Origin of the sequence: Pseudomonas sp. SWRI111 (assembly GCF_014268555.1) — a bacterium.
Classification (GTDB): Bacteria; Pseudomonadota; Gammaproteobacteria; order Pseudomonadales; family Pseudomonadaceae; genus Aquipseudomonas; species Aquipseudomonas hamedanensis.
In genome coordinates, this window is the sequence record NZ_JABWQQ010000016.1 from 1 (window position 1) to 57671 (window position 57671).

Sequence of the window (57671 nt, forward strand, 5' to 3'; positions counted from 1 at the left end):
TTGTGCATTTTGTTGTTGATGGCGACGATGATCGCGTCTTCCAGTTTGGTGGTGTAGTAGTGCTCTTGGGTGCCTTGCGCCGAAGTGCGGTACCACTGGATAACGATCTCGCTCATGCGCTCGCCGGAAGTCAGTGCGGCTTGCAGCAGAGGCGAAGCCTTGTCGTAGACCTTGGTGATCACGACTGGCTTGTGTACGCGCTGACCGGTTGGCTGACCGGATTGCGGGTCACGCGGGATGATCACGTCGTGGGTGAACGCCTGAACCATGACCTGGTCTTCGTGACCTTCCTGGTAGGTGTTGCCAACGGAGTCGGCGGTGAAGGCGCCGGCAGTGATCAGGCCTTGTTTTTCGCCGGTAACCGACATGTACGCTGGTGTTGCCATGGGGTGCTCTCCTTGCGGAATAAAGTTAAGGGCCCGGAGGCGAAATCGCCCGGTGGGTGGCTGAGGGGTATCAAGGAGCGTGCCAGGTTTGGTGAAGTGCCCGGCGGGTGGGCGCCTGAGGGTTGTTAACTTCAAATCTGGAGTGTTTTCACCCTGCCAAACGGTGAAAAGTGCGCAAGAAGTTGCGCAGTACTGCGCAACTTCTTGCGCACTTGGCTGCAGGCCTTGTCCCATAAGGGCTACAGCGCAATTTACCCCCGAAATATTACGACCTACTGCGCAACTTCTTGCGCAGTTGGGCATTGGCCGGGACCGAGGTGTTTGCTTCGCGAGCAGGCTCGCTCCCACAGGGGATGTGTGGTTTGCCCGAAAGCCCGGGTTCACCGAAAAACCTGTGGGAGCGAGCTTGCTCGCGAAGGCGGCGGTTCAGGCAAATCGTTGGCGGCTGGTAAACCGCTATCGCGAGCAGGCTCACTCCTACAGGGGATTTTTGGTATGCCCCGAATTCGAGTTTCATCCGCGAAACCTGTGGGAGTCGCCAAGTTAGAAAGCGTCTTATAAATGAAACAGCGCGCTCGGCTATACTCCCCGCATTTCGATCAGGTACGAGGATTCACTGTGAAGAACTGGACGTTGCGCCAACGCATTTTGGCGAGCTTTGCGGTGATTATCGCCATCATGTTGCTGATGGTGGTGCTGTCCTATTCGCGGCTGTTGAAGATTGAAGCCAGCGAAAACAGCGTGCGTGACGATGCGATTCCCGGTGTCTATTACAGCTCGATGATCCGTGGCGCGTGGGTCGACAGCTACCTGCAGACCCAGGAACTGCTGGGCCTCAAGGAAGGCCAGGGCATTTCCAGCGAGGATGCGGCGGACTACAAGGCCTTCGAGGCGCGTCTGCAAGATCAGATGGCCAATTATCGCAAGACCATGGCCACTGACGAGGACCGTTCCGAGTTCGCCCTGTTCGAGAAATACCATGACACCTACATTCAGATTCAAGACGCTGTGCTGGACTTGCACCGTCGCAATCTGGAAGCCGATGCCATCAAGCTGTTTAACGAAAAACTGACCCCGGCGTGGTACAGCGGGCGAATGAAACTCAACGACATCATTGGCGAGAACAAAGTTGTCGCCGATAACGCCATGGCCAATATCGACGATGCCGTAGCGGCAGCCAAAGTCAGCATGATCGTCTCTTTGCTGGTCGCCGTACTGGTTGCCGGTCTGTGCGGCCTGCTGTTGATGCGCGCCATCATGGCGCCGATGAACCGTATTGTGACAATCCTCGACATCATGCGCACCGGCGACCTCAGCTCGCGCTTGAACCTCGACCGCAAGGACGAATTCGGCGCGGTGGAAACCGGCTTCAACGACATGATGACCGAGCTGACGTCGCTGGTGTCCCAGGCGCAGCGCTCGTCGGTGCAGGTGACCACCTCCGTCACCGAGATCGCCGCGACCTCCAAGCAACAGCAAGCCACCGCCACCGAAACCGCGGCCACCACCACCGAGATCGGCGCAACGTCCCGGGAAATCGCCGCCACCTCGCGGGATCTGGTGCGCACCATGACCGAAGTTTCCACCGCCGCTGATCAGGCCTCTGTACTCGCCGGCTCCGGTCAGCAGGGCCTGGCGCGCATGGAAGACACCATGCATTCGGTGATGGGCGCGGCGGATCTGGTCAACGCCAAACTGGCAATCCTCAACGAGAAGGCCGGCAACATCAATCAGGTGGTGGTGACGATCGTCAAAGTTGCCGACCAGACCAACCTGCTGTCGCTCAATGCGGCGATCGAAGCCGAGAAGGCCGGCGAATACGGTCGCGGTTTTGCCGTGGTTGCCACTGAAGTGCGGCGTCTGGCAGATCAGACCGCCGTCGCCACTTACGACATCGAACAGATGGTGCGCGAGATCCAGTCGGCGGTATCGGCCGGGGTGATGGGCATGGACAAGTTCTCCGAAGAAGTGCGTCGGGGCATGTCCGAGGTGCAGCAGGTCGGCGAGCAGTTGTCGCAGATCATCCATCAGGTGCAGGCGCTGGCGCCGCGGGTGTTGATGGTCAACGAAGGCATGCAGGCACAGGCCACCGGCGCCGAGCAGATCAACCATGCGCTGGTGCAGTTGGGCGATGCCAGCAGCCAGACTGTCGAATCGTTGCGTCAGGCCAGTTTCGCCATCGATGAACTGAGCCAGGTGGCCGTCGGGCTGCGCAGCGGCGTCTCGCGATTCAAAGTCTGATGAGCGACATCATCGCCAAACGCGGCGTTGCGCCAGTGGCGAAGCAGGCGTTGTTCCTGCTGTTTCGCATCGGCAGCGAACGCTATGCCCTGCGCGCCACCGAAGTGGCGGAAGTATTGCCGCGCCTGCCATTGAAACCGATCGCCCGGGCGCCGCAGTGGGTGGCGGGCGTGTTCGCCTATCGCGGCGCAGTGGTGCCGGTGATCGACCTCAGCGCGCTGACCTTTGGCCAACCTGCCGAGGCGCGTACCAGCACCCGGCTGGTGCTGGTGCACTATCGCCCGAACGCCACGCAATCGGCGCAATGGCTGGGGCTGATCCTGGAACAGGCCACCGATACCCTGCGCTGTCATCCCGAGGATTTTCAGCCCTACGGCCTCGACAACCGCGAGGCGCCTTACCTCGGTCCGGTGCGCGAGGACGCGCACGGACTGGTGCAGTGGGTGCGGGTCAGTGACTTGCTTGATGAATCGGTATGCGCCTTGCTCTTCCCCGATCCGCCGCTGGACCCGGCGCAGCTTGAGGCGCAGTCATGAGCAGCGATCAGCGCTTTTTCGATTTCCTCAAGGAACGCATCGGCCTGGATGTCGCTTCGGTGGGCGCGGCGATCATCGAGCGTGCCGTGCGCCAACGCACGACGCTGTCGCAAGCGGCGCACGCCGATGAGTATTGGTATTTGCTGCAAGGCTCGCGGGATGAGCAGCAGGCGTTGATCGAAGCGGTCATCGTCCCCGAGACTTGGTTTTTCCGTTACCCGGAGTCCTTCGCCACCTTGGGAAAACTGGCCCGCCAACGTCTCGCCGAATTGAACAACATGCGCGCGTTGCGCATTCTCAGCCTGCCGTGCTCGACCGGCGAAGAACCTTATTCAATCGCGATGGCCTTGCTCGATGCCGGGCTCAAGCCGCATCAGTTCAAGGTCGACGGCATGGACATCAGCCCGTTGTCGGTGGATAAGGCGCGCCGCGCTGTTTACGGCAAAAACTCGTTTCGTGGGCAGGATTTGCAGTTTCGCGAGCGGCATTTCATGCCGGAGCAGGACGGCCACCGGGTCAACGAATACGTTCGCGAACAAGTGCGCTGGCAGGTCGGCAATGTCCTCGATCCGACGTTGTTGGCGAACGAGCCAGCCTTCGATTTCGTGTTCTGCCGCAACCTGCTGATCTATTTCGACCAGCCGACGCAGAAGCAAGTGTTCGAAGTGCTTAAGCGCCTGACCCATGTCGACGGCGTGCTGTTTATCGGCCCGGCCGAGGGGAGCCTGCTCGGGCGCCTGGGCATGCGCTCGATCGGCATTCCACAGTCGTTCGCCTTCAGCCGTCACAGCGAGCCGCACCCCGAACCGCTGCCGACGCCCAAGCCGGTTGCCGTGCCGCACAGCCAACCACTGCGCAGCACGCCGCCAGCGCCAGTGCGCAACCGGCCGTTCACCGCAGTGACCGCTTTGCCTGTGACGAAAAAAACCGCCAACCCGGAAGCCGCAACGTTGCTGGCCCAGATCGCCGCACTGGCCAACGAAGGCAAAAGCGCTGAGGCCCGTGCCGCGTGCGAGCAGTATCTGCGCAGCCATGAGCCGGTGGCACAGGTATTTTACTGGCTCGGCCTGCTCAGCGATGTCTCCGGTCTGAGCCTCGAAGCGCAGGGGTTCTATCGCAAGGCTTTGTACCTCGAACCGCAACACCCCGAAGCGCTGATGCACTTGGCCGCGTTGATGCAGGCCCAGGGCGACACGGCGGGTGCCCGACGATTGCAGGAGCGCGCCGCCCGCAGCGGGCGCACCGCCGACAGTGAGCGTAAACGATGAACGCGTCCGACACCTTGAACGTTACCCACGAAGACGCCCGGGCCATCGACGATTGCTGGAACCGCATCGGCATCCATGGCGACAAGTCTTGCCCGTTGCTGGAAGAGCACATCCATTGCCGCAACTGCTCGGTGTATTCCGCCGCCGCCACGCGCCTGCTCGACCGTTATTCATTGCAGCAGGACCAACGCGATGCGGTGGCCACCCAAGTCGAAACCAACGTCAAAACCCGCTCGCTGCTGATGTTCCGCCTCGGCGAGGAATGGCTCGGACTGGCCACGCGCAGCCTTGTCGAAGTCGCGCCGCTACAGGCGATTCATTCGCTGCCGCATCAGCGCTCGCGCGCTTTGCTTGGCGTGGCCAATGTGCGTGGCGCGCTGGTTGCCTGCCTGTCGCTGGTGGAACTGCTTGACCTCGACGGCAGCGTTGCGCCGGCCAGCGGCGGGCGTGTGATGCCGCGCATGCTGATCATCGCCGCCCATGGCGGGCCAGTGGTGGTACCGGTGGATGAGGTCGACGGTATTCATGCCATCGACGAACGCATCCTCGATGCCGCGTCGCAATCCGGCGCGCAGGCCAGTGCCAAATACACCCGTGGTGTTCTGCAATATCGCGGTCGCAGTCTGCGCTGGCTGGATGAAGAACAGCTGTTGTCCGCGGTGACCCGGAGCCTGACATGACCCCCGAGCAAATGCGCGACGCCTCTCTGCTCGAACTGTTCAGCCTCGAAGCCGAGGCCCAGACCCAGGTGCTCAGCGCCGGGCTGTTGGCGCTGGAGCGCAACCCGACCCAGGCCGATCAACTGGAATCGTGCATGCGCGCGGCGCACTCGCTCAAGGGCGCGGCGCGGATCGTCGGTATCGACAGCGGCGTCAGCGTCGCGCATGTCATGGAAGATTGTCTGGTCAGTGCGCAGGAAGGTCGTTTATTGCTGCGTCCCGAGCACATCGACGCGTTGCTGCAAGGCACCGACCTGCTGATGCGTATCGCCACGCCGGCCAGCGCGCCGCAGCCATCAGACATCGAAGCCTATGTGGCGCTGATGGGGCGCTTGCTCGATCCATCTGCGACAGCCGTTGTCGTTGCCGCGCAGCCGATGGCTGAGTTGCCAGTCGAGCCAGCGCCAATAGCGTCAGCGCCCATGGTTGACGAGCCCACAGAGCCGGCACCGCGCAAAAACAAGCGCACCACCGAAGGCGGCGAGCGCGTGTTGCGCGTTACCGCTGAACGCCTGAATAGCCTGCTCGATCTGTCGAGCAAATCGCTGGTGGAAACCCAGCGCCTCAAACCGCATCTGGCGACCATGCAGCGTCTCAAACGCATGCAGAACAACGGCCTGCGCGCCCTGGAAAACCTCAACGTTCATTTGAAGGAACATGCGCTGAGCCTGGAAGCGCTCGAGTCGCTGGAGGATGCGCGGCGCCTGCTCGCCGAGTCGCAGCAATTGCTCAGCGAGAAGAACGCCGAACTCGACGAGTTCGCCTGGCAGGCCAGCCAGCGCGCGCAAGTGCTCTACGACACCGCGCTGGCCTGCCGCATGCGCCCGTTCGCCGACGTGTTGAGCGGGCAGGCACGCATGGTGCGCGACTTGGGTCGCAGCCTCGGCAAACAGGTGCGCCTGGAGATCGAAGGCGAGAAAACCCAGGTCGACCGCGACGTGCTGGAAAAGCTCGAAGCGCCGCTGACCCATTTGCTGCGCAACGCCGTCGATCACGGCATCGAAACCCCGGAGCAGCGTGTGCTCAAGGGCAAACCGGAGGAGGGGGTGATCCGCCTGCGCGCCTCCCATCAGGCCGGTCTGCTGATGCTGGAATTGAGCGATGACGGCCATGGCGTCGATCTGGAAAAAGTCCGCCGCAGCATCGTCGAACGGCAGTTGTCCCCCGCTGAAACTGCTGCGCAATTGAGTGAAGAGGAGCTGCTGACGTTCCTGTTTCTGCCGGGATTCAGCCTGCGCGACAAAGTCACCGAAGTCTCCGGGCGTGGCGTCGGCCTTGATGCCGTTCAGCACATGGTCCGCGAGTTGCGCGGGGCGGTGGTGCTGGAGCAGACGGCGGGCGAGGGCAGTCGTTTCCATCTGGAAGTACCTCTGACGCTGTCGGTGGTGCGCAGTCTGGTGGTAGAAGTCGGCGAAGAGGCCTATGCCTTTCCGCTGGCGCATATTGAACGCATGTGCGATCTGCAGCCCGAAGACATCGTGCAAGTGGAAGGCCGCCAGCATTTCTGGCACGAAGGCCGGCATGTCGGGCTGGTTGCCGCCAGCCAGTTGCTCAATCGCCCGGCCAGTCAGAACGCCGGCGATACCCTGAAAGTCGTGGTCATCCGCGAGCGCGAGGCGATTTATGGCGTGGCGGTCGAACGCTTCGTCGGCGAGCGCACGCTGGTGGTGTTGCCGCTGGACGAGCGTCTGGGCAAGGTTCAGGACATCTCCGCCGGTGCCCTCCTTGATGACGGTTCGGTGGTGCTGATCGTCGATGTCGAGGACATGCTGCGTTCGGTGGACAAGTTGCTCAATACCGGCCGCCTGGAACGCATCGCCCGCCATGGCAACCAGGCCGCGGAGGCTGCACGCAAGCGGGTGCTGGTGGTCGACGACTCGCTGACCGTGCGCGAACTGCAACGCAAGCTGCTGCTCAATCGCGGCTACGACGTCGCGGTCGCGGTGGACGGCATGGACGGCTGGAACGCGCTGCGTTCGGAAAACTTTGATCTGCTGATCACTGACATCGACATGCCGCGCATGGACGGCATCGAACTGGTCACGCTGTTGCGCCGCGACAGCCGTCTGCAATCGCTGCCGGTGATGGTCGTGTCTTATAAGGATCGTGAAGAAGACCGGCGCCGTGGACTGGACGCCGGCGCCGACTATTATCTAGCCAAAGCCAGTTTTCATGACGACGCCCTGCTCGATGCAGTGGTCGAGCTCATCGGGGGAGCGCGGGCATGAGGATCGCAATCGTCAACGACATGCCAATGGCGGTGGAGGCCCTGCGTCGAGCGCTGGCCTTCGAGCCTTCGCATCAGGTGGTCTGGGTCGCGAGCAACGGCGCCGAGGCGGTGCAACGCTGCGCCGAATACACGCCGGACCTGATTCTGATGGACCTGATCATGCCGATCATGGATGGCGTTGAAGCCACGCGCCGGATCATGGCCGACACGCCGTGCGCGATCGTCATCGTCACGGTCGACCGCCAGCAGAACGTGCACCGGGTGTTCGAAGCCATGGGCCACGGCGCCCTGGACGTGGTCGACACCCCGGCTCTGGGCGCCGGCAACGCTCAGGAAGCTGCGGCGCCGCTACTGCGCAAAATCCTTAATATCGGCTGGCTGATCGGCGAGAAACCGCCGCGATCGCGCCCGGCACCGCCCGCTCAACGCAGTTCGGCTTCACGCCAGCGGTTGGTCGCCATCGGTTCGTCCGCCGGTGGGCCGGCTGCGCTCGAAGTGCTGCTCAAAGGCCTGCCAAACAATTTCTCGGCGGCGATTGTGCTGGTGCAGCATGTCGATCAGGTGTTCGCCGCCGGCATGGCCGAATGGCTGGCCAGTGCCAGTGGCCTGGATGTGCGCCTGGCCCGCGAAGGCGAGCCGCCGCAAAGCGGTGCGGTGCTGCTGGCCGGGACCAATCACCATATTCGTTTATTGAAAAACGGCACGCTGGCCTACACCGCCGAGCCGGTCAACGAGATTTATCGCCCTTCCATCGACGTATTTTTCGAGAGTGTCGCCAGTTACTGGAATGGCGACGCGGTCGGCGTTTTGTTGACCGGAATGGGGCGCGATGGCGCCCAAGGGCTTAAGCTCATGCGTCAGCAGGGCTATTTGACCATCGCGCAGGACCAGCACAGCAGTGCGGTATACGGCATGCCCAAGGCCGCCGCGGCGATTGATGCCGCGGTGGAGATCCGCCCTCTGGAAAAGATAGCGCCACGATTGCTCGAGATTTTCCCTCAATGAACAGGCTTATCCGCAATCCTGGCCCCCGCAGTACTCAGGTGACCGCCCATGAATGATTTACAGATCGACGACATTAAAACCGACGAAAACGCCGCCATGGTGTTGTTGGTAGACGATCAGGCGATGATCGGCGAAGCCGTGCGCCGTGGGCTGTCGAACCAGGAAAACATCGACTTCCACTTTTGCTCCGACCCACAACAGGCCATCGCTCAGGCGGTGCGCATCAAACCGACGGTGATCCTGCAGGATCTGGTGATGCCCGGCCTCGACGGCCTGAGCCTGGTGCGTGAGTATCGCAACCACCCGGCGACCAAGGACATCCCGATCATTGTCCTGTCGACCAAGGAAGACCCGCTGATCAAGAGTGCGGCGTTCTCCGCCGGGGCCAACGACTATCTGGTGAAGCTGCCAGACACCATCGAACTGGTCGCGCGCATCCGTTACCACTCGCGCTCCTACATGACCTTGTTGCAACGCGATGCGGCGTACCGCGCGTTGCGGGTCAGTCAGCAGCAACTGCTCGACACCAACCTGGTGCTGCAACGGTTGATGAACTCCGATGGCCTGACCGGGCTGTCCAACCGCCGGCACTTCGACGAATACCTGGAGCTGGAGTGGCGCCGTTCGTTGCGCGATCAGAGCCAGCTGTCATTGCTGATGATCGACGTCGATTACTTCAAGTCGTACAACGACAGTTTTGGCCACGTCGAGGGTGACGAGGCGCTGCGCAAGGTCGCCACGGCCATTCGTGATGCCAGTGCGCGGCCGTCTGATCTGCCGGCGCGTTACGGCGGTGAGGAATTTGTGCTGGTGTTGCCGAACACCTCGCCGGGCGGTGCGCGGCTGTTGGCAGAGAAGCTGCGCCAGACCGTGGCGGCATTGAATATTCCACACAACACCCCGGCCGAAGGTTCGAACCTGACCATCAGCATCGGCCTGGCGACCATGGTGCCGCAGGCGGGCAGTGATTGCCGGTTGCTGATTTCGGCGGCGGATCGCGGGTTGTATCTGGCGAAGAACAACGGGCGTAATCAGGTCGGGATTGAATAGCGACGCGATACCCTTGTGGGAGCGGGCTTGCTCGCGAATACGGTGTGTCATTCAGCATTGATGTCGCCTGACACGCCGCTTTCGCGAGCAAGCCCGCTCCCACAAGGAATCTGCATCAGGCCATGGCAAGTGAATCGCCCCCACACCCGCTAGACGGGCTGCCGCGACAGCCTGTTTACGTTATACTCGCCGGCTTTCAAAAGTTCGCCAACGAGTGCTGCCCGTCATGGAAATCAACCCGATCCTGAACACCATCAAGGACCTGTCCGAGCGCTCCGAAACTATTCGGGGGTATCTTTGACTACGATCAAAAGCATGAGCGTCTGACCGAAGTCAATCGCGAGCTTGAAGATCCGAGTGTCTGGAACAAACCTGAATACGCCCAGGAGCTGGGCCGCGAGCGTGCCGCGCTGGCGCAGATCGTCGATACCCTCGACGAACTGAACGGCGGTCTGGCCGATTGCCGCGACTTGCTGGACATGGCCGTCGAAGAAAACGACGAAGGCGCAGTGGGCGATGTCGTCGCCGAACTGGCCCGTCTCGAGGAAAATCTGGCCAAGCTCGAATTCCGCCGCATGTTCAGCCATGAAATGGACCCGAACAACGCCTACCTGGACATCCAGGCCGGCTCCGGCGGTACCGAAGCGCAGGACTGGGCCAACATCCTGCTGCGCATGTACCTGCGCTGGGCCGACAAACGCGGTTTCGACGCGACCATCATGGAACTGTCGGCCGGTGAAGTCGCCGGGATCAAAGGCGCGACCGTGCACATCAAGGGCGAATACGCCTTTGGCTGGCTGCGTACCGAGATCGGCGTGCACCGTCTGGTGCGCAAAAGCCCGTTCGATTCCGGCAACCGTCGCCATACCTCGTTCTCCGCGGTGTTCGTCTCGCCAGAGATCGACGACAAGGTGGAAATCGAAATCAACCCGGCAGACCTGCGGATCGACACCTATCGTTCCTCCGGTGCCGGTGGTCAGCACGTTAACACCACCGACTCGGCCGTACGTATCACCCACGTACCGACCAACACCGTGGTCAGCTGCCAGAACGAGCGTTCCCAGCACGCCAACAAGGACACCGCGATGAAAATGCTGCGGGCCAAGTTGTACGAGCAGGAAATGCAGAAGCGCAACGCTGCGTCGCAGGCGCTTGAAGACACCAAGTCCGACATCGGCTGGGGTCATCAGATCCGCTCCTACGTGCTCGACGCGTCGCGGATCAAGGACCTGCGCACCAACATTGAACGCAGCGATTGCGACAAGGTACTCGACGGCGATATCGACGAATACCTGGAAGCCAGCCTGAAATCGGGCCTGTAACAGACGCCAACACAGGATCGACCGATTCGACTCGATCACTGTAGGAGCTCAGGGGGACGCCTGGTCCCTGCTGAGCGATCCCCGGGCCGCAGGGCGCGGGGGCAATGAACCTGATGGAATACTTAAAGACATGAGCGACCTACAACTCGACCCGCAAGCCCTGCAACAGGAAGAAAACTCCCTGATCGCCCTGCGCAAGGAAAAGCTTGCTGCCGAGCGCGCAAAGGGCAACGCCTTCCCGAACGACTTCCGCCGCGATCACTACTGCGATGCACTGCAGAAACAGTACGCGGACAAGACCAAGGAAGAGCTGGCCGAGGCTGCAATCCCGGTCAAGGTTGCCGGTCGCATCATGCTCAACCGTGGCTCGTTCATGGTGATCCAGGACATGACTGGTCGCATTCAGGTCTACGTCAATCGTAAAACCCTGCCTGAAGAAACCCTGGCCGCGGTGAAAACCTGGGACATGGGCGACATCATTGCCGCCGAAGGCACCCTGGCGCGTTCCGGCAAGGGCGACCTGTACGTCGAAATGACCAACGTGCGCCTGCTGACCAAGTCGCTGCGCCCGCTGCCGGACAAGCACCACGGCCTGACCGACACCGAACAGCGCTACCGCCAGCGTTACGTCGACCTGATCGTCAACGAAGACGTGCGCCAGACCTTCCGCGTGCGCTCGCAGGTGATCGCGCACATCCGCAGCTTCCTGATGAAGCGCGACTTCCTTGAAGTCGAAACGCCGATGCTGCAGACCATTCCCGGCGGCGCCGCGGCCAAGCCGTTCGAAACCCACCACAATGCACTGGACATGGAAATGTTCCTGCGCATCGCCCCGGAGCTGTACCTCAAGCGCCTGGTGGTCGGCGGTTTCGAGAAAGTCTTCGAGATCAACCGCAACTTCCGTAACGAAGGCGTTTCGACCCGTCACAACCCTGAATTCACCATGTTGGAGTTCTATCAGGCGTACGCCGATTACGAAGACAACATGGACCTGACCGAAGAACTGTTCCGCGAGCTGGCGCAGCTGGTACTGGGCAGCACCGACGTGCCGTACGGCGACAAGGTGTTCCACTTCGGCGAGCCGTTCGTGCGCCTGTCGGTGTTCGATTCGATCCTCAAGTACAACCCTGAGCTGACCGCCGATGATCTGAACGACATCGACAAGGCTCGCGCCATCGCCAAGAAGGCCGGCGCCAAGGTGCTGGGCTTCGAAGGTCTGGGCAAACTTCAGGTGATGATTTTCGAAGAACTGGTCGAGCACAAGCTGGAGCAGCCACACTTCATCACCCAGTACCCGTTCGAAGTGTCGCCGCTGGCGCGTCGCAACGACGACAACCCGAACGTCACCGACCGTTTCGAGCTGTTCATCGGCGGCCGTGAAATCGCCAACGCCTATTCCGAGTTGAACGACGCCGAAGACCAGGCTGAGCGCTTCATGGCGCAGGTCGCCGACAAGGACGCTGGCGACGACGAAGCCATGCACTACGACGCCGACTTCGTGCGGGCGCTGGAATACGGCATGCCGCCAACCGCCGGCGAGGGTATCGGCATCGACCGTCTGGTGATGCTGCTGACCAACTCGCCGTCGATCCGCGATGTGATCCTGTTCCCGCACATGCGACCGCAAGCGTAAACGTTTCAGTTAAAAAGCCGCCTAAAACAGGCGGCTTTTTATTGCCTGTCTGGTACAAATGTATCACTTGGTTAATTTGCAAATAGCAGAGGAAGTGCTGTCGTGATGGGTGCAATAGCTCAAGAAGGTGCAGCGGGTATCGCCACTGCGGTCGCTGAAAGTGTTCAGTACCAGGGCCGCAAGGCCAGCCGACAGGGCAGTGAGCAGCGTCGCCAGGACATTCTCGATGCGGCGATGCGCATTGTCGTGCGCGACGGCGTGCGTGCCGTGCGTCATCGCGCGGTGGCGGCCGAGGCCGGTGTGCCACTGTCGGCAACAACGTATTACTTCAAGGACATCGATGACCTGCTCACCGACACCTTCGCGCAGTACGTTGAACGCAGTGCGGCCTACATGGCCAAGTTGTGGATCAACAATGAAGGCCTGCTGCGTGAGATGGTGGTCAGCGGCGACGGCAGCCCCGAGTCGCGCTCGCAACTGGCCGACGATATCGCGCGGCTGATGGCCGACTACGTTCACCGCCAACTGGTCAACCGCCGCGAGCACCTGATGGCCGAGCAGGCCTTCCGCCAGGAAGCGCTGCTCAACCCGCGTCTGGCGCTGCTGGTGCGCTCCCATCAGCAGATTCTGTTGCAGGGCACCTGCCAGTTGTTTCAGGTCTTGGGCTCGCGTGAACCGCAACAGGATGCCAAAGTGTTGACGGCGATTATCGGACGGATGGAATATCAGGGCCTGCTCAACGACGCAGAGCCTTTGGCCGAAGAGGACATGCTCGGGATTCTGACGCGGTATATGCACCTCGTCCTGGCGTCGGTGTAATCCGCTGTTGCTTCACCCTGTGGGAGCGAGCCTGCTCGCGAATGCGGTCTGACATTCAACATCTTTGTTGCCTGACACACCGCTTTCGCAAGCAGGCTCGCTCCCACAGGATAATGTGGCGATGTTCAGGGCGGCGAATGTTCATAAGGAGTCTGGAATGAAACCCTGGCGTGGCGTGCTGATGGCCCTGTCGTTGCTGCTGATCAGTGGCTGCCTGGTGACGTTCAAGGAACCACTGCCGGCCCATGAATCGGCGCCCAACGGCCTGCTCGGTACATGGTCGAGCATCAACGCCTGGGGCGAGCCGATGAACCTTGAGCTGACCCGCGTCGGCAAGGATCGTTATCAGGCCGTCACGTATTTCAAGGCCAAACCGCGCGAGCGCGAAGCCTACCCGTTCACCGTGTCGCGCCACGGCAGCCGCTGGTATCTGTCGGCAAAAGTCCCGGCGCAATACGGCGGCCACTTCACCATCGCCGGTTTCGAGCTGACTGACACGCACGAACTGGTGGTCTACAACCTCGACCTCGACCAGATCAATCAAGCCATCAAACAGCAAGCCCTGAGTGGTCAAGCCTTCCAGACCGATGACGGCGACGGCATGCACGTCGACAGCAATCTCGACAAGGTCTTTGCTTACCTCGACGATCCGGCCAATTCCGATGTCTTCGTCGAAGCCGTGCGCTATCAACGCCAGGCGCGCGGCCAATAATTCAGTACGTCACGTTTTCTACAGGAGTTTCGGGTGGACGATTACCAGCAGACGATACGCATGTTGTCCGACCGCATTGTGCTGGCGCAGACGCCGATCCGCGTGCTCGACGCGGTGAAATGGGACGAGAACGTGCGCAAGGGCTTTCTCAAGGCCAAGGGTAAGGAACTGCCCGCCGTTGATCGCGACTATTACCTCAACCGGCCGCTGTCGTTCGACTCAAGCCAGGTCAAACTGGAATTCCAGAACATCGAGCGCGACATCACCCGTCAGCTCGGTCAGTTCAACCCGGTCGGGCAGATCATGCGGCGCATGTGCAAGGAGTACCGCATGGTCGTGCGCATGCTCGAAGCGCGCGGCACCGAGGATTTCGGCCTGATCTCGCAAGAGTTGTACGGCGCTGCCTCCGATGCCTTTCATGCGGGGGATCCGACCCTGGCCGATCTCGGCCTGATGATGTCCGACTACCTCAACAACATCGATGGCCGCGGCGACTTGAAGGACGAGCCGAAGGTCCTCACCGCCAAGGAGGCTGTGCACCTGCTGCAAACCCGGCTGAACAAAGTGTTCGGCGAGGCCGAGGAAACCATCCGCGTGTTCGAGTCCGACGGTATCGTGGCCGATGCGGCGGCAGGCGCTGACTACATCAAGATCCGCACCGACGCGATGTTCAACGAGCGCGACGTACGCGCGCTGGAAGTCCACGAAGGGCTGGTCCACGTCGGCACCACGCTCAACGGGCTTAATCAGCCGATCTGCACCTTCCTGTCCAAAGGCCCGCCCTCGTCGACGGTGACCCAGGAAGGCCTGGCGATCCTGATGGAAATCATCACCTTCGCTTCCTACCCGAGCCGCCTGCGCAAACTGACCAACCGCACTCGGGCGATTCATATGGTCGAGGAGGGCGCGGACTTTTTGCAGGTGTTCGAATTCTTCCGCGAACAGGGCTTCGAGATGGCCGAAAGCTATGGCAACGCCAGTCGGGTTTTCCGTGGCTCGACACCGACCGGTCTGCCATTCACCAAAGACTTGTCCTACCTCAAGGGCTTTATCATGGTTTACAACTACATTCAGTTGGCCGTGCGTAAAGGCAAGCTTGAGCAGATTCCGCTGCTGTTCTGCGGCAAGACCACCCTGGAGGACATGCGTACCCTGCGGCAACTGGTGGACGAAGGACTGGTGGTGCCGCCCAAATATCTGCCCGATCAGTTCCGCGATTTGAACGCGCTGTCGGCGTGGATGTGCTTCTCCAACTTCCTCAACCATTTGAGTCTGGACCGGATTGAGGCGGATTATTCCAATATCCTTTAACCCCAACGCAAACCCCCTGTAGGAGTGAGCCTGCTCGCGATAGCGGTGTGTCAATCAACCGATATGTCGACTGACACAATGCTATCGCGAGCAGGCTCACTCCTACAGGTTTGTTCTGCATTCCAACCTGAATTCTGCGAGGTTTCACCGGATGAGAATCCTCGGCATCCTTTGCCTGCTCCTGACCCTCGGCGGTTGCAGTTCGCTGCTGTTCTACCCTGAACCCGGCCAGGTCTTTACCCCCGATAAAGCCAAACTCGAATACCGCACGGTCACCCTGACCACCGCCGACGGCCTCAAGCTCAACGCCTGGTGGCTACCGGCCAAACCCGGTGTCGAGGTCAAAGGCACTGTCCTGCACCTGCACGGCAACGGTGGCAATCTGCCGATGCATCTGGGCGGTAGCTGGTGGTTGCCGAAGAACGGCTATCAGGTTCTATTGGTCGATTATCGCGGCTACGGTTTGTCCGAGGGCAAGCCGAGCCTGCCGGCGATCTATCAGGACATCGACGCCGCATTCGCCTGGCTCGACAACGCGCCCGAAGTCAAAGGCAAACCGCTGGTGCTGCTCGGGCAAAGCCTCGGCGGTGCGATGGCGGTGCATTGGCTGGTGCAGCACCCCGAGCGACAAAGGCAGCTCAAGGCGCTGGTGCTCGATGGTGTGCCCGCCAGTTACCGCAGCGTCGGCCAGTTCGCCCTCAGCACCTCATGGCTGACCTGGCCATTGCAAGTGCCGCTGTCGTGGCTGGTGCCGGATGGCGACAGCGCGATCAACTCGATGGCGCAGCTGACGGGCGTGCCCAAGCTGATCTTCCACAGCATCGACGATCCGCTGGTGCCGATGGCCAACGGCATCCGCCTGTATCAGGCAGCGCCGCCACCACGCGTCTTGCAACTGACTCGCGGCGGTCACGTGCAGACCTTCGGCGACCCGGTATGGCGGCAGGTCATGCTGCGCTATCTCGACGACCCCGAACACTTCAACGGCCTGCGCCGCCTCGGCGAAATCCCCAATTACCCGCCACCCCCGAATTCTGAAGATGAGAGTCCGCAATGACTGAAGAACGTAACGCCATCCCGCTGATCATCACCGGTATCTGCAGCATCCTCGGCACTGTCGGGGCGCTGTGGTACTACGGCTACCTGCACTTCGCCAAACCCGAGGATGCGCTGCTGCTCAACGAATTCACCATGCTCAAGACCGTTCCCGGCGAGGACTACAAAGTCTCGCTGACGCCCGCGCCGCAGGTGGCGCAGTGCATTGATGGCGTGCTGGTGCTATTCGATACCGAGCAGAAAGGCCTGACCGGCGTGTTAGTCAATGCGCAGAAGAAAGCGGTGCGCTGCATGGGTGAGGAAACTCCGCAAAAACTCGAGCAGTAACCCGATCCAATGTAGGAGTGAGCCTGCTCGCGATAGCGGTGTGTCTGCCAAATCAATGTTGGCTGATCGGGCGCTATCGCGAGCAGGCTCACTCCTACAGGATTTGTCTTCATGCACAAAAAAGCCCCGCCTGATGAAGTCAGGCGGGGCTTTTGCGTTACGCGGTGAAGCTTAGTTCGAGCTCATCGAAGAACGCGGTGCAACCGGTTGGTTGTCATTGGAAATGGTCACTTCCACACGACGGTTCATCGCACGGCCCGAGACACTGCTGTTATCAGCGACCGGGTATTCCTTGCCATAACCCTGAGCGACGATGCGTGCTGGATCGACGCCCATCTTGATCAGCGCCATTTGCACGGAAGTCGCGCGGCGCTCGGACAGCGACTGGTTGTAGCTCGCGGTACCGGTGCTGTCGGTGTAACCCTCGACGATCACTTTGCGATCCGGGTTTTCCTGGAGGAACTGCGCCAGTTTGTTGATATTCACCAGGCCGCTGGATTTCAGTTCAGCCTTGTTGGTGGCGAACAGCACGTCACCGAAAGTCACCAGCGTGCCGCGATCGGTCTGCTTGGCGTTGAGGCTGTCCTGCAGCTGTTTGATCTGCTGATCACGGGCGTCCAGGCGTGCCTGGGCACGTTGGGCAGCGGCGTTTTTCAGATTGTTCTCAGCGGTGCGCAGAGCGATGGTCTGCTTGGCCACTTCCACGCGCTGGTTGGTCAGGTAAGCCAGTTGATCAACCTTGGCCGCGTCTTCTTTGTCCAGATAAGCCTTGTCGGCCTTGTCCAGGTAATCGCTGGCATCTTTGGTTTCCAGCGCCGCGACTTTGCTCGCCTGTGGGTTGGCTTGCAGGCCGGCGTAGTTGGTGCGCGCCTGTTCCAGGTTCGGGTTAGGCGGGGTGGAGCAGGCGGCCAGAGCAACACTTGCGGCGAGGAGAGCGGGAATCATCAGTTGCTTACGCATAATTTGTCGTCCTTTCTATCGGTAAGAGTTTCAGCTTTGCGGTCCGGATGCGCGCTTACTGCACGGTGCGCTGGCTTTCCTGACGCAGTTCCTGAACACCTTTCTGGGAATCCTTCACAGCCTGTTCGGCCTTGGCGGCCTGTGCCTTGCGTTCAGCGACACGAGCGTCCCACTCAGCCTGTTCGGCCAGGCGACGGGCCTCGTCATACTTCTTGTCGTGCATGGCGATTTCAGCTTGTTTCAGTTTGTCCTGCGCCTGCTTCATTTCCACGGCGGCGAATTCGGTACCGCCAGCGCTGACCGCGCTGTTGACCGCCGACTGGGTCACCGCGTATTGCTCGGTGGGTGGGTTACCGGCGCAACCGGCAAGGATGAAGCTGGTGCCGATGGCCAGAGCGGCCAGTTTCAGACCGTGCAGGTGGGAAAACGAGGTTTGGGTTTTCATGGTCTTCAACTCCATTAGGCATCTCCTGAAAATACAACTGAATCCATCCTGGCAGAGGAGCCGAAAGCATCGCTTGTTGACGCGAATTGAAACGCTCGTTCCAGGCGTGGTTACCTGTTCCGACCGAAGGCATTTTTGAAAAGTTCAGAAAAGATGGCCTATCGCCAAAAATTAAATTGACCGTTTGGACAAGGCTCTGGGACGGGAACTTTGGCGGTTTCAAGCGGTACGCGTGTGGTGTAATGGAAGCGGATAGGAAGGGTGTACACGGTCCATTGTAGGAGTGAGCCTGCTCGCGATGGCGGTGTATCAGGCACTGGATATGTCGACTGACACACTGCTATCGCGAGCAGGCTCACTCCTACAGTTTGATCTGCGTTTCGTCAGTGTTTTTGTTTGTTTTCAGATGACGAGAGGTCATGCAGATGCCGTCTCGACAAGGCCAGGAATCGCGGCGTCGGCCCGACATCCTCATACAGCGGATCGCCTTCCTCATCGGTCGCAACCACGGTCGAACCCTTCACGTACGGCAGGCTCGCCTCAAACTCTTCAAGCGCGGCGCCGATCAGTTCGCCGAGCAGTTCTTCGGGATGGCGTTTGGGGTACATCTCGGCAATCGCCGCCAGACGCGCAGCGGCCTCGACGTCCAGATGAATTGTGTAGCCGGTGTCGGTCAGGCGACCTTTGGCGTTTTCTTCCCAATGCTGGGCAAGTTCACGGATTTTCATGATGGCCTCATTGCGCACCCGCTCATGGCAGGTCTGGGTGAGTGTCCGCCGTCGCGGCGGCCAGCCGTTGTGCGGCTTACTGTTGAGACTAGCTTTCGCCCGCAAGGTTTAAAGTCCCTTCGTCGCCTGCTTGTAAGAAGCGCCGCAGCGCGGCACTCTCTGAGTCATTCACTCGTTTCTAGGCCGCCCGGATTACCGCTGGAGAACTGCTGATGACCGATATTGATGCACGCTTGCGCGAAGATGTTCACCTGCTCGGAGAGCTGTTGGGCAACACCATTCGAGACCAGTACGGCGAGGCGTTCCTCGACAAGATCGAAGAGATCCGCAAGGGCGCCAAGGCTGACCGTCGCGGCTCGATGGACGCCGAACTGAGCGCCAGCCTCAATCAGTTGAGCGAAGACCAACTGCTCCCGGTGGCGCGTGCCTTCAACCAGTTCCTCAATCTGGCGAACATCGCCGAGCAGTATCAGTTGATCCACCGGCGCGAAGAAACGCAGGCCGCACCATTTGAATCCCGCGTGTTGCCTGAATTGCTCGCGCGCTTGCGCAGCGAAGGCCACAGCGCCGAATCCCTGGCGCGACAACTGGCGCGCCTGGACATTGAACTGGTGCTGACCGCGCACCCCACCGAAGTGGCGCGGCGCACGCTGATCCAGAAGTACGACGCCATCGCCGCGCAACTGGCTGCGCAGGATCACCGCGACCTGACCAGCGCCGAGCGTGAGCAGATCCAGAGTACGCTTCAACGGCTGATCGCCGAAGCCTGGCACACCGAAGAAATCCGCCGCACCCGGCCGACGCCGGTTGACGAGGCCAAGTGGGGTTTTGCGGTGATTGAGCATTCGCTGTGGCAAGCGATTCCCCACCACATGCGCAAGGCCGACCAGGCGCTGTTCGCTGCGACCGGCCTGCGCCTGCCGCTGGAAGCCGCGCCGATTCGTTTCGCCTCGTGGATGGGCGGCGACCGCGACGGCAATCCCAACGTTACGGCGGCAGTGACCCGCGAAGTGTTGTTGCTGGCACGCTGGATGGCGGCTGACTTGTACCTGCGCGATGTCGACCACCTCGCGGCCGACCTGTCGATGCAGCAGGCCAGTGACGCGCTGCGGGCCAGGGCCGGCGACAGTGCCGAACCGTATCGCGCAGTGCTCAAGCAATTGCGTGAGCGCCTGCGTGCGACGCGCAATTGGGCCCATGCCGCGTTGACCGCGCCGACGCCGGCGCCGGCCGATGTCTTGCACAACAATCGTGATCTGCTCGAACCGCTGGAGTTGTGTTTCAACTCCCTGCACGAATGCGGCATGGGCGTGATCGCTGACGGCCCGTTGCTCGACTGCCTGCGCCGGGCGGTGACGTTTGGCCTGTTTCTGGTGCGTCTGGACGTGCGCCAGGACTCGTCGCGACACAGTTCGGCGATGACCGAAATCACCGATTATCTGGGCCTTGGTCGTTATGAGGACTGGAACGAAGACCAGCGCATCGACTTCCTCACCGGCGAATTGAACAACCGTCGGCCATTGCTGCCGGCGCATTTCAAACCCTCGGCCGATACCGCTGAGGTGCTCAACACCTGCAAGGAAATTGCCGCGGCACCGGCGGCTTCGCTGGGTTCTTACGTGATCTCCATGGCCGGCGCGGCTTCCGATGTGCTCGCGGTGCAATTGCTGCTCAAGGAATCTGGCGTGCTGCGGCCGATGCGCGTGGTGCCGCTGTTCGAAACCCTCGCTGACCTCGATAACGCCGGGCCGGTGATGGAACGCCTGCTGCACCTGCCGGGCTACCGCGCACGGCTGCAGGGCCCGCAGGAAGTCATGATTGGCTATTCCGACTCGGCCAAGGACGCCGGCACCACCGCTGCGGCGTGGGCGCAATACCGTGCCCAGGAACGGCTGGTGGAGATTTGCCGCGAACAGCAAGTCGAGCTGCTGTTGTTCCATGGTCGTGGCGGCACCGTGGGCCGTGGTGGTGGCCCGGCCCACGCGGCGATTCTGTCGCAGCCGCCGGGTTCGGTGGCAGGACGTTTCCGCACCACCGAACAGGGCGAAATGATTCGTTTCAAATTCGGCCTGCCGGACATCGCCGAGCAAAACCTCAACCTGTATCTGGCGGCGGTGCTCGAAGCAACGTTGCTGCCACCCCCACCGCCGACGCCCGAGTGGCGGCACCTGATGGATGAATTGGCGGCGGACGGTGTCAGCGCTTACCGCCAGGTGGTGCGGGAAAATCCGCAATTCGTCGAGTACTTTCGCCAGTCCACGCCGGAGCAGGAGCTGGGCCGTTTGCCCCTTGGCAGTCGTCCGGCCAAACGCCGTGCCGGCGGCATCGAAAGCCTGCGGGCGATCCCGTGGATCTTCGGCTGGACCCAAACGCGCCTGATGTTGCCGGCCTGGCTTGGCTGGGAGACTGCCCTGAGCAAGGCCCTGGCGCGCGGCGAAGGCGAGCTGCTCGGACAAATGCGCGAGCAATGGCCGTTTTTCCGAACGCGCATCGACATGCTGGAAATGGTCCTGGCCAAGGCGGACGCGGACATTGCGCGCTCGTATGACGAGCGTCTGGTCGAGCCGGATCTGCTGCCGTTGGGCGCGCAGTTACGCGACCTATTGTCGCAGGCGTGCTCGGTGGTGCTCGGCCTGACCGGGCAGTCGCAGCTGCTCGCACACAGCCCCGAGACCCTCGAATTCATCCGCTTGCGCAACACCTATCTCGACCCGCTGCATCTATTGCAGGCGGAACTGCTGGCCCGTTCGCGGCAGCAGGATGTCGAGCAGGGCAGCCCGGTGGAACAGGCGCTGCTGGTGTCTGTGGCGGGGATCGCCGCCGGATTGCGCAACACCGGCTGAGGTTTTTGAGCAGACCTGCGACGCTCGAGGCCCACCTCGGGCGTCGCTTTGTGCAGCGCGTGAAAGTATCGCCAGGCGACAGTTAATGCTCGGGTTGCGACTTGGCTCACCGTGGCGCAACGTCGCGGCGCGCGTCGGTTTCTCCGACTTTTGGCGTCTTGTGTGGGCGCAGCCTGCTGTGTATCTTGATCAGCCTTTGGCCGTTTGTGCGGTCACGACCCGTATTTTTAAGATTGGCCCCAAGAGGCGAATCCCGTTGTTTTCTATATAAAAAATTGAGGAGCACATCGATGCGCGTCATTCTGCTGGGAGCTCCCGGGGCCGGTAAAGGTACTCAGGCAAAGTTCATCACCGAGAAATTCGGCATTCCGCAAATCTCCACCGGCGACATGCTCCGTGCTGCGGTCAAGGCCGGCACTCCACTGGGCGTGCAAGCCAAGAGCATCATGGATGCCGGCGGCCTGGTGTCGGATGACCTGATCATCGCGCTGGTCAAGGACCGCATCGCTCAACCTGACTGCGCCAACGGTTTCCTGTTCGACGGCTTCCCGCGCACCATTCCGCAGGCTGAAGCGCTGGTCACTGCCGGCGTCGAGCTGGACGCCGTCGTTGAAATCGCTGTTGAAGACGAAGAGATCGTTCAGCGCATTGCCGGTCGTCGTGTTCACGAAGCCAGCGGCCGCGTCTACCACATCGTCTATAACCCGCCGAAGCTGGCTGGCAAAGACGACATCACTGGCGAAGAGCTGGTCCAGCGCAAGGACGACACCGAAGAAACCGTGCGTCATCGCCTGTCGGTCTACCATTCGCAGACCAAACCGCTGGTGGAGTTCTATCAGAACCTCTCCGCGCAGAATGGCGGCAAGCCGAAGTACAGCCACATTCCGGGTGTGGGTTCGGTCGAAGCGATCACCGCCAAGGTACTTGAAGCGCTGAGCTGAAAAGTCTGCAGGGCGGCATCATCCACGGCCCGCTTGCGGGCCGTAGTTGTTTATACTGACGCACTTTTTCCCACCCCTGTTTTGGAAACATCGATGAGCACCTTGCTGGCCCTGGACACCGCGACTGAAGCTTGCTCCGTTGCCTTGCTGCACGACGGCAAGGTCACGAGCCATTACGAGGTGATCCCGCGCCTGCACGCGCAGAAGCTGCTGCCGATGATCCAGCAACTGCTGGCCGACGCCGGCACCACGTTGCAGGCAGTCGATGCGATTGCCTTCGGTCGTGGCCCGGGGGCGTTTACCGGTGTGCGCATTGCCATTGGTGTGGTGCAGGGCCTGGCCTTTGCGCTGGACCGTCCGGTGTTGCCAGTGTCCAACCTTGCGGTGCTGGCACAGCGGGCCTTTCGTGAACACGGCGTGAGCCAGGTCGCGGCCGCCATCGATGCACGAATGGATGAAGTCTATTGGGGCTGCTACCGCGAGACGGCGGGGGAGATGCGTCTGGTCGGCGCCGAAGCGGTGCTGCCGCCGGAAGTCGCTGCGCTGCCGGCCGATGCCAGCGGCGAGTGGTACGGTGCCGGAACTGGCTGGGGCTACGGCGAGCGCATTGCAGTCAAGCTGACCGGCTCCGATGCCGGCATGCTGCCCCACGCCGAAGACCTGCTGACCCTCGCGCGCTTCGCCTGGGAACGCGGTGAGTCGATTGTGGCGGACGACGCGCAACCGGTTTACCTGCGCGATAAAGTCGCCACCCCCAAGGCCCGCTGACACAACGCTTTCCCCCCTGTGGGAGCGAGCCTGCTCGCGAATGCGGTGTATCAGCCTCAATCAGCTTTCCTGACACACCGCATTCGCGAGCAGGCTCGCTCCCACAGGTTCGGTGTCCACAGGCAAATATCGCCAATCGTCAGTTTCTGCCCCCTCGCTTAAAACCTTTTGCGCTTTCTGTGTTCTAGTTATCACTCGGCAGTTTGCTAAGTCGGTCAGGTGCCGCTAAATTGCCATCATTGATACCGAGCATGAAATTATGCGTATAGACGGCGTTTCCTCTCAGTCCTACCCCATCAAGCGCAAGCCTCGCAAAGGCAATGCGGCGCTGGATGAGTCCGTCGAGATAATCGACGGCGAGCTGGAATTACCGACCGAAGAGCAGTTGGCTGCCCGTGCCGCCCAATCTGCTGCGCAACGCCTGAGCAATCTGCCTGCCCGTCAGCAAGACATGATCTACCACCGCGCGATGAAGAAAAGCGTAGCCATGGCCCTGGCCAGCTACCTGAGCACTGCCGGTTTTGTCGATTGGGATGCGGACGTGCTGGGCCTCGATCTGTACATCTGATGGATCTGCCTTACTACCTCGGTTGCCCGTCCTGGAGCGAAAACGCCTGGCGCGAGTATCTGTATCCGGTAGACGCCAAAACCTCCGACTTTCTCGCCCTTTATTGCCAGGTATTCAACGCCGTTGAAGGCAACACGACCTTCTACGCCAGCCCGTCGCCCGCCACCGTGCAGCGTTGGGCCGAGATCATGCCGACGCACTTTCGCTTCACCGCCAAATTCCCCGGCGACATCAGCCACAGCGGCGATTTGCGTGAACAATTGACTGCTGCCGAAACCTTCCTGCAATTGCTCAAACCGTTAGGCCAACGCGTATCGCCGTTGTGGCTGCAATTATCCAAGAGTTTTACACCGCAGCGTCTGCCCGAGCTGGCCTCCTTCATCGATGCGCTGGACTGTCCGCTGGCAGTTGAAGTACGCCACGACCAATTCTTCGCCAAAGGCGAGAGTGAGCGTCTGTTCAATCGCCTGCTGCTCGATCGCGGCGTGGAGCGCATCTGCCTCGACCCGCGCGCATTGTTCAGTTGCCTGTCGACCGAGTCTTCGGTGATTCACGCACAGTCGAAAAAGCCCCGCGTGCCGACGCGGCCGGCCGCGTTCACTCAATCTCCGCAGGTGCGTTTCATCGGCCATCCACAGCTGGAAGCAAACGACACGTTTCTCGCGCCGTGGGTGGCAAAGATCGCCGAGTGGATCGAAGAAGGCCGCACGCCCTATATCTTTCTGCACACGGCCGACAACCTGTTGGCAGCGAAGCTGGCACAACGTTTTCATGCGCAACTGATGCAACGTTTGCCTGGCTTGCCCGCGCTGCCTGAGCTATACAGAGAACCCGCCGCCGAGCAGCTTGGCCTGCTCTGAGGCGGTTTTTTCTGCCCGGGAGCCCGTCGATGAATGTTCAAGCCAGTCAAGACCAACTCCGCAAAGCCCAGGCCTTCAAGGCTCTGCATGATCGTCCAGAGATCTTCGTCATCCCCAACCCGTGGGATGCCGGCTCGGCGAAGATGCTCGCCAGCCTCGGCTATCCGGCACTGGCAACCACCAGCGCCGGTTATGCGTTTTCCCAAGGCAAGGCCGATGGTGCCTTGAGTCTCGATGAGACTCTGGCCAACGTCCGTGCCATCGTCGCCGCGACGGATTTGCCGGTGGCGGTGGATCTGGAGAATGGCTTTGCCGACGATCCGGTCGAGTGTGCGCAGAGCTTGGTGCGCGCCGCCGAGGCGGGCGCTGTGGGCGGTTCGATCGAAGATGCCACGGGCCGCCCGGACGCGCCGATCTATTGCTTCGAACACGCTGTGGCGCGGATTGAAGCTGCCGTCGCTGCGGTGCGCACCCTAGCGTTTCCCTTCATGCTCACCGCCCGGGCGGAAAACTACCTGCACGGCAATCCCGACCTCGACGACACCATCCGCCGCTTGCAGGCGTTCGCCGAAGCCGGTGCCGATGTCTTGTACGCGCCGGGTTTGCGCAATGCCGAAGAAGTGCTGTCGGTGGTGCGTGCGGTGGCGCCGAAACCGGTCAACGTGTTGATGTCTGGCGGATTGAAACTGACCGTGCAGCAACTCGCAGACATGGGTGTACGGCGGATCAGCACCGGTTCGGCGCTGGCGCTGGCAGCGTTCGGTGAATTTTTCCGCGCCGCTGAAGAAATCCGCCAGTCCGGCACATTCGGCTTCACCTCGCAATCAATGCCGTACGCCAAGGCCAACCAGTTCTTCAAGGATTGAGCATGGGGCGGTGGCTGTTCTGGCTGGTCGTCGTGGGGATTGGCGGCGCTGCGGTGAGTGTCTGGCGCGGCTGGCTCGACGTGCCGCCCGAATGGAATCCGTGGGCACCACTGGACGTAAAGGCTGCGCCCAACGGGTTGACCGGTTACAAACTCATGCGCTTGCGCGGCGATCCCGAGCTATGCGCGCAGGCATTGAGCAGTTCCGCACTGCGCGTCAGCCGGCAAGCCGACAGCCCCGGCGCCAAGTGCCCGCTGATCGGCGCGTTGCGTGTGCAGGGTGGCGAAGTGGCGCTGAGCAGCAGTTTCATCGCCAGCTGCCCGCTGGCCGTGGCCTACGCGATGTTCGAACAGCACACTCTGCAACCTGCTGCACAATCGGTGTACGGCCAGAAGATCACGCGGGTCGATCACCTCGGCAGCTTTGCCTGCCGCAATGTCTACAACCGCGAGAGCGGTGCACTCAGCCGCCATGCCAGCGCCGATGCGCTGGATATCGCCGGTTTTCGCCTGGCTGACGGGCGCGCCGTCAGTGTACTCAAGGACTGGCCGAAGCAAAATCAGGATGCACAGTTTTTGCGCCAGGTGCGTGATGGCGCCTGCGAGGCGTTCAGTGTGGTGTTGAGTCCGGATTACAACGCCGCCCATCGCAATCACTTTCATGTCGATGTCGGGCGCTGGAGTGTGTGTCGCTGAGGATCAGGCGGCGAGGCGCAGGTTCTGCAGAACGATCGGGCGTGCCCAGCCGTTATCGAAGTCCAGCGCCTTCTGTTGCTCGACGATTTCTTCCGGCGGGAACGGCGGATAAGGCTTTTGCAGCAGGTCGAGGTCGAACTCGGCAATCGGCAGGTACAGTGGGCGTTTCTGCGGAGCAGGGCCCGGCTCTGGCAGTGGCTGGCCATTGTTGATGACGATCGGGCGAACCCAGCTGCTGTCGAAATCCTGTTGCTCTTGCTGAGCCTTGAGTTCTTCCGGCGGGAACGGTGGGAACGGCTTGTCCAGCAGTTCCATTTCAAATTCGGCGATCGGCAGGAACAGCGGTTCTGGCGGGCGAACCTGGGTCTCGACCACATCGCACTCGCGCTGGCTGATGATGTGCGCGTGCAGCTCGCTGCCGACGGTCGGTTCTACGGGGCTGTTCAGGTCAACCGGAGGAAACGTGCCGCAGGCCGGCACCACATCACTCGTCTGTTCGGCCAGGGCCTGGGCAAAGAAATCCTGCCACAGGTGACTGACGCCGCTCAGTGCTTGAGTGTTATGACGGCTGAAATCGCCATGGGGCGAAATGTAGCCAATCGATGTGGGAAGAATGCCTGACATTTTTTTCGGTTGACGCTCAGCTCTGGCAAAATGCGCGTTGAATGGTTTATCGGCGGTTTTTGTCGATCCTTAACTTTTTTGAGCGTTTTTTCATGATTGAGTCACCCGCGGCCTGCCGCATCCATGTCCAGGCGCTCGGCCCGGCGTTTCAAGCGCAAGCCGAGCAGTGGGCCGAGCGTCTGGGTCTGCCGCTTGCCGAGGCTGACGGCGAGTTCGCCTTGCAGGTCGGCGAGCAGGGTTTGCAGTTGCAACAGCTCGGCCCGGATGCGCCGGGACCGGTGCGGGTCGACTTTGTCGAAGGCGGCGCGGCGCATCGTCGGTTGTATGGCGGCGGCAGCGGGCAGATGATCGCCAAGGCGGTCGGTATCGCTCAAGGCGTGCGCCCGCGGGTGCTGGATGCCACGGCGGGGCTGGGCAAGGATGCGTTTGTGCTGGCCAGTCTGGGCTGCGAAATGAGCCTGATCGAACGCCAGCCGTTGATCGGTGCGTTGCTTGAGGACGGTCTGGCGCGCGCGGCGGAAGATTTCGAGGTGGCGCCGATCGTCGCGCGAATGAAATTGCTCAAGGGCAACTCCATCGAGGTCATGCAGAACTGGGAGGGAGAGCCGCCGCAGGTGATCTACCTCGATCCGATGTTTCCGCATCGCGAGAAAACCGCGCTGGTGAAGAAGGAGATGCGCCTGTTCCGGCCACTGGTGGGCGACGATCCGGATGCTCCGGCCTTGCTCGAAGCGGCGCTGGCCCTGGCCACGCACCGGGTGGTGGTCAAGCGCCCGCGCAAGGCGCCGTGCATCGAAGGGCCGAAACCGAGCCATGCGCTGGATGGCAAGTCGAGCCGGTATGACATTTATCCGAAGAAGGCACTCAAGCCCTGAGACCGTATCGCCTCATTCGCGAGCAGGCTCGCTCCCACAGTTGAAACGCATTTCAATGTGGGAGCGAGCCTGCTCGCGAATTGGTCTGCACAAACCTTGCAAAACTGTCAGGGTTTGTAGGCCCGCATAAACAACCCCACCACCTCGCGCACATGCCGCTCGGCCGCTTCCCCGGTCAGCGGCTCGCCACAGCCATACAACAAGCGGAAATTGCCCGCGCCCTTGATCAGGCAGAAGAAATGCTCGGCGGCATTGCGTGGCTGATCGATGCTCAATGCGCCGCTGGCGTGGATTTTCGTCAACAACCCTTCCATTCCGCTCACCACCCGCTCGGGGCCCGCTTCGAAGAAGATTTGCGACAGCTTTGGATCCTGGCTGCCAAGGGCCATGATCAGCCGGTGCAGATTCACCGATTCATCGCTATTGATCAGTTGGTGAAAGCCGCGGGCGATATTCAGCAATACGTCTTCAACCGCGATGCCGCCCGGCAATTCAAAGAACAGCGGCGGCAGTTGCTCCTCGCATTTCGCGACCACGGCAGCGGAGAACAGCGTCTCCTTGTCGTTGAAATGGCTGTAAACCGTCAGTTTCGACACGCCAGCCTCGCTGGCCACGGCGTCCATGCTGGTGTTGGCGTAGCCATGACTCAGAAAGAGAGTTTTCGCCGCCTCGAGGATGGCCTGGCGCTTGGCCAGATCCTTGGGACGGCCAGGGCCGTTTGGAGCGGAAAGATTGTTCGACATTTTTCGTTTTTAATACTGGACTGGTGAGTTTGCTATTAATACCATACCCGCCAGTATAAATATTCCAAGCCCCATTCGCGAAAGGTCCGTCACCATGTTCCGCCATGCGTTGTCCTTTGCATTGCCAGCCAGTCTGGCATTCCTGTTATCGGCCTGCGGTCAGGAAGAGGTGACGAAAGTCACCGTGCGACCGGCCATGGTGGTACAGCCCGAGCCTTCGGCGCAGGCGATGGAAAGTTATCCGGGCGAGGTGCGCGCCCGCTATGAGCCTGATCTGGCCTTCCGTATTGGCGGCAAAGTCAGCCGACGACTGGTCGATGAAGGCCAGCGCGTGAAGGCCGACCAACCGCTGGCCGAACTGGATCCGCAGGACGTGCGCCTGCAACTGGAGGCCACCCGCGCGCAGGTCGCCGCCGCCGAAGCCAATCTGAATCTGGTGCGCGCCGAACGGGATCGCTACAAGACTCTGATGGAACGGCAGATGGTCAGCCGCTCGGCCTACGACAACGCCGAAAATCTATATCGCTCCGGCGAAGCCCGCCTTAAACAAATCAAAGCCGAATTCAACGTTTCGACCAATCAGGCCAGTTATGCGGTGCTGCGTGCGCCGCAGGATGGCGTAGTGGCCAAGCGTTCAGTCGAAGTTGGACAGGTAGTCGCTGCCGGGCAAACCGTGTTCACCCTCGCCACCGACGGCGAGCGCGAAGTGTTGATCAGCCTGCCGGAGCAGAGTTTCGGCCGCTTCAAGGTCGGTCAGCCGGTGTCCGTGGAGTTGTGGGCGCAGCAGAATCAGCGTTTTGCCGGGCAGATCCGCGAACTGTCGCCGTCGGCCGACCCGCGTTCCCGCACCTTCGCCGCGCGAATCTCGTTCACCAGCGGCAAAGTCCCGGCTGAGTTGGGCCAGAGCGCCCGCGTTTTCGTGCAATCGGCCGACAGTGTTTCGCTGTCAGTACCGCTTTCCGCGCTGGCCGCTGAAAACGGCGCGACCTATGTCTGGGTGGTCAACGGCAACAACACGTTAAAGAAAACGCCGGTGCGGGTCGGCCCGTTCGGCGAGAAAAGCGTGGCGGTGCTCGAAGGCCTGAATGCCAGCGACTGGGTGGTGGCCGCTGGCGTTCATGTGCTGCTCGATGGTCAGCAGGTGCGGCCGGTGGATCGCTCCAACCGTGTGGTCAATCTGGCGAACAAGGAGTAAGCCCCGATGCGCTTCAACCTCTCCGAATGGGCGTTGCGTAATCGCCAGATCGTACTGTTCCTGATGCTTTTGCTCGCTGTCGTCGGTGCGTTGTCCTACACCAAACTTGGCCAGAGCGAAGACCCGCCGTTCACCTTCAAGGCCATGGTCATCCAGACCCGCTGGCCCGGCGCGACGGCACAGGAAGTCTCGCGCCAGGTCACCGAACGCATCGAAAAGAAGCTGATGGAAACCGGTGAGTACGAACGCATCATGTCGTTTTCCCGCCCCGGTGAATCCCAGGTGACTTTCATTGCCCGTGATTCGATGCATTCCAAGGACATTCCCGACCTCTGGTACCAGTTGCGCAAAAAGGTCGGCGACATCCGCCAGACCTTGCCACCGGGAATTCAGGGACCGTTCTTCAACGATGAGTTCGGTACCACCTTCGGCAATATTTACGCGCTGACCGGTGACGGCTTCGATTACGCCGTGCTCAAGGATTACGCCGACCGCATCCAGATCCAGCTGCAACGGGTCAAGGATGTCGGCAAGGTCGAACTGCTCGGGCTGCAGGACGAGAAAATCTGGGTCGAGCTGTCCAACGTCAAACTCGCCACCCTCGGCTTGCCGCTGGCGGCGGTGCAGCAGGCTCTCGAGGAACAGAACGCGGTGTCCACGGCGGGATTCTTCGAGACCGGCAGCGAGCGCTTGCAGCTACGCGTCTCGGGGAATTTTCAGACGGTCGATGAGATAAAAAACTTTCCGATCCGCGTCGCCGATCGTACGTTCCGCATCTCTGATATCGCTGACGTGCGTCGCGGTTTCAGCGATCCACCGGCGCCGCGCATGCGTTTTATGGGCGACGATGCGATTGGTCTCGCCGTGGCGATGAAGGATGGCGGCGACATTCTGGTGCTTGGCAAAGCGCTGGAGGGTGAGTTCTCGCGGATCCAGAAAAATCTTCCGGCCGGCATGCAATTGCGCAAGGTCTCCGATCAGCCGGCTGCAGTGAAAACCGGGGTCGGTGAGTTCGTCCAGGTGTTGGTCGAGGCGCTGGCGATCGTATTGCTGGTGAGCTTCTTCTCCCTCGGTGTGCGCACCGGCATGGTCGTCGCGTTGACCATTCCGCTGGTACTGGCGATGACCTTTGCCTGCATGTATTACCTGGGGATCGGCTTGCACAAGATCTCCCTCGGTGCGTTGGTGCTGGCGCTGGGCTTGCTGGTGGATGACGCGATCATCGCTGTGGAAATGATGGCGATCAAAATGGAGCAGGGCTTCGACCGCATTCGCGCGGCGAGTTATGCCTGGACCAGCACCGCGTTTCCGATGCTCACCGGGACGCTGATCACCGCCGCCGGCTTCCTGCCGATTGCCACCGCCCAATCGGGCACCGGCGAATACACCCGTTCGATTTTCCAGGTAGTGACCATTGCCTTGCTCGCCTCATGGGTGGCAGCGGTGATGTTCGTGCCGTACCTGGGGGAAAAGCTCCTGCCGGATCTGGCGAAAATTCACGCGGCGAAACACGGCACTGGCAATGGCCAGCCCGATCCGTATGCCACACCGTTCTATCAACGTGTGCGGCGTCTGGTGGAGTGGTGCGTGGCGCACCGCAAAACGGTGATTGTGCTTACCGTTGGCCTGTTTATCGCTTCGGTGATGTTGTTCCGCTTCGTGCCGCAGCAGTTTTTCCCGGCCTCCAACCGGCTGGAGCTGATGGTCGATCTGAAACTCGCCGAAGGTGTTTCGCTGGCCAACACCACCGCTGAGGTCAAACGCCTCGAAGCGCTGCTCAAGGAACACGCCGGCATCGACAATTACGTGGCTTATGTCGGCACCGGTTCGCCGCGTTTCTATCTGCCGCTGGATCAGCAACTGCCGGCGGCAAGTTTCGCCCAGTTTGTGGTGTTGGCAAAAACCATCGAAGAACGTGAAGCGCTGCGCAGTTGGTTGATCGAAACCCTCAATGAACAATTCCCGGCCCTGCGTTCGCGGGTCACGCGCCTGGAAAACGGCCCGCCGGTTGGCTATCCGGTGCAGTTCCGCGTCACCGGCGAACACATCGAGGAGGTCCGCGCGCTGGCCCGCAAGGTGGCAGCGAAGGTTCGCGAGAACCCGCATGTGGTCAACGTGCATCTGGACTGGGAAGAGCCGAGCAAGGTCGTTTATCTGAACATCGACCAGGATCGCGCCCGCGCCCTCGGCGTGAGCACGGCCAATCTGGCTAAATTCCTGCAGAGTTCGCTGGTCGGCTCGACGGTCAGCCAGTACCGCGAAGACAACGAATTGATCGAAATTCTGCTGCGCGGCACCGTGCATGAGCGCACTGAATTGTCGTTGCTGCCGAGCCTCGCGGTGCCGACCGATAACGGCCGCAGTGTCGCGCTGTCGCAGGTTGCCACGCTGGAATACGGTTTCGAGGAGGGCATCATCTGGCACCGCAATCGGCTGCCGAACGTGACAGTGCGGGCGGACATTTATGGCAAGGAACAACCGGCGACTCTGGTGAAGCAGATCATGCCGACGCTGGATTCGATTCGTGCCGAATTGCCCGATGGTTACCTGTTGGATGTGGGCGGCACGGTGGAGGATTCCGAGCGCGGGCAGAAGTCGGTGAACGCCGGGGTGCCGATGTTTATTGTCGTGGTGCTGACTTTGCTGATGGTGCAACTGCGCAGTTTCTCGCGCACGGCGATGGTGTTTCTGACGGCGCCGTTGGGGTTGATCGGGGTGACGCTGTTTCTGATGGTGTTCCGTCAGCCGTTCGGGTTTGTGGCGATGCTGGGGACGATTGCGCTGTCGGGGATGATCATGCGTAATTCGGTGATTCTGGTCGATCAGATCGAGCAGGATATTGCGTCCGGACTTAAGCCCTGGCAGGCGATTATCGAGGCGACGGTGCGGCGGTTCAGGCCGATTGTGTTGACGGCGCTGGCGGCGGTGCTGGCGATGATTCCGTTGTCGCGCAGTGTGTTTTTCGGGCCGATGGCGGTGGCGATCATGGGTGGGTTGATTGTGGCTACGGCGCTGACTTTGTTGTTTTTGCCGGCGTTGTATGCGGCCTGGTTTCGGGTGCGTAAGGAGGCTTGAGTTTCTTTGTCTTGGCGGCCTTCGGGCCGACCATGACTAGGGGGTTTTGGGTGTATATCCGTTGCTGTGGGGGTTGCTGATTACGGTTCCGCCCTTACGGCGGGTCACCTTTTTCAAACGCCAAAAAGGTAACCCAAAACGCTTGCTCCTGCGTTCGGCCCTCGCAGGCTCGGGTTCCTTCGCTGCGGGATCGATCCGGGCGCAGCGTCTCCGGTTTGCTTCGCTGCACCTCCTCTCGCTGTGTTTGGCTGCGCCAAACGGTCGCTGCGCTCCCACGCCCGGATCAATCCCTGCGCTCAGCCAACCGAAGTCGCCCATGGATCAAGATCAAGAGCGGTACTCGAGCTTGCGCTCATTGTTGAGTGGGGCGGCTTCGCCGCGGGCAGCTGCGCTGCTTTGTTTTTCTGTGGGAGCGAGCCTGCTCGTGAAGGCGGCCTGACAGCCGACCTGATTCGTAGGAGTGAGCCTGCTCGCGATGACGCCCTGTCGGCCAACCATGCTCCATCTGATGCACTCGTTCTCCTGTGGGAGCGAGCCTGCTCACGAAGGCGGCCTGACAGCCGACCTGATTCGTAGGAGTGAGCCTGCTCACGATGACGCCCTGTCGGCCAACCATGCTCCATCTGATGTACTCGATCTCCTGTGGGAGTGAGCCTGCTCACGAAGGCGGTCTGACAGCCAATTCATTTCAACTCGCCAACTCACGCTGCCTTCCTACAGCTTTTTCAGAATCCTCCGATCTTGAGGCGCTGCCCGTCCAATGCTGTACTCAGGGTTCTGCTTTCCCGAATCTTTGAGCCTGCCCCGATGAAGAAACCACCGGCATCAACCGGCAGAACCGATCCTTTCTTCGACCTGTTGGCCCGCCCGCCACATAAACTGCGTCTGCCCGATTACTTGGCATTGCTGAAGCCAAACACGAGTTTGCTGCGTTTCGCTACATTGCGATCAGTCTGTTGCTGCGAAATGCGCCGGTGAAATACGGACGCTCCTATCTGCACACCGAGGCGGATGAACTGGATCTGACTTATTTCATCGAGTTTCAGTGCTCAGTTATTTTGCGAGCCGTGGTCGGATTTACCGAGGTTTACCGAAAAAGGCTGAATGACTTGAGGGCGAATCACTTCGCCCCCGTGTGATGACCGTTTAAAGCGTACCAAACACCTTCTTCGCCAAACTCGTCGCCGCAGCGGCCGGGTTCTGACGAATCGTTTCTTCCTGTTTGCCGATCATCTCGAACAGACCATTGAGCGCCTGTTCGGTGACGTAACTCTCAACGTTGGCGCTCTTCGCATCGACCACGCCGAATGCCGCAGCCTGGCCGGCGAACGAGTTGTACTTTTGCGCGACGCCAACCTTGTCGGTAGCTTGTTTGACGATGGGCAGGAATTTGGCGCGGATCTGTTCGCGGCTGGATTTGTTGAGGTATTGGGTCGCCGAGTCGTTGCCGCCGCTGAGGATGCCTTTGGCATCGGCCACGCTCATTTTCTTCACGGCGTCGACGAGGATCGGTTGCGCCTGGGTCACGGCGGATTCGGCGGCTTTGTTCATCGCCGTTTCCAGCTCTTCGACCTGGGCGCCCATGCCGAAGGCTTTCATCTTGCTTGCGGCTTTGCCGAGTTTGCCCGGCAGTTCGATTTTCACTTCAGGGTTGTTGCTGAAGCCGCCCGGGGTGCCGAGTTGTTTGACGGCGATCTGCGCGCCTTGGGTCAGGGCGTCTTTGAGGCCGCCGGTGGCGTCTTGTTGCGACAGGTCGTTGAGCGACAGGGCCAGGGCGTTGGCGGAGATCAGCAGGCCGGCGCAGGCGGCGGCGAAGCGAAGGGTAGGGCGGCGCATGGCGGCTTCCTTGTGGCGAGGTGGATTAACGAACGGCGTCGACGCGGACTTTCAGCGGCTGCGGGTCGTTGCCGTCGAGTTGCACGGCGTGGTTTTCGGTGGTGATGAACATCAGCTCGCCGTTGACTTCAATGCGTGCGCTGACCGAGTAACGGTGGCCGGGTTGGACCTGCGCCGGATCGTAGCTCAAATGGAATGGCAGCGGCACCTGGCCTTTGATCGGGCCTTTCTGTTCGGCGAGGACGACGGCTGGCGCATCGGCCAGTGACACGTCTTGCAGGCTGACGCTCAGGGTGGCGCTCGGCGGCAGGGCAATGCGTTGCAGGTAAAAGACCTCGCCGTCGAGGCTGGCTTTGCCGGCGGGGGTCGTTGATTGGCAGGCGCTGAGCAGCGTGACGGCAGCGAGGGTCAGTAGTTTTTTCATGGATGAATCTCCTTTCAGTGTGGGAGCGGGCTTGCTCGCGAAATCGGTGGTTCAGTCAAAATAAATGTCGACTGACACTCCGTCTTCGCGAGCAGGCTCGCTCCCACAGGGGTAAGGCATCAAGCCTCAAGCTGTGGCGTGATCTGATCCGCGGCATCTTCACTGCGGTGCAGCGCGACCTGGCGGATCGACAGGCGAATTTCTGCCGGCAATACGCGCTTGGCTGCGCCTTCGGCCAGTTCGCCGAGCAGTTCGTGGTAGCTGAGTTTGCCGGCTTCGTCGCGGCGCAGCACGTCGAGGTCGAGCAGGGTCTGGATGAAGTGGCGGAACAGGCTCTTGTCGAAGAACTCCGGCGCATTCAGGCCATGCAGGATCGACAGGCGCTGGGCCATGACTGTGCAGAGGTCTTCCAGCTCTTCGGCGCTGATGCTGTTCTGTCCGCTGTTGAGCAACAACGACACGGTCATGTAGAAGCGCTGCAAGGTCTGGGCGATGCTTTTGGACAGCAGCGTCAGCAGGACGAAATGTCGCGAACTCGGTGCCGGACGCAGGTACAGGTTCTTCTCGAACCGCAGCAGACCCTGCTCGACGAACGCTTCCAGCCACTGATCGATCACCGCATCAAGTTCCTCCAGACTCCAGCGGATGAACAGCTCCGATTGCAGGTACGGATACAGCGCGCGGGTGTAGCGCAGGATCTGCTCGCGGCTCATGCGCGAGGTGCTCTGGAAGAAACTCGCCAGCAGCGACGGCAGCGCAAAAATGTGCAGCACGTTGTTGCGGTAGTAGGTCATCAGGACGGCGTTCTGCTCGTCCAGATAAAGGATCTTGCCCAGCGCGTCGTTCTGTTCGGCGAGCAGGTCCATGTCCTTCACATGTTCGATCAGCGCGCGGCCATCGCCCTCGGGCAATGTGGTGTGCGGCGAATACGGTACCTTGCGCAGCAGCGCCAGATACAGATCCAGCACTCGCGCCATGGCGCGGTCATCCAGTGCCAGGCGAGTGGTCGACAGCAGGGCCAGTGCCACCAGGTTCACCGGGTTGATCGCTGCCGCTTCGTTGAGGTGCCGGGCGACTTTCTCGCCGAGGCGGTTGGTGGTTTCGTTGAGCCACGCCGGTTTGAACTGCGGGCCGAGTTCCTGCTGGCGCCAGTCCGGTTGCTCGGCGTCGAGGAATTCCGCCAGTTTGATCGGCTCGCCGAAATTCACCGCGACCTGGCCGAAGCGCTGCTTGAGTGCGCCGATCACTTTGAAAATGTCGAAGATCGATTCCTTCTTCTTGCTCGCGCCGCGCAGTTCGCCCAGATACGTGCGGCCTTCGAGCACACGCTCGTAACCGATGTACACCGGCACAAACACGATGGGCATGCGCGACGAGCGCAGGAAGCTGCGCAACGTGATGGCAAGCATGCCAGTCTTCGGTTGGAGCATGCGCCCGGTGCGCGAGCGGCCGCCCTCGACGAAATACTCGACCGGGAAGCCCTTGGTGAACAGCGTGTGCAGGTATTCGTTGAACACCGAGGTGTACAGCGGATTGCCCTTGAAGGTGCGGCGCATGAAAAACGCGCCGCCACGGCGCAGCAGGCTGCCGATCACCGGCATATTGAGGTTGATCCCGGCGGCGATGTGCGGCGGGGTCAGGCCGTTGCGAAACAGCAGGTACGAAAGCAACAGATAGTCGATGTGGCTGCGGTGGCACGGCACGTAGATCACTTCGTGACCCTGAGCAACGTTCTGCACGCCTTCGATGTGGTTGACCTTGATGCCGTCGTAGATTTTGTTCCAGAACCAGCTCAGCACCACTTCGAGGAAGCGGATCGCCGTGTAGGTGTAGTCCGAAGCGATCTCGTTGCCGTAGCGCAGGGCCTGGGCCTTGGCTTTTTCCGCGGAGATATTTTCACGCTCGGCTTCGTCGAGAATCGCCTGCTTGACCAACGGCTGATTGAGCAAACCCTTCACCAGGTTACGACGGTGGGAAATGTCCGGGCCGATGACTGCTGCTTTCAGATTGCGGAAGTGTACGCGCAGGATGCGTTGGGCCATGCGCACGGTGCGCTCGTGGCCCTTGTTGTGATCGATCAGTTCGCGCAGGTGGATCGGCGCAGAAAACTGCACGCGGGTCTTGCGACCGAGGACGATGATGCTCAGCAGCCGACGCAGGCGTCCGGTGACTGCCCAGCTATCGGCAAATAAAAGTTTCCACGGGCTGTTTTCGCTGTCCGGCGACTGGCCCCAGAACACGCTGACCGGAATGATCTGCGCGTCTTCGGCAGCGTTCTGGGTCAATGCGCTGACCAGTCGGGTCAAGGTTGGCGGTGCACCGCGCTTGTCCTGGCGGCCGAGCCAGTCCGGGTCCGGCGTCAGATAGAAAAACGCTGCCGGCTCGATCAGCGAACCCACCGACACCGCCAGCACCGGACGCGGCAGTCCGGCCTTGGTGCACTCGGTGTCGACCACGGCCAGATCGGTCAGCGAAGGGTTTTGCAGGACGTAGAACACCGGACGACTGCGGTCGAGGTTGAGGGTGAACGACGACTGGTTGATGGTCTCGGAGCGAACCCAGAGATACAACAAGCGGCGCAGGGTGCCAAACACAAGACGGCGGAACGGGGAACGGGTCATACGGCTTCTGCGTGAGTGAATAAAACCGAGCAGGCGCTCGGGCGGTCGATAGTGTGCCGGATTCACGGAAAATCGGCAAAAAAGCGCCGAAGTAATCTCCTGTTGAGAGTTTCCGCACCTGTCATATACTCGGCGGTCTGTTGCCGGTGCCCTCTTGTGGACTTCGGACGCAGGCTGACGTTCCTCGAAGGCTTTCCTGCGAAAGGCCCGTTCAATAATAAAAAAGGAGTATGAACAGATGGCAACACGCGAAACCGGCAATGTGAAGTGGTTCAACGACGCCAAGGGCTACGGCTTTATCCAGCGCGAAGACGGAGCGGACGTGTTCGTGCACTATCGCGCGATTCGCGGCGAAGGGCACCGCTCGCTGACCGAAGGCCAACAGGTCGAGTACGCCGTGATTACTGGCGAGAAGGGGTTGCAGGCTGAGGATGTTGTAGGTCTGTAACACAACTCTTCAGGACACCAAAAACCATTGTAGGAGTGAGCCTGCTCGCGATTGCGGTGTATCAGTCACATTGATTTCGACTGGTATACCGCAATCGCGAGCAGGCTCACTCCTACATGGGATCTGTGTTTAAGCGGTTTTCCAGGTGATCTCTTCTTCTCCATCGGCGCTGATGCGAATCCAGCGATCGGCGGTTTCTTCACCTTCTTCCTCAACCCACGTACCCGGTGCGCAGCGCACTTCGACGTTCAGCGCGGCAAAGGCTGCGCGGGCGCAGGCGATGTCGTCGTCCCATGGGGTCTGGTCGCTTTCCAGGTACAGGCTGTTCCACTTGCCCACCGCTTTGGGCAGCCAGGTCACCGGCACGTTGCCGGCCTTGCATTTATACGTCTGGCCTTTCTGCACCCAGTCGCTGCACGGGCCGAGTGCTTTGCCGAGCCAGGCGGCGATGGCCTTGTGGTCGACGTCGGCGTCTTTCAGGTAAATCTCGATGTCCGGTTGGCGCATGGATGTCCTCACTGCGGGTCTGAAAAATCCATTCGCGGATTTAGCCGGCCCCGGGCCTGTGCCCGAGACCAAAGGTTATTGAAGAACGAAATAATCGTAGCGCATCGACACGGTGGTCACGAACGGCTCGGCCTGTTCGATCACCGCTGCGCGGCGTTCGGCACTGGCGCGCCAGCCGTGGGGCGTCATCGCCAACAGGTTGGCGCGATCCTCAGGCTTGTCCAGCGTCAGCTTGAACTCCAGGGTTTCACTGTGCGCCAACGCCATGCCCTCAGGCACCAGGGCCAGGTGCTTGTCATCGGTGTATTCGCGCACTTCGTCGTACAGGCGTTCGCGCAGTTCCATCAGATGGCCGCGGGTCGGGCCGACTTTCATCAGGCCGCCGCCGACGCTGAGCAAGCGCTTGGCCTCTTCCCAGTCCAGCGGACTGAAAACACTCGCCAGAAACTGGCAACTGCCCGAGGCCAACGGCACACGCGCCATGCTGGCAATCAACCAGGTGATCGCCGGATTGCGTTTGCAGGCGCGTTTGACGGCTTCGCGCGAGATATCCAGCGCATAGCCATCGGCGTTGGGCAGGGCCTCGGCGATTTGCGCGGTGTAGTAACCCTCGCCACAACCGATGTCGACCCAGCGCTGCGGCGCATAACCGGCCGCCAGTTCAGCCAGACGCCTGGCGACCGGCGCGTAATGCCCGGCGTTGAGGAAATCACGCCGCGCCTCGACCATTGCCTGATTGTCGCCGGGGTCGCGGCTGTTCTTGTGCTGCACTGGCAGCAGGTTCAGATAACCCTGGCGCGCGCGGTCGAAACGATGCCCGGCGGGGCAGACCACGCCGTTGTCCACCGTGTTGAGCGGTTCACTACAGATCGGGCACGCAAGCATCAGGCAAGCAACTTGATCAGGGTCTGGTAGTAGATCTCGGTCAGTACGTCGAGATCCGCCGCCAGTACGCGTTCGTTGACCTGGTGAATGGTCGCGTTGACCGGCCCCAGCTCAACCACTTGCGTGCCCATGGTCGCGATGAAGCGGCCATCGGATGTACCGCCGCTGGTCGACGCCTTGGTTTCGCGACCGGTGATGTCCTTGATGCTCGTTGACACGGCATCCAGCAACGCTCCCGGCTCGGTGAGGAACGGCAGACCAGACAGCGCCCAGTCGATGTGCCAGTCCAGACCGTGTTTGTCGAGAATGTCGGCAACGCGTTTCTGTAGGCCTTCGACAGTGGATTCGGTGGAAAAACGGAAGTTGAACACCGCCACCAGATCGCCGGGAATCACGTTGGTCGCGCCGGTGCCGGAATTGAGGTTGGAAATCTGGAAACTGGTCGGGGGGAAGAAATCGTTGCCGTGGTCCCAATGCTCGGCGGCCAGTTCCGCCAGTGCCGGAGCGGCGAGGTGGATCGGGTTCTTCGCCAGATGCGGGTAGGCCACGTGACCTTGCACGCCCTTGACCGTGAGCTTGGCGCCGAGGGAGCCGCGACGGCCGTTTTTCACCACATCGCCGACCAGCGTGGTGCTCGATGGCTCGCCAACGATGCACCAGTCCAGACGCTCATTGCGCGCGACCAGACGTTCGACCACAGCCTTGGTGCCGTGATGCGCCGGGCCTTCTTCGTCGCTGGTGATCAGGAAGGCGACTTTGCCCTTGTGGTTCGGGTAATCCGCGACGAAGCGTTCGGCGGCGACGGTCATCGACGCCAGGCTGCCTTTCATGTCCGCTGCGCCACGACCGCAGAGCATGCCGTGCTCGTCGATCACGGCGTTGAACGGATCGATCTGCCACGCGGTGACCGGGCCGGTCGGCACTACATCAGTGTGGCCGGCGAAGCACAGCACCGGGCCGTCATCCTGGCCATGAGTGGCCCAAAAGTTATCCACATCTTCGATGCGCATCGGCTCCAGGGTGAAACCGGCATCGCCCAGGCGCTGCATCATCTGCTTCTGGCAGTCAGCATCGACCGGGGTCACGGAAGGACGGCGGATCAGGTCGATGGCCAGTTGAAGGGTCGGCGATAGGTCGGCGTGGGCCGTCATGGAAAACTCCGGATCATGGGGTATGGGCTTGGCTTCTAATGTGGGAGCGAGCCTGCTCGCGAAAGCGGTGTATCAGACAACCTGAAGGTTGAATGTTACCAAGCCTTCGCGAGCAGGCTCGCTCCCACAGGGGCAGTTCCGTCAGTCAGACCGGATGCCGCGCCAAGCCCCGCAAAATGGCGGTTATCTTAAAGCAAAACGGCGACCATTGGCCGCCGTTTAGTGCATCGGTACGGATTTAGACGACCGGCGCCGGTTCCGCCACTGCCGCAGGTTTTGGCAGCGACGACAGAAACGCCATGATCAGCGCCGCCACATACGGCAGCGACTGCACCAGCAACATGGCGACCCAGAAGCGCATGTCGTTGCTCGGCATGCCGTTGACCAGATAGATCCCCAGCGCCGCGCCCCACAACAGCAGCATGATGAACAGCTCTTCCCGGGCTTCGGAAATCGCCACCCAGAAGCCATGGTTGTCGGCGTTTTTCGGCGTGCGGAAGAACGGAATGCTGCTGGTGAAGAAACCGTACAGCACCGCTTTGGCGATGGTGTGCGACAACGCCAGCCCAGCCAGTGCCGCGCAGAACGCATCCTTCAGGTTCACACCGACGGCGCGGCGATAAAGAAAGATGATCTTGCCGACCTTGAACACGAACAGCGCCAGCGGCGGGATCGCGAAAATCAGCAACGGCGGATCGACCCGTTGCGGCACGATGATCATCGCCGCCGACCACAGCAGCGCGCCGACGGTGAAAAAGATGTTCATGCCATCGGCGACCCACGGCAGCCAGCCGGCGAGGAAGTGATAGCGCTGGCCACGGGTCAGCTCGGTGTCTTTGCCGCGCAGGAGGCTGCCGGTGTGACGCTTGATGATCTGGATTGCGCCGTACGCCCAACGGAAGCGCTGTTTCTTGAAGTCGATGAAGGTGTCCGGCATCAGGCCCTTGCCGTAGCTGTCGTGGTAATACGCCGCCGACAGGCCTTTTTCGAACACACGCAGACCCAGTTCGGCGTCTTCACAAATGCACCAGTCGGCCCAGCCCAGTTCTTCCAGTACCGAGCGCCGGGTCATGGTCATGGTGCCGTGCTGGATGATCGCGTCCCGGTCGTTGCGGGTGACCATGCCGATGTGGAAGAAGCCTTTGTACTCGGCGTAGCAGAGCTTCTTGAAGGTGCTTTCGTTCTGGTCGCGATAATCCTGCGGCGACTGCACCACGGCGATTTTCGGATCGGCGAAGTGCGGCACCATGTGCTTGAGCCAGTTCGGGTGCACGCAATAATCGGAGTCGATCACCGCAATGACTTCGGCATCCTTGGCGGTATGCGGGATCAGGTAATTCAGCGCGCCGCCCTTGAAACCGGCCAGTGGCGATACGTGGAAGAACTTGAAGCGCGGGCCGAGGGTGGCGCAGTAATCGCGCACCGGTTCCCAGACGGCCGGGTCCTTGGTGTTGTTGTCGATGATCAGGACTTCGAAGTCCGGGTAATCGAGATTGGCCAAGGCGTCGAGGGTCTGTTTGACCATCTCCGGCGGCTCGTTGTAGCAGGGCACGTGGATCGAGACTTTTGGCCGGTAATCGGAATCACCCAGCACTGGCAGAAATTCGCGCCGGCGTTTATGAATCCACACCGCTTCGGCCAGCTCGTGGGCTTCGGTCAGCAAAACGATGAACACACCCAGCGCGCCGAGCGCGAGCAGGAAGCCGACCGTCAGGCTGAACCACGTGCTGTATTGCTGGCTGTAGTCGTAGCCGATCCACACCAACACCGAACCACACAGAAACGCGATAAAGGTCAGGAACGTACGACCACGCTGGCGCAGGGCCGAACCGTCGATCATCAACAGGGTCAGCGACAGCAGCGCGAGCACCACGGAACCGATGGCCAGCACGCGCCATTGCGGAATCGCGACGACCGGGCCTTCGAAATTGAATTTCTGCTGACGCGCGGCGTTGAACACGCCCCAATAAGCGCCAACCGAGCCTTCGTCACTGGCCTTCCACGGCTGGTCGAAGGCTTCGATCACGAAATAGTTGAAGCCCTGGCGGTTGAGCTTGTTGACCAGCGTGCGCAGGTAGATCGCCTGATCGGCTGGCGACGCATCGGCGCCACCGCGCATACGCCCGTTGCTCGGCCAGCCGACTTCAGACAACAGCAACGGTTTTTTGGGGAAGAGCTTTTTCAGATCGCGAGCGCGATCCAGAACGAACTGGCCGGCCTTGTCCACCGGAATAAATTCCCAGTAGGGCAGAACGTGGGCGGCGATCAGGTCGACGTGTCTGGCCAGTTGCGGGTATTTCTCCCAGATGTGCCACTGCTCGGACGTGGTCACCGGAACCTTGACGGCGGCACGCACGCGATCCAGCAGGACGATCAAGGCTTCAGGGGTAATCTCTTCGCGGAACAATGCCTCGTTACCGACCACCACCCGCACCACGCTGCGCGAGGTGTTGGCCAGTTCGATGGCTTTGCTGATTTCCCGCTCGTTGCGCTCCTGGTCGGGGCTGATCCAGATTCCGAGGGTGACGCGCAGGCCGAACTCTTCAGCCAGTTTCGGGATGTTCTGCAGCGAACCGTCGACCGAATAGATGCGGATGTTGTCGGTCAGCTTGCTCATGATCTCCAGATCACGGCGCATTTCGTCATCAGACGGGTATTGATCCTTTTGCGGGTATTGTCCCTGCTGGAACGGCGAATAGGAGAAGCCGGAGATCTGCTGTGGCCAGTTCGGCGCCGAGACCGGGCGGTTGACCAACGCCCAGAAACCGGTGAACAGGGCAGCGATGGCCAGCACCACTACCAGGTTGAGTCCAAATTTACGCGATGACATAGCTGTTTCGGGTTCCAAAGGCTGTGGAACGGAGGATCGGTCGGCTAGACGCCAGAGGGCGCGCATCCTACACCGGCAGTTCACCCGTCGTACATCAGGCGGCGAAATACCTGACTTTGGGCAGCCGACTCTGACTTAAGTTCTTACACTTGCAGCTCGACGGTTAAAACTTGTCACTGTCTGGCCCTATAATGCGCGCCGGTTTTTGGGGTAATGGTCATGAGTACAGAAGATCCGCGGTTTGCAGGCATCGCCCGTTTATACGGCATCGAAGGCATGGAGCGCTTGCGCGCGGCCCATGTGGCGATCGTCGGCGTTGGCGGCGTCGGTTCCTGGGCGGCGGAAGCCATTGCCCGCTGCGGCGTTGGCGAGATTTCGCTGTTTGACCTGGACGACGTTTGCGTCAGCAACGCCAACCGCCAATTGCACGCGCTCGACAGCACCGTCGGCAAGCCCAAGGTCGAGGTGATGGCCGAGCGGCTGCGCGGAATCAACCCCGATTGCACGGTGCACGCCGTCGCCGACTTCGTTACCCGCGAGACCATGGCCGAATACATCACGCCTGACATCGACTGCGTGATCGACTGCATCGACGCGGTCAACGCCAAAGCGGCACTGATTGCCTGGTGCAAACGCCGCAAGATCCAGATCATCACCACTGGCGGTGCAGGCGGACAGATCGATCCGACGCTGATTCAAGTCTGCGATCTCAACCGCACCTTCAACGATCCGCTAGCCTCGAAGGTGCGCTCGACCTTGCGCCGCGATTACGGCTTCTCCCGCACCATGACCCGCCATTACAGCGTGCCGTGTGTGTTCTCGACTGAACAACTGCGCTACCCGAAACCGGACGGCAGCATTTGTTTGCAGAAGAGTTTTGTCGGTGACGGCGTCAAGCTCGACTGCGCCGGCGGCTTCGGCGCGGTGATGATGGTGACGGCGACATTTGGCATGGTCGCGGCGACCAAGGCGGTGGACAAGATTGTGGCGGGGGTGCGGCGGCCTTCGGACCGGGTTAAACCTCAGGCTTGATGTCGGGGCTGAGGGCCCAATCGCGAGCAGGCTCACTCCTACAGGGGAACGCGTTTCAAATTGTAGGAGTGAGCCTGCTCGCGATGGCTGCGAAGCAGCCGCTGTTATTTGGCTAACTCATTCATCCGAGTGAGCACCGCATTCAACCCATTACTGCGCGAAGGCGACAACTGCCGCGACAGCCCCAACTGATTAAACCAGTCCGGCAAATCGACCTGCCGCAACTCAGCCGCCGACAGCCCGTTGACCCGCAACAGCAGTAACGCCACCAGGCCACGAATCATCCGCGCATCGCTGCTCGCTGCAAATTGCCAGTGGCCGTCGCGCAACTCGCCCACCAGCCATACCTGGCTTTCACAGCCATGCACGCGATTGGCCTCGCACTTATCCGTCTCGCTCAACGCTGGCAAGCGATCGCCAAACTGCATCAGCAATCGCGCGCGCTGCTCCCAGCCCGCGGCGCTCTGGAAGGTTTGCAGGGCGTCGGCGGCTTCAGCCGGCAACGTCATCGCAGCATCTCCAGCGCCTGGTCGAGGGCTTCAAAGAAGCGCTCCAGGTCCTCGGAATCGTTGTACAGCGCCAGCGACACGCGAATCGCGCCGGCCAGTTCGAAGCTTTTCATCAATGGCATGGCGCAATGGTGCCCGGCGCGCACGGCGATGCCTTGCTCGGTCAACAGGTGCGCCAGATCGGCGTTATGCACGCCTTCGACAACAAAACTGGCCAGCGCCAATTGCGGCTTGCCCAGCAGACGAATGCCGTTGCGTGCGGCGAGGCCGCGCAGCAGATAGTCGTGCAGTGCCGCTTCATGGGCGGACACCGCGTCCTGGTCCAGGCCGGCCAGGTAATCGAGGGTCGCACCGAGGCCGATCACGCTGGCAATCGGCGGTGTGCCGGCCTCGAAACCCAGTGGCGCAGGGCGGAAGCGGGCGCTGTGGAAGGTCGCGTCTACAACCATCTCGCCACCGTATTGCCAGGGCCGCAGTTGCTCCAGCGCGTCGTTGCGCCCGAACAGCACGCCAAGGCCTTCCGGGCCATACAGCTTGTGGCTGGAAAATACATAAAAGTCGCAACCGAGCGCCTGCACGTCATGGCGCCCGTGGACGACACCCTGCGCACCATCGACCACCGTCAGGGCGTTGTGCGCCTTGGCCATGGCCAGCAGGGCGGGCAACGGCTGCCAGGCGCCGAGCACGTTGGACAATTGGCTGACGGCCAGCAAACGGGTGCGCGGGCCGATGACGCCGAGCGCGACCGCGAGGTCAATCAGCCCGTCGCTGTCCAGAGGCAACACAATCAGCTTGAGATCGCGTCGTTGGGCCAGTTGCTGCCACGGCAGCAGGTTGGCGTGATGCTCCAGCGCGCTGATGACGATCTCATCGCCCGGCTGGAAAAGATGCTCCAGGCCATAAGCCAAGAGGTTCAGTGCACTGGTGGCGCCATGGGTGAAGACGATCTGGCCGCTGTCGCCTGCATTCAGCCACTGCGCAACCTTCAGCCGACTGTCTTCGAACGCCTGCGTGGCATGGGCGCCGGGCAAGTGTTGCGCACGGTGCACATTGGCCGCGCCATTGGCGTAGTAATGCGTCAGGGCGTCGAGCAAAGCCTGGGGTTTCTGCGTGGTGGCGGCATTGTCCAGATAGGTCTGGTCTTGCCGTTGCAGGGCGGCGATGGCCGGAAAATCCGCGCGCCACGGGGAGGGAATCATCATCTGTTCAGCCCTGTGAAATTGGGCGGGGTGTACGCCAGACCTTGTGGGAGCGGGCTTGCTCGCGAAAGCGTAGTGTCATTCTGCACAGTTGTTACTGACAGGACGCCTTCGCGGGCAAGCCCGCTCCCACAGGGGATCGATCGTATGGCTGCTTAGTTGTGAGCGTGCAGCGCTTCGTTCAGTTCGATCGCCGATTTGTGGGTCTTGCACTCCACCGCACCGGTTTGCGAATTGCGCCGGAACAGCAGGTCGGTCTGGCCGGCCAGCTCACGCGCTTTAACAACCTGAACCAGATTGTTGTGCTCATCGAGCAGCGCCACCTTGGTGCCGGCCGTCACGTACAGGCCCGACTCGACGGTGGTGCGGTCGCCCAACGGAATACCGATACCGGCGTTGGCGCCGATCAGGCAGCCTTCGCCAACCTTGATCACGATGTTGCCGCCACCCGACAGGGTGCCCATGGTCGAGCAACCGCCGCCCAGGTCCGAACCCTTGCCGACAAACACGCCAGCGGAGACACGGCCTTCGATCATGCCCGGGCCTTCGGTGCCGGCGTTGAAGTTGATGAAACCTTCGTGCATGACGGTGGTGCCTTCGCCCACGTAAGCGCCCAGACGCAGGCGCGCGGCGTCAGCGATACGCACACCGGCCGGAACCACGTAATCGGTCATTTTCGGGAACTTGTCCACCGAGAACACTTCCAGCAGCTCACCGCGCAGACGCGCTTCGAGTTGCATCTCGGCCAGTTCGCTCAGGTCGATCGCGCCCTGGCTGGTCCAGGCCACGTTCGGCAGCAGCGGGAAGATGCCGGCCAGGCTGACGCCATGCGGCTTGACCAGGCGATGCGACAACAGATGCAGCTTGAGGTAGGCCTCAGGCGTGGAGGTCAGTTGCGCGTCTTCGGCCAGCAGGGTGGCGACGAGTGGCTTGTGGCTTTCGGCCAGACGGGTCAGCAGCTTGCCTTGCACGGCGTCGATGCCTTTGACCGCTTCAGCCAGTTGCGCAGCCTGCGCGGTGGTGAAGGTGATGGCCTGGTTGCCTTCGGTGTAACCGAGGATCGGCGCAACGGCGGCGACCAGCTCAGCCGAAGGGTTGAGCAATGGCTGTGCGTAGAACACTTCCAGCCAGGCGCCTTGACGGTTCTGAGTGCCGACACCAAAGGCGATGCTGAACAGGGAATTGGACATGTGAATACCTCTACAAAGAGTGACGGGCTGCTTACTTCAGAGCGGCCGCGTAGATGTCTGGCTTGAAGCCAATCAGGGTTCGGTCACCGAGATCGAGCACCGGGCGCTTGATCATCGAGGGTTGCGCGAGCATCAGTTCGATGGCTTTCGACTGGTCGAGATCGGCTTTGCGTTCGTCGTCGAGTTTGCGAAAGGTCGTGCCTGCACGGTTCAACACCGTTTGCCAGCCGTGCTCGTCACACCATTGCGTCAGGTGCGCACGGTCGATACCGGCCGTTTTGTAATCGTGAAAGTCGTAGCTGACAGCGTGTTCATCGAGCCAGGTGCGCGCCTTCTTCATGGTGTCGCAGGCTTTGATGCCGAAAAGGTGCAACGTTTTACTTGAAACGGCCAAGGAATCGCCCCCTTTACAGGTGCTGGAGAAAAATGGTGACGGATTATGCCATGACCAAACGGTTTCGTCGGCCACGGTTGTCGTAACGCTGTAAAACCTGTGAGAGCGAGCCTGCTCGCGAAGGGGGCGTGTCAGTCGACATTGATGGTGAATCTTGCACCGCTTTCGCGAGCAGGCTCGCTCCCGCAAGGGAGTTGCGTTCCAGCCGTGCGACATAGGTGCAACGGTCATCCACAGCCTAAGGCGCTAATATGGCAGTTCAACGCTGTCGATCGCCTGAGATTTTCGTTTTATGCAAACTGCTTACACCGTCCTGATCCTGCTGATGCTGGTGAGCGTCTCGCGACTGGTTGGCCGGGTCATCCCGCTGCCGCTGCCTTTGGTGCAAATCGCCGCTGGCGCCTTGTTGGCCTGGCCGACGCTGGGCCTGCACGTGGCCCTCGATCCGGAGCTGTTCCTGTTTCTGTTCCTGCCGCCGTTGCTGTTTTCCGACGGCTGGCGCATGCCCAAACGCGCGCTCTGGCAATTGCGCGGGCCGATTCTGACCCTGGCCGTGGGCCTTGTTTTGTTCACCGTGGTCGGTGCCGGCTATTTCATTCATTGGCTGTTGCCGACGATTCCGCTGCCAGTAGCCTTTGCCTTGGCGGCCGTATTGTCGCCCACCGACGCCGTAGCGGTTTCAGCGATTGCGCAGAACCGCTTGCCGACGCCGCTGATGCACATGCTGCAGGGCGAGGCGCTGATGAACGACGCCTCCGGTCTGGTGACTTTCAAGTTCGCCCTGGCAGCGGCGGTGACGGGGGTGTTCTCGCTGACCAACGCCAGCCTGACCTTCGTCGCGGTGGCACTGGGTGGTCTGGCGGTCGGCGTGGCGCTGAGCTGGCTGGTTGGACGCCTGCGCGTGTGGATGATCGCCCGTGGCTGGGATGATCCGGCTACTCACGTAGTGTTCATGTTGCTGTTGCCCTTCGCTGCTTATGTATTGGCCGAGCGCTTGGGCGCATCGGGCATTCTTTCGGCGGTCGCAGCGGGAATGATGCAGAGCTGGCTCGACCTGCTGCCACGCCAGACCAGCACCCGGTTGCTCAATCGCAGTGTCTGGTCGCTGCTGGAATTTGCTTTCAATGGCCTGATCTTTCTGCTGCTCGGCCTGCAATTGCCGGACATCATCAAAGCGGTGGTCAGTCACGAGCCGACGCTGTGGCCGACGCTGTTCTACCGTTGCCTTGATGTACTGGCGATTTTCCTTGCGCTGGTGTTGCTGCGGTTTGTCTGGGTGCAGAGCATCTGGCGCTTGTCGGTACTGCTGCGGCGCTTGCGCGGCAAAGGCGAGCTGACGCAAGTGCCGACGGCGCGTTCCTGCTGGCTGCTGACGGTCGGTGGTGTGCGCGGGGCGGTAACGCTGGCAGGCGTGATGTCGGTGCCAATGTTGATGGGCGCGCAGGCGTTTCCCGAGCGAGACCTGCTGATCTTTATCGCGGCCGGGGTGATTCTGCTGTCGCTGGTGTCGGCGTGTATCGCCTTGCCCTTGTTACTGCGCGGGATCGAAAAAAGCCCGGACGATAAACGCCGCCAGGAAGTGCGCGATGCCTGGCGCAAAACCGCCGAAGCCGCGATCCACTCGCTGGAAACCGAAGAAGTGGTGCCTCAGGATGCGGCGCAGGCGGCACTGTCCGCTGAGCTCAAGGCGCGAATCATGTCCGAGTATCGCCACCAACTCGATGTCTTCAATGACTCCGCCGAAGCCCAGGCCCTGGCGTTCCAGATGGATCTGCTGGAACGTCGGCTGCGTCTGAAGGCGCTGCGGGCGCAACGCCTGGAGTTGTACCGGCTGAGCCGTCAACACCAGATCGGCGATGACGTGCTCAGGGAAGTATTGGGCGAACTCGATCTGAGTGAGGCCAATCTGGGGCAGGTCAAATAGACGGCGTTACTTGGGATAGAGCAGTCGCATCAGGCGTCTGTCCTTCTTGCTGATCTTGCGGTTGACCGGTATTTCCCAATCGCCCAAGGTCAATGTGTTCGCCACCGGGTGATGCATGATCGAGTGCTTGTCATAGGCGGTGTAGATCGCATCAAGCGTATCGAAGGAGGCAAAGAGGTTGCGGTCGACCTGTTCGCGGGTCAGCGGATTCATCTGCCGATTCTGATAAAACTCATACACCTTGGGCTTATCCCACGGAATGTTCGCCTGGGGATGCTGGTGTTCATGCAGGGCGCCCAGCGCGTGACCGAATTCGTGGGTGACGATCACTTCGAAGTCGACATGGTCGGGGCTGACCCCCAGATTCATGGTTGGATGGTCAGGATGAATCAACAGCGCATCGGTGCCGAGCATGGCGCTGTTGTCATTGTTTTTTGTGGCGATGCGAATATCGCCCTGGCGCTCTTCGACGAATTCAAACTTGAGGTTGATGTACGGCAACCAACGGCTGGCCGCGGCGATGATCTTGCTTTTGTGCTCAGGCGCAGGCGCATCCATGAAGGCAATCTTCAGCGTGCGGCCGTTGGCCCACAATTTCGAGTAGTTGAGCACGGCGCGCTTGCGCCGCGTACCGCTGGTGCGGTCGCTGTCGGCATTCGCCGGATTTTCGCTGATTGCGGCCGCGTAGGCTGCCTGATCGTCTGGCCACTGTAGGAGTTGGCAATCCAGGAGTTCTTGCATTTCACTTCTTCCATGAAGTCTGGGGCGGTGGTTTTTGAGACGCGGCGAACCGCGCAGCCCAAGACTAACGTCTGGCCGGCGCAGGGACGGGAAATAAGATCGGGCGAACTGTTACGCGATATTTGCAGCGCCTGTGCCGGATTGCCCGGCACAGGCGGTCAGGCCTCAGCGGCGACGCTGGATGAAATCGCGAATACGCTCAGCCGCTTCGACACACTCGGCCAGCGGCGCAACGAGAGCCATGCGCACGCGCCCGGCACCCGGATTGACGCCATCGACCTCGCGCGAAAGGTACGAGCCCGGCACCACCGTCACATGCTCCTGCTCGAACAGATCGCGGCAGAACTGCGCGTCATCGCCGTTCACGTTCGGCCACAGGTAGAAGCTACCGTCCGGGCGCTGCACATCCAGTACCGGGCCGAGAATCGCCAGCACCGCATCGAATTTCTCGCGATACAGCGCGCGGTTGGCGCGCACGTGGACTTCGTCGTTCCAGGCGGCAACGCTGGCCAGCTGGGTTTGCACCGGCATTGCGCAGCCGTGATAGGTGCGATACAGCAGAAAGCCCTTGAGGATCTCGGCGTCGCCGGCGACGAAACCGGAACGCAGGCCCGGCAGGTTGGAACGCTTGGACAGGCTGTGGAACACCACGCAACGCTTGAAGTCCTGACGACCCAGTTCCACACAAGCGCTGAGCAGGCCCGGCGGCGGCGTCTGCTCGTCGAAGTACAGCTCGCTGTAGCATTCGTCCGCGGCAATCACAAAATCGTACTGGTCGGCCAGGGCGATCAGCTTTTTCAGCACATCGACCGGAATCAATGCGCCGGTCGGGTTGCCTGGCGAGCAAAGGAACAGGATCTGGCAGCGCTGCCAGATGTCTGGCGATACCGCATCGAAATCCGGGTTGAAGCCGTTTTCGTCCAGGCACGGCAGGTAGTGCGGCTTGGCCCCGGCGAGGAACGCCGCGCCTTCGTAAATTTGATAAAACGGGTTCGGGCTGACCACCAGGGCGTCGTCGCCACGGTTGACCACGGTCTGGGTAAACGCAAACAGCGCTTCGCGGGTGCCGTTGACCGGCAGCACGTTGCGCGCCGGATCGATCCAGCCGCTTGGCACGCCAAAGCGCCGCTCGCACCAGCCAGCGATGGCTTCACGCAGCGCCGGGATGCCGAGGGTGGTCGGGTACACCGCCATCTGCTCCAGATTATTGGCCAGCGCTTCGGCGACAAAGCTCGGCGAGCGATGCTTCGGCTCGCCGATCGACAGGGCGATCGGGCGCTTGTCCGGGTTCGGGGTCACGGTGCCGAGCAGTGCGCGGAGCTTTTCGAACGGGTAGGGCTGGAGCTGGTTCAGAGCGTTGTTCATGGGGGCCTCGGTCAAGGTGGGGCAAAACGCCGATACTGGGCCGTTCACCAGACCTGTAGGAGTGAGCCTGCTCGCGATGAGGGCGGCACATTCAATATCTGTGCAAGCTGATGCATCGCCATCGCGAGCAGGCTCACTCCTACAAGGAATTTGATTAACAGGCTGGAATCGGAGTGATCCTTCCCACCGGGGTAATGGGTTAATTCAAATACTGATTCGGGACAGCTTGATATCCGGTTCCTGATTGACGCTAAGTTGTTCAACGATCGCATCCTGCAACCGGCTGCACAGCAAGGGATCGGACAGCGGCTGGTTGTGCGCATCGGTGATAAAGAACACGTCTTCGACCCGTTCGCCCAGGGTCGCGATCTTGGCGTTCTGCAGCGACAGGTCGAACTCGAGGAAAATCCCGCCGATGCGCGCCAGCAGGCCCGGGCGATCGGGCGCGGTCAATTCCAGCACCGTCACCGGGCGTTGCGCATCGTTGTGGATGGTCACCTGTGGCGCGAAGGCAAAATGCTTGAGCTGGCGCGGCACCCGGCGCTGGATGATCGTCGGGTAGTCGTCCGGGTTGCGCAGGGCTTCGGTCAGCCCTTCGCGGATCTGTTTGACCCGCACCGGATTGTCGCCAATCGACTCGCCATCGTTGTCGAGCACGATGTAGGTGTCGAGGGTGAACTGGCTGCTCGAGGTAATGACCCGGGCGTCGTGAATGTTCAGGTTGAGCTGGTCCATCGCGGCCACGGTCACGGCAAAGAAGTCGTGTTGGTCCGGTGCATAAATGAAGATTTGCGTGCCACCCTCGAACTCGCGTTGGGTGGTTTCCTTGATCAGCACCAGCGGCCCGCCATTGACCGGTTGCTGCAGGATCGCATCGCTGTGCCAGGCCACGTCGCCAGCGGTGTGCCGCAGGAAATAGTCATCGCCCAGTTGCGCCCACAGTTGCTCGACATCGTCCGGGTCGGTGCCGCCGCGCACCAGAATGTCCAGTGCGGCGCTTTGGGTCTGGCGAATCTGCTCTTCGCGATCCACCGGGTTCTCCAGGCCGCGGCGCAAGGCGCGCTTGGTTTCGGTATAGAGCTGGCGCAGCAGGCTGGCGCGCCAGGAGTTCCACAGCGTCGGGTTGGTCGCGTTGATGTCGGCCACGGTCAGCACATAGAGATAGTCGAGGCGGGTTTCATCGCCGACGGCCTGGGCAAAATCATGGATCACCTGCGGATCGGACAGATCCTTGCGCTGGGCGGTGGTCGACATCACCAGATGGTTCTGCACCAGCCAGACGATCAGGCGGCTGTCCCACACCGGCAGTTGGTGGCGCTGACAGAATGCTTCGGCATCGACCGCGCCGATTTCCGAGTGGTCACCATGCCGGCCCTTGCCAATGTCATGGTAGAGGCCAGCCATGTAAATGAGTTCGGGCTTGGGCAGCTTGGCCATGAGCTTGGCCGCGAGCGGAAATTTCTCCGAGACCTGCGTGTACTGCAGTTTGCGCAGGTGCTTGATCAAATTCAGCGTGTGCGCATCGACCGTATAAATGTGGAACAGGTCGTGCTGCATCTGCCCGACGATAAAACCGAACTCCGGCAGATAACGCCCGAGAATGCCATATCGGTTCATCCGCCGCAGATTGCGGTGGATACCGATCTTGCACTTGAACAGCTCGATAAACAGGCTGGTGTTGCGAATGTCGTTGCGGAAGTTGTCGTCGATCAGGTGACGATGCTCGCGAAGCAGACGGATGGTGTCGGCGCGCACGCCTTTGATTTCCGGCTGCTGGGCCATCAGCACGAAGATTTCGAGCATGGCGAACGGCGTGCGGCGGAACACGTTGTCGTTGCGTGCCTCGATGTAGCCGTCGTGCAACTGGAAGCGCGCGTTAATCGGCTGCGGCGGCGCCTCGTCTTCCGGGGCGAGAATGACTTCCTCGAAATGCTGAATGATCAGGTCACTCAGTTGCGCAATGCTCATCACCGTGCGGAAGTACTGCTGCATGAAGTTTTCGACCGCCTGTTTGGCGTCGTCACCTTCAAAACCGAGCAGGCCGGCAATGGTGCGCTGATGATCGAACAACAAGCGATCTTCGGAACGGCCGGCAAGCATGTGCAGGGCATAGCGCACTTTCCACAGAAATTCCTGGGAAGAGGCAAGCAGGGCGTTCTCGCTTTCGACCAAAAAACCTTCGCCGGCGAGGGCGCGCAGGTTAAGGGTGCCGTACTGACGGCGGGCGACCCAGAGAATCGTCTGGATATCGCGCAGGCCACCGGGCGAGCCTTTGACGTTGGGCTCCAGGTTGTACTCGGTGTCGTTGTACTTGTGGTGACGGGCCTTCTGTTCGGCATGCTTGGCGAGAAAAAACTCCTTGGCTGGCCACATGTGTGCGGTGCTGGTGACCTCGAGCATGCGCTGGCGCAGGCGCTCCGGGCCGCAGATGGTGCGGCTTTCCATGAGGTTGGTGACCACGGTCAGGTCGGCACGGGCCTCAACGGCACATTCATCGACCGAGCGCACGCTTTGACCGACCTCCAGGCCGATGTCCCACAACAGCGTCAGAAAACGCTCGATGGAATCGCGGAAAACTTCGTGATCGGCGCTGTCCAGCAGGATCAGCAAGTCGATATCGGAATAGGGGTGCAGTTCGCCCCGGCCGTAGCCGCCGACCGCGACCAGCGCGATGTCGGCGTCTTCGCTCCAGTTGAACTGGTCCCAGGCCTTTTGCAGGATGTTGTCGACGAACCAGGCGCGGTCTTCGATCAGCCGACGGATGTCGCGGCCGCTGCGAAAGCGCGCGTCAAGAACCTCGCGAGCCTGGCGGATCGCCTTCTTGAACGCCGCGATAGGACTCGCTTTGAGCGCCAGTTCAGCCTGGAACTGGCCGCGGTCGAAGAGTTCGGGATCCACCTGCGGCATCGATTGGCTTTCCTTCTATAAGGCTGGGAGCGTTGGGTGTATCAGGCCGAGACGCGCGCGATGGTGTCGTCGCTGCGCAGGGTGAAGATCTCGTAGCCCGTGTCGGTGACCAGCAGGGTGTGTTCCCACTGCGCCGAGAGCTTGCGGTCCTTGGTAATCGCGGTCCAGCCGTCGCCCAGTACCTTGGTGTCGGCCTTGCCTTGGTTGATCATCGGCTCGATGGTGAAGGTCATGCCGGCTTTCAGTTCCATGCCGGTGCCCGCGCGACCGTAATGCAGGATCTGCGGTTCTTCGTGGAATACCTTGCCGATGCCATGGCCGCAGAACTCGCGAACTACCGAAAAACCGTTCTTTTCCGCGTGCTTCTGAATCACTTCGCCGATGTCGCCGAGGCGGCAGCCGGGTTTGACGATCTCGATCGCCTTGTACATGCATTCCTGAGTGACTTGCGACAGGCGCTCGGCCCACACCGGCACCTCGCCGACATGGAACATGCGGCTGGTGTCGCCGTGGTAGCCGTCCTTGATCACCGTGACGTCAATGTTCAGGGTATCGCCGTTTTTCAGTGGCTTGTCGTTCGGGATGCCATGGCAGACCACATGGTTGATCGAGGTGCAGATCGACTTCGGGTAACCCTTGTAGTTGAGCGGGGCAGGGATGGCCTGCTGCACATTGACGATATAGTCGTGGCAGATCTGATTCAACTGATCGGTGGTCACGCCCGGTTTGACATGTTCGGCAATCATTTCCAGCACATCGGCGGCCAGTTTGCCGGCGACACGCATGCCAGCGATGTCCTCGGGGGTTTTGAGGTTGACGGTCATACAGGCTCTCTCTGCGCTCGGCGGCGCTTGCTGATACAAATAGGGTGGCACGTGTGCATTTGGCGACCCTGAAAAACGCGATTCTAACAGACGGAAGGTGCAAATCCGCGCCTGCGTGCATCGCTTCTGTCTATACAATGGTGGGCATCAGGCCGATTCCAAGGGGGCTGCGTCTGTGTCCCGGTACCGTTAGATATTCCGGGTTCCGTTTTTGCGCACCCTGTGGTATAAAATGCGCCGCTTTCCGGGGATGCCCCGAAAAGCTTAAATCCACACACGTGTCGACACGATGACCTGGGTGCCTTGGGCTTTTATGCCTCTGGTTGGTCATTGGGATACGTGGAGGCCAAACCCGACTTATCAAGGAACTATCATGTCCCAAGTCAACATGCGCGATATGCTGAAGGCCGGTGTGCACTTCGGTCACCAAACCCGTTACTGGAATCCGAAAATGGGTAAATACATTTTCGGCGCGCGTAACAAGATTCACATCATCAACCTTGAAAAAACCCTGCCAATGTTCAACGAAGCTCTGACTTTCGTAGAGCGTCTGGCCCAGGGCAAAAACAAGATTCTGTTCGTCGGCACCAAGCGTTCCGCTGGCAAGATCGTTGCTGAAGAAGCAGCACGTTGCGGTTCGCCGTACGTCGATCACCGCTGGTTGGGCGGCATGCTGACCAACTTCAAGACCATTCGTGCTTCCATCAAGCGTCTGCGTGACCTTGAAGTTCAAGCCGAAGACGGTACTTTCGCCAAGCTGACCAAGAAAGAAGCGCTGATGCGCACTCGCGATCTTGAGAAGCTGGATCGTTCGCTGGGCGGTATCAAGGACATGGGCGGTCTGCCAGACGCACTGTTCGTGATCGACGTTGACCACGAGCGCATCGCGATCACCGAAGCCAACAAGCTGGGCATTCCGGTCATCGGCGTTGTCGATACCAACAGCAGCCCGGAAGGCGTTGACTACATCATCCCAGGCAACGATGACGCCATCCGCGCCATCCAGCTGTACATGGGTTCGATGGCTGACGCAGTTATCCGCGGTCGCAACAACAATGCTGGCGGTACTGTTGAATTCGCAGCTGAAGAAACTCAGGCTGCAGCTGAGTAATTGACGCCCTGGCGTTGACTCAGTAAGCAAAAAGGGGGCTTGGCCCCCTTTTTGCCACCTCGAAAACCATTTGTCGGCGCCCACGTCTCTGTTTGTAATGTGCGGCAGCTAACAAGGGTGGTTCGGGAAGAATTGAACGCCCGTTCGGTCGGGTGGAATGGTTGAAAACCTATCCAAGAGGAATTTGAAAATGGCAGCAATTACTGCAGCGTTGGTCAAAGAACTGCGCGAGCGTACCGGCGAAGGCATGATGGATTGCAAGAAAGCCCTGGAAAAGGCTGACGGCGACATCGAAAAAGCCATTGATGACATGCGTGCTTCGGGCGCGATCAAGGCTGCGAAAAAAGCGGGCAACGTTGCCGCTGAAGGCGCAATCGCAATCAAGGACGACGGTAAAGCTGCCGTTATCCTGGAAGTGAACTCGCAGACCGACTTCCTCGCTCTGCAAGACGACTTCAAGAACTTCGTTGCTGACAGCGTTGAAAAAGCCTTCGCTGACAAGCTGACCGACGCTGCTCCGCTGATCGCCGCTCAAGAATCTGCTCGCGAAGCACTGGTTGGCAAAGTAGGCGAAAACGTCAACATTCGTCGTCTGACCCGCATTGAAGGTGACGTTGTAGGTTCGTACCTGCACGGCAACAAGATCGGTGTTGTTGTCGCTCTGAAAGGCGGCGACGTCGAGCTGGCCAAAGACATCGCGATGCACGTAGCGGCAAGCAACCCTGAGTTCCTGCTGCCTTCGCAAGTTTCGGCTGAAGCGATCGAGCGTGAAAAAGCTGTGTTCCTGCAGCTGAACGAAGAGAAAATCAAAGGCAAGCCAGAAAACATTGTTGAGAATATGGTCAAGGGCCGTATCAGCAAGTTCCTGGCAGAAGCTAGCCTGGTTGAGCAGGCGTTCGTCAAGAACCCTGAAATCAAGGTCGGCGAGCTGGCCAAGAAAGGCGGCGCAGAAATCGTCTCCTTCACTTACTA

50 protein-coding genes and 2 pseudogenes (1 of these 52 running past the window's edge) are annotated in these 57671 nt (G+C 60.8%); 30 read left to right on the forward strand and 22 right to left on the reverse strand.

All coding sequences use genetic code 11. The annotated features are described in order from the left end of the window. The coding region (locus HU755_RS18275) for an Hcp family type VI secretion system effector (RefSeq protein WP_186635164.1) at positions 1-386 on the reverse strand (386 nt) is incomplete at its 3' end. A gap of 618 nt (positions 387-1004) precedes the next feature. Here HU755_RS18275 and HU755_RS18280 point away from each other — a divergent pair. From HU755_RS18280 to HU755_RS18310, 7 genes are read left to right on the forward strand one after another with little or no spacing between them, the layout of a single operon-like run. Then, the gene (locus HU755_RS18280; RefSeq protein ID WP_186621234.1) at positions 1005-2627 is read left to right on the forward strand and encodes a methyl-accepting chemotaxis protein; all 1623 of its coding nucleotides are present in this window, start codon (positions 1005-1007) and stop codon (positions 2625-2627) included. Next, positions 2627-3163 carry a chemotaxis protein CheW gene (locus HU755_RS18285; RefSeq protein WP_186635167.1) on the forward strand — a complete coding sequence of 179 codons (537 nt, stop codon included), beginning with the start codon at positions 2627-2629 and terminating at the stop codon, positions 3161-3163. The genes HU755_RS18280 and HU755_RS18285 overlap by 1 nt, the downstream gene beginning before the upstream one ends. Further along, positions 3160-4431 (forward strand): CheR family methyltransferase, encoded by a 1272-nt coding sequence (locus tag HU755_RS18290; RefSeq protein ID WP_186635170.1) that lies wholly within the window; start codon positions 3160-3162, stop codon positions 4429-4431. Before HU755_RS18285 ends, HU755_RS18290 begins: the two co-directional genes overlap by 4 nt. Then, on the forward strand, positions 4428-5111 hold the full coding sequence (locus HU755_RS18295; protein WP_186635173.1) for a chemotaxis protein CheW: 684 nt from the start codon (positions 4428-4430) through the stop codon (positions 5109-5111). Before HU755_RS18290 ends, HU755_RS18295 begins: the two co-directional genes overlap by 4 nt. Further along, positions 5108-7378: a hybrid sensor histidine kinase/response regulator gene (locus HU755_RS18300; RefSeq protein WP_186635176.1), complete on the forward strand. Its 2271-nt coding sequence runs from the start codon at positions 5108-5110 to the stop codon at positions 7376-7378. The genes HU755_RS18295 and HU755_RS18300 overlap by 4 nt, the downstream gene beginning before the upstream one ends. Beyond that, on the forward strand, positions 7375-8385 hold the full coding sequence (locus HU755_RS18305; RefSeq protein WP_186621224.1) for a chemotaxis response regulator protein-glutamate methylesterase: 1011 nt from the start codon (positions 7375-7377) through the stop codon (positions 8383-8385). The genes HU755_RS18300 and HU755_RS18305 overlap by 4 nt, the downstream gene beginning before the upstream one ends. 48 nt (positions 8386-8433) lie before the next feature. Then, entirely contained in the window at positions 8434-9435 is a 1002-nt protein-coding gene (locus HU755_RS18310; protein WP_186635179.1) for a PleD family two-component system response regulator, read from the forward strand. Between the two features lie 13 nt (positions 9436-9448). Here HU755_RS18310 and HU755_RS27530 read toward each other — a convergent pair. Beyond that, a pseudogene (locus HU755_RS27530) lies at positions 9449-9538 on the reverse strand (DUF4381 domain-containing protein); the annotation flags it as partial. A gap of 123 nt (positions 9539-9661) precedes the next feature. On the opposite strand from HU755_RS27530, the gene prfB reads away from it, so the two are divergent. The 7 genes from prfB (at position 9662) to HU755_RS18345 (ending at position 16615) form a co-directional block, all read left to right on the forward strand. Continuing rightward, a protein-coding gene (gene prfB / locus HU755_RS18315; protein WP_099758102.1) for a peptide chain release factor 2 occupies positions 9662-10757 on the forward strand; the annotation gives its coding sequence in 2 pieces (ribosomal slippage) (positions 9662-9733 and positions 9735-10757; 1095 coding nt in all). Positions 10758-10887: 130 nt separating this feature from the next. Next, positions 10888-12390, forward strand: a complete 1503-nt coding sequence (lysS, locus tag HU755_RS18320) for a lysine--tRNA ligase (protein WP_186551088.1) — start codon at positions 10888-10890, stop codon at positions 12388-12390. Between the two features lie 105 nt (positions 12391-12495). Beyond that, complete coding sequence (locus tag HU755_RS18325) at positions 12496-13209, forward strand: TetR/AcrR family transcriptional regulator (protein ID WP_186551087.1); 714 nt, start codon at positions 12496-12498, stop codon at positions 13207-13209. Between the two features lie 157 nt (positions 13210-13366). After that, positions 13367-13921, forward strand: a complete 555-nt coding sequence (locus tag HU755_RS18330) for a hypothetical protein (protein ID WP_186635182.1) — start codon at positions 13367-13369, stop codon at positions 13919-13921. Between the two features lie 60 nt (positions 13922-13981). Then, entirely contained in the window at positions 13982-15232 is a 1251-nt protein-coding gene (locus HU755_RS18335; protein WP_186551137.1) for a flavohemoglobin expression-modulating QEGLA motif protein, read from the forward strand. 151 nt (positions 15233-15383) lie between these two features. Continuing rightward, a complete protein-coding gene (locus HU755_RS18340) occupies positions 15384-16289 on the forward strand; it encodes an alpha/beta hydrolase (RefSeq protein ID WP_186635186.1) in 906 nt (301 codons plus the stop codon). Beyond that, complete coding sequence (locus HU755_RS18345; protein WP_039762415.1) at positions 16286-16615, forward strand: hypothetical protein; 330 nt, start codon at positions 16286-16288, stop codon at positions 16613-16615. The genes HU755_RS18340 and HU755_RS18345 overlap by 4 nt, the downstream gene beginning before the upstream one ends. A 171-nt stretch (positions 16616-16786) precedes the next feature. Here HU755_RS18345 and HU755_RS18350 read toward each other — a convergent pair whose 3' ends face one another. The 3 genes from HU755_RS18350 to HU755_RS18360 form a co-directional block, all read right to left on the reverse strand. After that, positions 16787-17575, reverse strand: a complete 789-nt coding sequence (locus HU755_RS18350) for an OmpA family protein (protein WP_186551084.1) — start codon at positions 17573-17575, stop codon at positions 16787-16789. A gap of 55 nt (positions 17576-17630) precedes the next feature. After that, a complete protein-coding gene (locus HU755_RS18355) occupies positions 17631-18035 on the reverse strand; it encodes a DUF4398 domain-containing protein (protein WP_186621212.1) in 405 nt (134 codons plus the stop codon). Positions 18036-18403: 368 nt separating this feature from the next. Further along, positions 18404-18748 (reverse strand): pilin assembly protein, encoded by a 345-nt coding sequence (locus HU755_RS18360; protein WP_186551136.1) that lies wholly within the window; start codon positions 18746-18748, stop codon positions 18404-18406. A gap of 212 nt (positions 18749-18960) precedes the next feature. Between HU755_RS18360 and ppc the strand changes: the two genes are divergently transcribed. From ppc to HU755_RS18395, 7 genes are all read left to right on the forward strand, one after another. After that, the gene (ppc, locus tag HU755_RS18365; protein ID WP_186635189.1) at positions 18961-21591 is read left to right on the forward strand and encodes a phosphoenolpyruvate carboxylase; all 2631 of its coding nucleotides are present in this window, start codon (positions 18961-18963) and stop codon (positions 21589-21591) included. 290 nt (positions 21592-21881) lie between these two features. Beyond that, complete coding sequence (gene adk / locus HU755_RS18370) at positions 21882-22532, forward strand: adenylate kinase (protein WP_186551081.1); 651 nt, start codon at positions 21882-21884, stop codon at positions 22530-22532. 93 nt (positions 22533-22625) lie between these two features. Beyond that, a complete protein-coding gene (gene tsaB / locus HU755_RS18375) occupies positions 22626-23300 on the forward strand; it encodes a tRNA (adenosine(37)-N6)-threonylcarbamoyltransferase complex dimerization subunit type 1 TsaB (protein ID WP_186635192.1) in 675 nt (224 codons plus the stop codon). A 259-nt stretch (positions 23301-23559) separates the two neighbouring features. Beyond that, positions 23560-23868 carry a hypothetical protein gene (locus HU755_RS18380; RefSeq protein WP_186551079.1) on the forward strand — a complete coding sequence of 103 codons (309 nt, stop codon included), beginning with the start codon at positions 23560-23562 and terminating at the stop codon, positions 23866-23868. Then, positions 23868-24728 (forward strand): DUF72 domain-containing protein, encoded by an 861-nt coding sequence (locus tag HU755_RS18385; protein WP_186635196.1) that lies wholly within the window; start codon positions 23868-23870, stop codon positions 24726-24728. The genes HU755_RS18380 and HU755_RS18385 overlap by 1 nt, the downstream gene beginning before the upstream one ends. A 29-nt stretch (positions 24729-24757) precedes the next feature. Beyond that, complete coding sequence (locus tag HU755_RS18390) at positions 24758-25594, forward strand: oxaloacetate decarboxylase (RefSeq protein ID WP_186635199.1); 837 nt, start codon at positions 24758-24760, stop codon at positions 25592-25594. Positions 25595-25596: 2 nt separating this feature from the next. Next, positions 25597-26289 carry an extensin family protein gene (locus HU755_RS18395; protein ID WP_186635202.1) on the forward strand — a complete coding sequence of 231 codons (693 nt, stop codon included), beginning with the start codon at positions 25597-25599 and terminating at the stop codon, positions 26287-26289. Positions 26290-26292: 3 nt separating this feature from the next. Here HU755_RS18395 and HU755_RS18400 read toward each other — a convergent pair whose 3' ends face one another. Further along, complete coding sequence (locus HU755_RS18400; RefSeq protein WP_186635205.1) at positions 26293-26913, reverse strand: energy transducer TonB; 621 nt, start codon at positions 26911-26913, stop codon at positions 26293-26295. A 95-nt stretch (positions 26914-27008) separates the two neighbouring features. Between HU755_RS18400 and HU755_RS18405 the strand changes: the two genes are divergently transcribed. Next, positions 27009-27788: a class I SAM-dependent methyltransferase gene (locus tag HU755_RS18405; protein ID WP_186635409.1), complete on the forward strand. Its 780-nt coding sequence runs from the start codon at positions 27009-27011 to the stop codon at positions 27786-27788. Between the two features lie 107 nt (positions 27789-27895). Here the strand turns inward: HU755_RS18405 and HU755_RS18410 are convergent, their stop codons facing one another. After that, positions 27896-28531: a TetR/AcrR family transcriptional regulator gene (locus HU755_RS18410; protein ID WP_186635208.1), complete on the reverse strand. Its 636-nt coding sequence runs from the start codon at positions 28529-28531 to the stop codon at positions 27896-27898. 94 nt (positions 28532-28625) lie between these two features. Between HU755_RS18410 and HU755_RS18415 the strand changes: the two genes are divergently transcribed. From HU755_RS18415 to HU755_RS27535, 3 genes and pseudogenes are all read left to right on the forward strand, one after another. Then, positions 28626-29726 carry an efflux RND transporter periplasmic adaptor subunit gene (locus HU755_RS18415; protein ID WP_186635212.1) on the forward strand — a complete coding sequence of 367 codons (1101 nt, stop codon included), beginning with the start codon at positions 28626-28628 and terminating at the stop codon, positions 29724-29726. 6 nt (positions 29727-29732) lie between these two features. Next, positions 29733-32801 (forward strand): efflux RND transporter permease subunit, encoded by a 3069-nt coding sequence (locus HU755_RS18420; protein ID WP_186635215.1) that lies wholly within the window; start codon positions 29733-29735, stop codon positions 32799-32801. 914 nt (positions 32802-33715) lie between these two features. Next, positions 33716-33940, forward strand: a pseudogene (locus tag HU755_RS27535) (Fic family protein); the annotation flags it as partial. 7 nt (positions 33941-33947) lie between these two features. On the opposite strand, the gene HU755_RS18425 reads toward HU755_RS27535, so the two are convergent. The 3 genes from HU755_RS18425 to plsB form a co-directional block, all read right to left on the reverse strand. Then, positions 33948-34637, reverse strand: coding sequence for a DUF4197 domain-containing protein (locus tag HU755_RS18425; protein WP_110645885.1), 690 nt, complete (start codon positions 34635-34637; stop codon positions 33948-33950). A gap of 25 nt (positions 34638-34662) precedes the next feature. Then, positions 34663-35061 carry a YbaY family lipoprotein gene (locus HU755_RS18430; RefSeq protein ID WP_186635218.1) on the reverse strand — a complete coding sequence of 133 codons (399 nt, stop codon included), beginning with the start codon at positions 35059-35061 and terminating at the stop codon, positions 34663-34665. 119 nt (positions 35062-35180) lie between these two features. Next, complete coding sequence (gene plsB, locus HU755_RS18435) at positions 35181-37682, reverse strand: glycerol-3-phosphate 1-O-acyltransferase PlsB (protein WP_186635221.1); 2502 nt, start codon at positions 37680-37682, stop codon at positions 35181-35183. A gap of 238 nt (positions 37683-37920) precedes the next feature. Between plsB and HU755_RS18440 the strand changes: the two genes are divergently transcribed. Then, positions 37921-38130, forward strand: coding sequence for a cold-shock protein (locus tag HU755_RS18440; RefSeq protein WP_186551068.1), 210 nt, complete (start codon positions 37921-37923; stop codon positions 38128-38130). 129 nt (positions 38131-38259) lie between these two features. On the opposite strand, the gene HU755_RS18445 is transcribed toward HU755_RS18440, so the two are convergent. From HU755_RS18445 to HU755_RS18460, 4 genes are all read right to left on the reverse strand, one after another. Continuing rightward, positions 38260-38637, reverse strand: coding sequence for a hypothetical protein (locus HU755_RS18445; protein ID WP_186620967.1), 378 nt, complete (start codon positions 38635-38637; stop codon positions 38260-38262). A gap of 75 nt (positions 38638-38712) precedes the next feature. Then, positions 38713-39522 carry a putative RNA methyltransferase gene (locus HU755_RS18450; protein ID WP_186635224.1) on the reverse strand — a complete coding sequence of 270 codons (810 nt, stop codon included), beginning with the start codon at positions 39520-39522 and terminating at the stop codon, positions 38713-38715. Further along, complete coding sequence (gene dapE, locus HU755_RS18455; RefSeq protein WP_186635227.1) at positions 39522-40673, reverse strand: succinyl-diaminopimelate desuccinylase; 1152 nt, start codon at positions 40671-40673, stop codon at positions 39522-39524. Before dapE ends, HU755_RS18450 begins: the two co-directional genes overlap by 1 nt. A gap of 238 nt (positions 40674-40911) precedes the next feature. Beyond that, on the reverse strand, positions 40912-43503 hold the full coding sequence (locus HU755_RS18460; RefSeq protein ID WP_186635230.1) for a glycosyltransferase: 2592 nt from the start codon (positions 43501-43503) through the stop codon (positions 40912-40914). Between the two features lie 213 nt (positions 43504-43716). Between HU755_RS18460 and tcdA the strand changes: the two genes are divergently transcribed. Then, entirely contained in the window at positions 43717-44535 is an 819-nt protein-coding gene (gene tcdA, locus HU755_RS18465) for a tRNA cyclic N6-threonylcarbamoyladenosine(37) synthase TcdA (protein ID WP_186550155.1), read from the forward strand. 104 nt (positions 44536-44639) lie between these two features. Here tcdA and HU755_RS18470 read toward each other — a convergent pair whose 3' ends face one another. The 4 genes from HU755_RS18470 to HU755_RS18485 all read right to left on the reverse strand — a co-directional run bounded on the left by HU755_RS18470 (position 44640) and on the right by HU755_RS18485 (position 47827). Beyond that, positions 44640-45044: a SufE family protein gene (locus tag HU755_RS18470; protein ID WP_186635233.1), complete on the reverse strand. Its 405-nt coding sequence runs from the start codon at positions 45042-45044 to the stop codon at positions 44640-44642. Next, positions 45041-46246, reverse strand: a complete 1206-nt coding sequence (locus HU755_RS18475) for an aminotransferase class V-fold PLP-dependent enzyme (RefSeq protein ID WP_186635236.1) — start codon at positions 46244-46246, stop codon at positions 45041-45043. The genes HU755_RS18470 and HU755_RS18475 overlap by 4 nt, the downstream gene beginning before the upstream one ends. A gap of 152 nt (positions 46247-46398) precedes the next feature. Continuing rightward, entirely contained in the window at positions 46399-47433 is a 1035-nt protein-coding gene (dapD, locus tag HU755_RS18480; RefSeq protein WP_186635239.1) for a 2,3,4,5-tetrahydropyridine-2,6-dicarboxylate N-succinyltransferase, read from the reverse strand. Between the two features lie 31 nt (positions 47434-47464). Beyond that, positions 47465-47827, reverse strand: a complete 363-nt coding sequence (locus HU755_RS18485; RefSeq protein WP_189664121.1) for an ArsC family reductase — start codon at positions 47825-47827, stop codon at positions 47465-47467. A gap of 292 nt (positions 47828-48119) precedes the next feature. Here HU755_RS18485 and HU755_RS18490 point away from each other — a divergent pair, with 292 nt between their 5' ends. Beyond that, the gene (locus HU755_RS18490) at positions 48120-49751 is read left to right on the forward strand and encodes a Na+/H+ antiporter (RefSeq protein ID WP_186550164.1); all 1632 of its coding nucleotides are present in this window, start codon (positions 48120-48122) and stop codon (positions 49749-49751) included. A 6-nt stretch (positions 49752-49757) separates the two neighbouring features. Here the strand turns inward: HU755_RS18490 and HU755_RS18495 are convergent, their stop codons facing one another. The 4 genes from HU755_RS18495 to map form a co-directional block, all read right to left on the reverse strand. Then, a complete protein-coding gene (locus tag HU755_RS18495; protein WP_186635242.1) occupies positions 49758-50492 on the reverse strand; it encodes a M12 family metallopeptidase in 735 nt (244 codons plus the stop codon). A gap of 165 nt (positions 50493-50657) precedes the next feature. Further along, positions 50658-51857, reverse strand: coding sequence for a succinyldiaminopimelate transaminase (dapC, locus tag HU755_RS18500; RefSeq protein WP_186635245.1), 1200 nt, complete (start codon positions 51855-51857; stop codon positions 50658-50660). Positions 51858-52061: 204 nt separating this feature from the next. Then, positions 52062-54764 (reverse strand): [protein-PII] uridylyltransferase, encoded by a 2703-nt coding sequence (locus HU755_RS18505; RefSeq protein ID WP_186550170.1) that lies wholly within the window; start codon positions 54762-54764, stop codon positions 52062-52064. Positions 54765-54805: 41 nt separating this feature from the next. Continuing rightward, positions 54806-55588: a type I methionyl aminopeptidase gene (gene map / locus HU755_RS18510; RefSeq protein ID WP_186620945.1), complete on the reverse strand. Its 783-nt coding sequence runs from the start codon at positions 55586-55588 to the stop codon at positions 54806-54808. A 373-nt stretch (positions 55589-55961) separates the two neighbouring features. On the opposite strand from map, the gene rpsB reads away from it, so the two are divergent. Continuing rightward, positions 55962-56699, forward strand: coding sequence for a 30S ribosomal protein S2 (gene rpsB, locus HU755_RS18515; RefSeq protein ID WP_186533161.1), 738 nt, complete (start codon positions 55962-55964; stop codon positions 56697-56699). 190 nt (positions 56700-56889) lie between these two features. Beyond that, positions 56890-57671 carry the 5' portion of a translation elongation factor Ts gene (tsf, locus tag HU755_RS18520; RefSeq protein ID WP_186533160.1) on the forward strand. The gene runs 82 nt beyond the window's last position, so the window shows 782 of its 864 coding nt (coding positions 1-782); the start codon lies at positions 56890-56892; the stop codon falls past the right edge of the window.

Excerpts from the sequence above, each read along its gene's own strand:
- HU755_RS18285 (WP_186635167.1), top strand. The coding sequence starts at position 2,627 with ATGAGCGACATCATCGCCAAACGCGGCGTTGCGCCAGTGGCGAAGCAG.
- HU755_RS18290 (WP_186635170.1), top strand. The coding sequence starts at position 3,160 with ATGAGCAGCGATCAGCGCTTTTTCGATTTCCTCAAGGAACGCATCGGC.
- HU755_RS18295 (WP_186635173.1), top strand. The coding sequence starts at position 4,428 with ATGAACGCGTCCGACACCTTGAACGTTACCCACGAAGACGCCCGGGCC.
- HU755_RS18300 (WP_186635176.1), top strand. The coding sequence starts at position 5,108 with ATGACCCCCGAGCAAATGCGCGACGCCTCTCTGCTCGAACTGTTCAGC.
- HU755_RS18305 (WP_186621224.1), top strand. The coding sequence starts at position 7,375 with ATGAGGATCGCAATCGTCAACGACATGCCAATGGCGGTGGAGGCCCTG.
- HU755_RS18310 (WP_186635179.1), top strand. The coding sequence starts at position 8,434 with ATGAATGATTTACAGATCGACGACATTAAAACCGACGAAAACGCCGCC.
- lysS (WP_186551088.1), top strand. The coding sequence starts at position 10,888 with ATGAGCGACCTACAACTCGACCCGCAAGCCCTGCAACAGGAAGAAAAC.
- HU755_RS18325 (WP_186551087.1), top strand. The coding sequence starts at position 12,496 with ATGGGTGCAATAGCTCAAGAAGGTGCAGCGGGTATCGCCACTGCGGTC.
- HU755_RS18330 (WP_186635182.1), top strand. The coding sequence starts at position 13,367 with ATGAAACCCTGGCGTGGCGTGCTGATGGCCCTGTCGTTGCTGCTGATC.
- HU755_RS18335 (WP_186551137.1), top strand. The coding sequence starts at position 13,982 with ATGTTGTCCGACCGCATTGTGCTGGCGCAGACGCCGATCCGCGTGCTC.
- HU755_RS18340 (WP_186635186.1), top strand. The coding sequence starts at position 15,384 with ATGAGAATCCTCGGCATCCTTTGCCTGCTCCTGACCCTCGGCGGTTGC.
- HU755_RS18345 (WP_039762415.1), top strand. The coding sequence starts at position 16,286 with ATGACTGAAGAACGTAACGCCATCCCGCTGATCATCACCGGTATCTGC.
- HU755_RS18350 (WP_186551084.1), bottom strand. The coding sequence starts at position 17,575 with ATGCGTAAGCAACTGATGATTCCCGCTCTCCTCGCCGCAAGTGTTGCT.
- HU755_RS18355 (WP_186621212.1), bottom strand. The coding sequence starts at position 18,035 with ATGGAGTTGAAGACCATGAAAACCCAAACCTCGTTTTCCCACCTGCAC.
- HU755_RS18360 (WP_186551136.1), bottom strand. The coding sequence starts at position 18,748 with ATGAAAATCCGTGAACTTGCCCAGCATTGGGAAGAAAACGCCAAAGGT.
- ppc (WP_186635189.1), top strand. The coding sequence starts at position 18,961 with ATGACCGATATTGATGCACGCTTGCGCGAAGATGTTCACCTGCTCGGA.
- adk (WP_186551081.1), top strand. The coding sequence starts at position 21,882 with ATGCGCGTCATTCTGCTGGGAGCTCCCGGGGCCGGTAAAGGTACTCAG.
- tsaB (WP_186635192.1), top strand. The coding sequence starts at position 22,626 with ATGAGCACCTTGCTGGCCCTGGACACCGCGACTGAAGCTTGCTCCGTT.
- HU755_RS18380 (WP_186551079.1), top strand. The coding sequence starts at position 23,560 with ATGCGTATAGACGGCGTTTCCTCTCAGTCCTACCCCATCAAGCGCAAG.
- HU755_RS18385 (WP_186635196.1), top strand. The coding sequence starts at position 23,868 with ATGGATCTGCCTTACTACCTCGGTTGCCCGTCCTGGAGCGAAAACGCC.
- HU755_RS18390 (WP_186635199.1), top strand. The coding sequence starts at position 24,758 with ATGAATGTTCAAGCCAGTCAAGACCAACTCCGCAAAGCCCAGGCCTTC.
- HU755_RS18395 (WP_186635202.1), top strand. The coding sequence starts at position 25,597 with ATGGGGCGGTGGCTGTTCTGGCTGGTCGTCGTGGGGATTGGCGGCGCT.
- HU755_RS18400 (WP_186635205.1), bottom strand. The coding sequence starts at position 26,913 with ATGTCAGGCATTCTTCCCACATCGATTGGCTACATTTCGCCCCATGGC.
- HU755_RS18410 (WP_186635208.1), bottom strand. The coding sequence starts at position 28,531 with ATGTCGAACAATCTTTCCGCTCCAAACGGCCCTGGCCGTCCCAAGGAT.
- HU755_RS18415 (WP_186635212.1), top strand. The coding sequence starts at position 28,626 with ATGTTCCGCCATGCGTTGTCCTTTGCATTGCCAGCCAGTCTGGCATTC.
- HU755_RS18420 (WP_186635215.1), top strand. The coding sequence starts at position 29,733 with ATGCGCTTCAACCTCTCCGAATGGGCGTTGCGTAATCGCCAGATCGTA.
- HU755_RS18425 (WP_110645885.1), bottom strand. The coding sequence starts at position 34,637 with ATGCGCCGCCCTACCCTTCGCTTCGCCGCCGCCTGCGCCGGCCTGCTG.
- HU755_RS18430 (WP_186635218.1), bottom strand. The coding sequence starts at position 35,061 with ATGAAAAAACTACTGACCCTCGCTGCCGTCACGCTGCTCAGCGCCTGC.
- plsB (WP_186635221.1), bottom strand. The coding sequence starts at position 37,682 with ATGACCCGTTCCCCGTTCCGCCGTCTTGTGTTTGGCACCCTGCGCCGC.
- HU755_RS18440 (WP_186551068.1), top strand. The coding sequence starts at position 37,921 with ATGGCAACACGCGAAACCGGCAATGTGAAGTGGTTCAACGACGCCAAG.
- HU755_RS18445 (WP_186620967.1), bottom strand. The coding sequence starts at position 38,637 with ATGCGCCAACCGGACATCGAGATTTACCTGAAAGACGCCGACGTCGAC.
- HU755_RS18450 (WP_186635224.1), bottom strand. The coding sequence starts at position 39,522 with ATGCTTGCGTGCCCGATCTGTAGTGAACCGCTCAACACGGTGGACAAC.
- dapE (WP_186635227.1), bottom strand. The coding sequence starts at position 40,673 with ATGACGGCCCACGCCGACCTATCGCCGACCCTTCAACTGGCCATCGAC.
- HU755_RS18460 (WP_186635230.1), bottom strand. The coding sequence starts at position 43,503 with ATGTCATCGCGTAAATTTGGACTCAACCTGGTAGTGGTGCTGGCCATC.
- tcdA (WP_186550155.1), top strand. The coding sequence starts at position 43,717 with ATGGTCATGAGTACAGAAGATCCGCGGTTTGCAGGCATCGCCCGTTTA.
- HU755_RS18470 (WP_186635233.1), bottom strand. The coding sequence starts at position 45,044 with ATGACGTTGCCGGCTGAAGCCGCCGACGCCCTGCAAACCTTCCAGAGC.
- HU755_RS18475 (WP_186635236.1), bottom strand. The coding sequence starts at position 46,246 with ATGATGATTCCCTCCCCGTGGCGCGCGGATTTTCCGGCCATCGCCGCC.
- dapD (WP_186635239.1), bottom strand. The coding sequence starts at position 47,433 with ATGTCCAATTCCCTGTTCAGCATCGCCTTTGGTGTCGGCACTCAGAAC.
- HU755_RS18490 (WP_186550164.1), top strand. The coding sequence starts at position 48,120 with ATGCAAACTGCTTACACCGTCCTGATCCTGCTGATGCTGGTGAGCGTC.
- HU755_RS18495 (WP_186635242.1), bottom strand. The coding sequence starts at position 50,492 with ATGCAAGAACTCCTGGATTGCCAACTCCTACAGTGGCCAGACGATCAG.
- dapC (WP_186635245.1), bottom strand. The coding sequence starts at position 51,857 with ATGAACAACGCTCTGAACCAGCTCCAGCCCTACCCGTTCGAAAAGCTC.
- HU755_RS18505 (WP_186550170.1), bottom strand. The coding sequence starts at position 54,764 with ATGCCGCAGGTGGATCCCGAACTCTTCGACCGCGGCCAGTTCCAGGCT.
- map (WP_186620945.1), bottom strand. The coding sequence starts at position 55,588 with ATGACCGTCAACCTCAAAACCCCCGAGGACATCGCTGGCATGCGTGTC.
- rpsB (WP_186533161.1), top strand. The coding sequence starts at position 55,962 with ATGTCCCAAGTCAACATGCGCGATATGCTGAAGGCCGGTGTGCACTTC.